Below are 55,447 nucleotides of genomic sequence, written 5' to 3'. Positions count from 1 at the left end.
CACGCCGTGCTGGCACCCGACCTGCCCGGGCACGGCGGTTCGCCCGCGCTGCGCGGACGCCCCACGGTCGGCGCGATCGCGGACGTGCTCGAGGCGGATCTCGACGCGCTCGGGATCGGCCGCGTCCACGTCCTGGGCAACTCCCTCGGCGCGCGGCTGGCGCTGGAGCTGGCGGGCCGCGGGCGGGCGCTGTCGGTCGTCGCGATCGCCCCGTCCGGGTTGAACGTCCTGCCCGAGCGGCTCTACCAGGGCACCGTCCTGAGCCTCGCCCGGCTGGCGCTGCGCGCCGTCGGGCCGCGGCTCGACGGGATGGCGCGGTCGGTGCTCGGCAGGACCGTGCTGTTCACCGGTCTGCGGGCGGCACCGTGGCGGGCGGGCGAGGCCGAGGCCCGCGCGCTCCGGGCGGGGTTCGCGGAGTCGGCGGACTTCTGGCGGACGCTGTGGTGGGGCGTCCTCGTCGACCTCCCGGCCGGCATGGAGCGCATCGACTGTCCGGTCGTCCTCGCGCAGGGCACCGCGGACGTCATCGCCGGCGGGCAGACGCCCCGCTACCTCTGGCTGATCGCCGGATCCCGCTTCGTCCCCCTGCTCGGCGCGGGCCACGCCCCGCAGTCCGACGTGCCCGGGGCCATCGTGCAGCTGGTCCGCCGGGCCACCACCGCCGCGCGCCGCCGGCGGAGTGCCGGCGCGGACTCCTTCGGCGTCTGACGCCCGTCCGCACCCCGGTGGCGGGACCGTGCAGGGCATGCTGGAGGCATGGGGACGGTCGTGCACGCGCTCGGGTCGGCGATGGTGCTCGCCGCCGGCGTCATGCTGCTGGCGGTGGGGTCGCTCGCGCTCGGCGGGGTGGCGACGGTCGGGGGCGCCTCCTGGCTCGTGTGGTGCCTCCGGCGCGCCTGATCCCGCCCGAGCGGCGGGCGCCGGGACGGTCCACCGTGGCGTCCCGCTGTGAACCGTCCACGAGGCTCACGTCGCGATCGAGTCCAGCTGCTTGCCCGCGTAGTCCATCCGCGCGATCAGCAGCCCGATCAGCTGGATCACCAGCAGGACCGGGATGAGCATGAACGCGGCGGTGAAGGAGCCGGTGACGTTGCGGACCCACAGCGCGGCGTACGGCACGAGCACGCCGAGGAAGCCCGCGACCATCCACGTCAGGCCCATGCCGACCCCGCGCATGCGGGTCGGGTAGAGCTCGGCGGTGTAGGTGAGCACCGTGCCCCAGACGCCGATCAGGCCGAAGTTCGACGCCAGCCCGAACACCCACAGCTGCCAGGACTCGGTGGCGAGGGCCCACGGAATGAGCGTGACGATGAAGATGACGTTGCCGGTCAGCATGGCGCGGAACCGGCTCCACCGGTCGGCGATCCAGCCCATGAGGTAGTAGCCGAAGGCGCCGGCGACGCCCCACCAGATGTACCAGTTGCTGTACTCGGCGGTGGACCAGCCGTGGGTCTCCTTGAGGTAGAACGGAGCCCAGTAGCCCAGCGTGTACCAGGACATTGTCGCCGTCGCGGCGACGAACAGCGCCACGTAGGTCCGCTTGCGCTGGCCCGGCTCGAACAGCTGGCCGACGGACGCGCGGCGGGCCCGTTCGGCCCAGGTCGGCCGGTTCTCCGGTGGTGCGTCCTCGGTCCGCGCCATGACGACGTCCCGGTTGCGCACCCAGGCCGGGGACTCCGGGCAGAGGAAGCGGACGTAGATCGCCAGCAGGCCGATCGCCGCCGGGACGAGAAACGCCCACCGCCACCCGTGCGGCGCGATGATGTAGGTGCCGGTCAGGCCGGCGATGACCACGCCGTAGCCGTAGAGCGAGCGGGCCGCGCTGAGGATCTTGGCGCGGTGCCGGGCGGGCCAGGTCTCCACGGTGAGCAGGGAGCCGATCGCCCACTCGCCGGCGATCGTCACGCGCATCAGAGTGTAGAAGACGATGAAGAACAACCAGTTTCGCGAGACCACGATGGCGACGAGGAACAGGCAGGTCAGCACCACGTTGACGATGAACGCGGTGCGGCGGCCGATCCGGTCGGCCAGCCACGGCCAGAAGTAGGCGGCGAAGGCCGCGAGGACACCGGTCACCGTCACCGCGAGGGTCAGCGCGTTCAGGCTGATCCCGAAGTCCTCGAGCAGGTACGGCACGATCAGCGCGTAGAGGGCGATGACGATCCCGTCGAGCATCCAGCCCAGGCCGAGTGCGGTCGCGATGTGCCAGTGCGTCGAGGTCAGCGTCTCCGAGGCGTCGCCGTCGCTGACGTTGCGGAAGGACCGCGACCGGGCGTGCCGTTGCTCCAGCGGTCCCGGCGGGGCGGCGCCCACGCGGCCGGTGACGCTCACGGGTTCTTCGACGGTCACGGCGTCATCTCCTCGGGATCGCACGGCGTTGTGAGAGCTGAGGTCGGATCAGGCATCGTTGTGAGCCGGAACACTGCGCCCGCCGAAGTTAGGGCGGTCCGTCCGGCACTGTCGCTGTCGGAACCGCCAAGGGTCCCGAGCGGGACTGTGGAGGTTCTGCCGATGCGTCGGCCCGGTGACTGAGCGAACGTTCAGCACGATTGTCGACGTCGACACCGTGGAGGGCCTGCCCATGCCGACCAACGCGATCCGGGACCGATGGGCGGCGGGCGAGGCCGCCGTGGACTGCTGGATCTCCGGTTCCTCGGTGCTGTCCGCGGAGGCCGTCGGCCGGCTCGGCTACGACTCGGTGGTCATCGACATGCAGCACACGATGGCGGAGTACCGCGACGTGGTGACCGCGATCATCGCGCTGTCGGCGAGCCCCACGGTGCCCGTCGTGCGCGTGCCGGGCAACGACCCGATCCTCGTCGGCCGGGTGCTCGACGCGGGGGCGCGCGGGGTCATGTGCCCCATGGTGAACACTCGTGAGGCGGCCGAACGGTTCGTCGCGGCCTGCCGCTACCCGCCGGAGGGCACCCGCTCCTACGGCCCTTACCGGGCCGCGGACGGCGCCCGGTACTTCACCGGAGCCAACGCCGACATCGTGACGTTCGCGCAGATCGAGACGCTCGAGGCCCTCGACAACGTCGACGAGATCGCGGCGACCCCGGGCCTGGACGTCCTGTTCGTCGGGCCGACGGACCTGTCGATCTCCGGCGGCGGGGCGCCGTCGATGTCCTACACCGACCCGCTCGTGGACGAGCGGCACCGGGCGATCGTCGACGCCGCCCACCGGGCCGGCAAGCGCGCCGGGATGCTCGCCCTCGCGCCGGGCGACCCCGAGATCGGGCGCGGCTGGGGGATGGACTTCCTGTCGGTCGCGATGGAGCAGCGGCTGGTCGCGGTGGGGGCGGCCCAGGCGCTGCGGCACGGCCGCTCCGTCGCCGGTCCGGCCCTCGCGCAGGCATGACGGGCCGGTACGTCGTCGGCCGGGTCGCCGACATCCCCGAGGGCGGGCGGGTGCTCGTCGAGGTGGGCGGCCGCCAGGTCGGCGTGTTCAACGTCGGGGGCTCCTTCTACGGGCTGATCAACCGGTGCCCGCACAAGGGGGCCGAGATGTGCAAGGGCAACGTCGTGGCCGGCCTGACGTCGGCGCGGCCGGGGGAGTTCGAGTACGACGAGGGCACGGCCCTGCTCATGTGCCCCTGGCACGGCTGGGAGTTCGACGTCCGCACCGGGCAGTCCTGGTTCGACCCGCGCACCCGGCTGCGGACCTACGACGTCGCCGTCGCCGGCCCGGACGAGGTCGAGGGCATGCCCGTGGCGGACCGGGTGACGGACCGGGTGGCGGGGCCCTACGTGGCCGAGACGGTGGAGGTCGGGGTGGAGGACGGGTACGTCGTGGTCGACCTGCGGAAGGCCCGCAAGGCCCGGGCGACGCGGGAGACGCCGGAGGCGCGGCCGACGGAGCCGGCGGGGAAGGGCGGGGACCGGTGACGACCGCGCTGCTGGCGGGCACCACACGGGACGAGCTGTGGCCGGACCCGGTGATCGACTGCGACGTCCACGCGAACGTCCCCTCGCTCGAGGCGCTCTTCCCGTACCTGTCCCGGCACTGGGTCGCGTGGTGCACCGAGCGGGGCTGGCACGGCCCGGTCGGCGGGGTCAACCTCGCCTACCCGCCGGGTTCGGACCGCTCCTGCCGGCCGGAGTGGCGGCCCGCGGACCGGCCGCCGGCCTCGGAGCTCGGGCTGCTGCAGCAGCACGTGCTCGACCCGTGGCGCGTCGAGCGGGCGATCCTGACCTGCTACTACGCGGTGGACGCGCTCCGGCACCCGGACTGGGCGGCCGCGCTCGCCCGCGCGGTCAACGACTGGCTGGTCGCCGAGTGGCTCGACCGCGACCCCCGGCTGGCCGGCACGCTGGTGGTTCCGGCGCGCGACCCCGCCGCGATGATCGAGGAGATCCACCGGGTCGGCGACCATCCCGGCTTCGTCCAGGTGCTGCTGCCCGTGCGGCACGCCGCGCTGTGGGGTCAACGGCAGTTCCATCCCGTGTTCCAGGCCATGACGGAGCACGGCCTGGTGGCCGGCCTGCACTTCGGCGGCGTCACCACGGACGCGCCGTCGTCGACCGGGTACTCCTCCTACTACGTCGAGGAGTACGCCGCGGAGTGGCAGTCCTTCACCGCACAGGTCACGAGCCTGGTGTCGGAGGGGGTGTTCCAGGTCTGCCCGGAGCTGCGGGTGTCCGTGCTCGAGGGCGGCTTCACCTGGCTGCCGGTGTGGGGCTGGCGGATGGACAAGGAGTGGAAGGGGCTGCGCCGCGAGGTGCCCTGGCTCGACCGGCGGCCGTTGGAGATCATCCGCGAGCACATGCGGTTCTCGGTGGCCCCCGCCGACCTGGGCACCCGCGAGCAGACCGCGACGGTCCTCGAGTGGCTGGGTTCGGACGACATGCTGATGTTCGCCACGGACTACCCGCACGGCTACGACGACGACATCGCCCAGCTCCTCGCGGCCGCGCCGCCCGCCATGCGCCCGCGGCTGATGGCCGACACCGCCCGCGACTGGTACCGCCTCTGAACCGTCCGGAGCCGGTGCCCGGATCGCCCCGAACGGAGGTCGACGGCCGAGTCATGCGGTTGCATCATCGAACGGTGTCCCGCGACGCGGCGGGGCACGGTGCGACGCGTGAGGAGGCGCTTGTCGTGGCCCGTCGGGACGTCGTGACGCGCGACGAGGCGTGGACCGCCCTCATGGAGCGGCTGCAGGAGACCGGGCTGCTCGACGGGCACGGCCCGATGGCCGACCGGATGCTCGCCCGGGTCTTCACACACAGCTCCTACCGACACGTCGACCGGGACGTGCTGCGGGAGAGCTGGCGGCGCAACCTCTCGGTGTCCGTCGGGGGCGTCCGCGCGCGCCGGCACCCCGGACCCGAGGACGACGACGGCCCGCTGCGGGAGGTCGGGGAGGAGCGGGCCCGGCAGGGGGTCGGCGTGGCCGAGATGCTGCAGACGTCCATGCAGCACCAGAAGATCTTCGTGGACCTGGTGCGCGAGCTCGCGCCGCCGTCGCCGTACCGGGACAGCCTGCTGCTGGAGCTGTTCAGCATCAAGCAGGCGTGGTCGGCGTGGAGCATGGTGGCGCTCGCGGCCGGGCACCGCGAGGCCGAGCTGGAGATGCAGCGCCGCGCCCAGGAACACCAGGACGGCTTCGTTCGACGCATCATCTCCGGCTCGATCGCCGCGTCGGAGATCGCGAGCGGCGCGGCGGCGTACGGGCTGGACCGCGAGCGGGAGTACCGCGCCTTCCGCGCCCGGCCGGCGTCGGGCCCGGACTCGTTGCGGACCATGGAGCGCTACCTGCGCGTGGCGGCCACGACCGAGCGCCGCAACGGGATGATGGCGGTGATCGACGGCGACCTGTGCGGGTTCCTCGCCGTGCTCCCCGCCGATCCGCCGCCGACCGCCGTCGGGGTCTCGCCGCCGGTTCCGCTGGAGGGGGTGCCCGCGGTGTTCCGGCTCGCCACGCGCGCGCTGGAGACGGCGCTGGCGCTGGACCGCACCGAGGTGGTGAGCGTGGCGGACCTGGGCCTGCACCCCGCCGTCGTCGCCGACCACGACCTGGGCGAGCTGATGCACGAGCGGTTCGTGAAGCCCTTCGAGCGGTTCGGCGCCTCCGGTGCGGCGATCCTCGAGACGGTCGAGCGCTACCTGCGCAACGGCAGCCGCCTCGAGGCGACCCGCCAGCAGCTCTTCCTGCACACCAACACCGTCCGCTACCGGCTCGCGCGCTTCGAGTCCATCACCGGCTGCTCGCTGCGCGACTACGACGCGCTGGCGCAGGTGTGGTGGGCGCTGGCGTGGGACCGGCTGCACGGCTCCCGCGGGGGAGCGTCGGTCGCCTCGTAGGCGACCCTGGGTTTTGTCGGGTCGCACAACGGCGGCCCGGCGCAGTTCGGCACGACCGCCGTTGTCGGCCCACGGCACGGCGGGGCACGGTTCGACGGGGAGCGGGCACCGCCGCCCGCCCGGAAGGAGCACCGCGGATGAGGATGACCCGGGCGCACAGTGTGGAGGACCTCCGACGGGCCGCGCGGCGTCGGATGCCGCGGGCGGTGTTCGACGTGGTCGACGGCGGCGCGGGCGACGAGCACACCCTGCGCTGGAACCGCGAGGCGTTCGAGCGGATCCCGTTGCGCCCGAGGGCGCTGGTCGACGTCGCGCACGTCGACACCACGACGACGGTGCTCGGGGACCGGGTGTCCATGCCGCTCCTGCTGGCGCCCTGCAGCTTCGCGCGGATGTGCCACAGCGACGCCGAGCCCGCCGTGGCCCGCGCCGCCGGGCGGGCGGGGACGGTCTACGTCGTCCCCGGCGGGTCCGGCGAGCGGCCGGAGGTCGTGATCCGCTCGGCCGGCGGGCCGCTGTGGTACCAGCTCTACCTCAAGCCGGACCGGGCGATGAACGACGAGCTGGTGGACCGGGTCGCCGGCGCGGGCTACCGGACCCTGTGCGTCACGATCGACACCCCGATCAAGCCCTACCGCGAGAAGGACCTGCGCAACGGCGTCACGCTGCCGGTCACCCCCTCGCCCCGGCTCGCGCTGGCCGGGCTGGCGCACCCGCGGTGGAGCCGGGACTTCCTGTTCGGCACCGGCGGCGCGGGCCTGGACCTGTTCGCGGCCAGGCGCGCCTACACGAACTTCACCGACGCGATCATGCACAGCCGGTCCGTGACCGCCGGGGAGATCCGCCGGCTGCGGGACCGCTGGCAGGGCCCGCTGGTGGTCAAGGGGGTGCTGCGCGGCGACGAGGTCGCGGAGATGGCGGACCTCGGCGTCGACGGCGTGGTCGTGTCCAACCACGGCGGCCGCAACCTCGACGGCGCCCCCGCCACCGTCGACGTGCTCGCCGAGGTCGTCGACGCCGCGGCCGGGCGGCTCGACGTCCTGCTCGACGGCGGCGTCCGGCGGGGGACGGACGTGGTCCGCGCGCTCGCCCTCGGGGCCAAGGCCGTGCTGGTCGGGCGGCCCTACATGTTCGCGCTGGCCGCCGGCGGCGAGGCCGGCGTCGACCGCGTCCTCGAACTGCTGCACAACGAGATCATCCGGGCGATGTCGCTGGTCGGGGCGACGTCCGTCAAGGAGATCGACCGCTCGCTGGTCGGGCACGCCCGGCCCGCCGACGTCCGGGAGGGGACGACGTGACCGTGAACCCGACACTGGAGGCCCCCGTCGCGGCACCCGCCCGGACCGGCGCGAAGCTCGGGATCATCGACGCGGACGTCCACCCGTCGATGAACCCGGCGATCCCCGGCGTCCTGCGGCACCTGCCGACGCGCTGGCAGGAGTACCTGGTGCACACCGGCCTGCGCGCCGGTGCGCCGGGCGGGGACCGGCCGCGGCACCGGGAGTTCGCCAGCCGCTGGGACGCGGTGCCGCCCGGCGGGGGCGCGCCGGGGATCGACCCGGCGTTCGCCCGGGCGCAGCTGCTCGACGCCTACGACATGAGCGCCGCGGTGCTCAACGACATCGGCGGCTTCCCGCTCAGCGGCGGGATGCGGGTGCCCGCGGAGTTCTGCGCCGCCTTCTGCTCCGCGCTCAACACCTACCGCGAGGAGGTGTGGTTCGCCGACGACCCCCGCTGGTACGGCGCGATCAACCTGCCCTACGAGATTCCGGACCTCGCCGTGGAGGAGATCGTGCGGCGCAAGGAGGGCCCGGACGGGGACCGGTGGGTGCAGGTGATGCTCGCCCCGGACAACGAGCGGGGCATCGGGCACCGCAAGTACTGGCCGGTCCTGGAGGCCTGCGAGCACTACGGCCTGCCGATCGGCTTCCACGTGCTCTCGGGCCGGCGGATCACGCCGTCGGGCCCGGCCAACTTCTACTTCGAGGAGCACTGCGACTTCGCCGGGCTGAACTTCCCGGTGATCGCCAGCCTCGTCTTCGAGGGCACCTTCGACCGGTTCCCGGGGCTCAAGGTCGCGATGGTCGAGCTCGGCTGGTCCTGGGTGGTCCCGCTGGCCTGGCGGATGGACCACGCCTACCGGATGATGCCGCGTGAGGTGGAGCTGCAGCGGCTGCCGTCCGAGTACATCCGCGACCACCTGTGGTTCACCACGCAGCCGATGGAGGAGCCGGAGAACCCGCGCTGGTTCGACGACGTCCTCGCCCTCTTCGAGTCCTCCGGCATGGCGGACAAGCTGATGTTCTCCTCCGACTACCCGCACTGGGACTTCGACGAGCCGGACTCCTTCCCGCTGTCCGTCCGCCGTGACCACGAGCGGTTCGGCCGGATCCTCGGGGGCAACGCGAGCGCGCTCTACGGGCTGCCGTTGCTCCCGGGGACCGGGTACCCCGTCGGCTGGCCACGGCACGGCCACGAGGTCCCGGCCGCAAGGGTCGGGACCTCGTCGCGCGGTCGTCTCACTCGGCGGTGAGCGACCGGTCGCGGGTCTCCGGGAGGCCTGACAGGCACCCGACGGAGATCAGCAGCAGCACCGCCATGCAGAGGCCGAGGGCGATCGGACCCCAGCCGGAGGCGGCGAGCGGGGCGGCGGCCACCAGGATGCCGGCGCCACCGACGACCCCGCCGAGGTTGTAGCTCAGGCCGGCGCCGGTGTAGCGGTGCCGGGTGGAGAACATCTCGGGCAGGTAGGCGCCCAGCGGACCGTAGGCCAGGCCGATGAGGCCGAGCAGGACGACGATCCCGGTGCCGATCGCGAGGGGCGAGCGGGTGTCGATCAGCGGGAAGAGCACCAGCGACCACACGGCCAGGGCGATGCAGCCGGCCAGGACGAACGGGCGGCGCCCGAACCGGTCGGACAGGACGGCGGCGGCGGCGGTGATCGCGACCGTGGCGACCGACCCGATGATGTCGATCACGAGGATGCCCGCCGTGCTCATCCCGAGGCTGCTCGTCGCGTAGCTCGTCAGGTAGACGGAGGCGATCGACATGCTGGCGAACACCCCGGTGGTCAGGCCGGTCGCCAGCAGCATCGTCCGGGGCTGGCGCCGCCACACCTCGAGGAACGGCACGGCGCGCGGGGTGCTCGTGCGGGCGGCCGCGGCGGCGGTGAAGACGGGCGTCTCGGTGGTGCGCAGCCGCACCCACAGCCCGACCCCGATCAGCAGCGCGCTGAGCACGAACGGCACCCGCCAGCCCCAGCTGACGAACGCCTCGCTCGTCTCACCGATCCCCAGGTCGACGGCCAGGAAGGTGGCGGCGGCCAGGGCGAACGCGAGGGTCGCGCCGACCTGCGGGTAGAGGGCGAACCGCCCGCGCCGGCCGTCGGGGGCGTTCTCGGAGGCGAACAGGGCGGCCCCGGCCCACTCCCCGCCCACGGCCAGCCCCTGCACGGCACGCAGGACGACCAGCAGGATCGGGGCGGCGACGCCGATCGTCGCGGCGCCGGGCAACAGTCCGACCGCGACGGTGCACAAACCCATCATCATCAGCGTGAGGATCAGTGTGCGCTTGCGGCCGAGGCGGTCGCCGATGTGACCGAACAGGACGGACCCGACGGGCCGGAACACGAACACGACGGCGAAGGTCCCGAACGCCGCGAGCGCGCCGACGACGGCGCCCGCGCCCGGGAAGAAGACTTTGCCGAACACGAGCGCGGCGGCCGTGCCGTAGATGAAGTAGTCGTAGTACTCGATCGTGGTGCCCGCCATGCTGGCCAGGTTGATCCGGCGGACGGCGGCCCGGTCCGGGGTCCCGGTCGGGCCGGCGGGGGAGGGCGGGCTGAGGACTTCGGTGGACATGATCCCTTCTTCCGGTTCGCTGAGGTGGTGTGGCCTCAGCGTCGACCGGAGGAGGGGGCAGCGGGATCGACCGGCCGGCCCGCCCCCCGGGTGACGCCCTGCTCGGGCGATCGGGGGACGGGCGGTCCGTCGAGTGGGGGAGCTCAGCCGAAGGTCGCCTCGCGCCCGGCCGCGGGCCGCGACCCGTTGCCCGCCCGCTTCGCCGCCCATTCGGCCTCGTGCTTGTCGAACATCGCCCGCGCGGCGGCGGTGCGCCTCTCCGTCAGCTCCGCCTGGTGCTGCGTGACCCAGCGGTACGAGTCCTGGCGGGGGGCGTTGGACCGCTCGAAGTGGGGGATGACGTAGCGGGCGTAGAGCTCGTAGGAGCGCTTCGTGTTCTCCCAGGTGGCCCAGTCGTGGGCGTTGAGGAGGACGGCGCCGAACCCGGGCATCCTCTCCTGCAGGCGCTCGATGCGGGCGATGGCGTCGTCCGGCGTGCCGATCACCCCCGCGCCCTGCTCGACGTACCACTCCACCGGGTCGACGCCCTCCGGGAGGAAGAGCCGCGGCATGTTGTTGTTCAGGTAGTCGATCTGCGCCTTCAGGCCGTGCCGGGCCTGGGCCATCGCCTCCTCGCGGGTCTCCGCCAGGTGCATCCCGACCACGAGCCGCAGCCGGTCCGGATCCATGGTCCGGCCGTGCTCGGCGGCCACCTCCTCGGCCACCCGCCAGTTGACGTCGAGCGCGTCGAAGCCCGCGTTCTCCCCGGCTGCGACGCACAGCATCCCGAGGTCGTACTTCCCGGCCAGGCGCCCGCCCGAGGGGGTCACGGCGCTCGCCACGCACACCTCGGGGTGCGGATGGGAGTAGGGCGGCAGGTGCAGCCGCGCCTCGACGAGCTCGTACCACTCGGTCCTCTCGGTGACGACCTCGCCGCGGAACAGGCGGAGGATCACGTCCAGCGCCTCGGCCATCCGGTCGCGCTGCACGGACGGGTCGATGCCGAGCATCAGGGCGTCCGAGGCGAGCAGGCCGGGACCGGCGCCGAACATCACCCGGCCGCGGGTCATGTGGTCCAGCTGCACGATCCGCTCGGCCACCATGAACGGGTTGTGGTACGGCAGCGACACGACCCCCGTGCCGAACCGCAGGTGCCGGGTCCGCTCGGCCGCGGCCGCGATGAACAGCTCCGGCGAGGCGATGGTCTCCATCCCCGCGGAGTGGTGCTCGCCGATCCAGGCCTCGTGGAAGCCCAGGTCGTCGAGCAGGTCCATCAGCTGCAGGTCCTGCCGGAGCAGCAGCGTCGGGTTCTCGTCGGTCTGGTGGAACGGCGCCATGAACACGCCGTGGCGGAGCCTGACCGCCATCACCTCACCTCCAGGTCGGTCGGGTCCGGATGCCGCAGGCGCTCCCAGATCTCGGTCCCCTCGAAGGGGCAGTTCGAGGCCGATCGGCCGTGGGCGTTGCGGTAGTAGTTGTCCGCCCGCGGGTCGCTCCAGGTCCGGAGCACCTCCCGCTCGTCGAGCTTGCGGTTGTAGCGGCGGTAGGCCTCGGGCGTGATCGCCACCGAGTGCCGGTCCCCGAGGACCAGGTCGGCGATCCGCTCCAGGGCGAACCGGGTGGTGATCTCGGAGAAGGTGACCACCCCCAGGCTGAAGGGATTGGTGTTGGGGCCGTAGAGCAGGAAGAGGTTGGGGAAGGCGGGCAGCATCGTGCCGACCCAGGCCCGCGCCCCGTCCTCAGCCCAGAGGTCCGCCAGGCGCAGCCCGTCCCGGCCGCGGACCTCCATGGGCCACAGGAAGTCGTTGGCGCGGAAGCCCGTCGCGTAGACCACGACGTCCGCGGGGTGCTCCCGGCCGTCGACCGTCTCGATCCCGTGCTCGGTCAGCCCGGCGATGCCCTCGGTGACGAGGGTGACGTCGGCGCGCAGCAGGGCGTCGTAGATCCCGTAGCCGGCGTCGACCGCGACCGGGCGCGCGGACATCGGCGGGTGCGGCGGCAGCATCTGCTCCAGCAGGTCGGGCCGCGAACCGAGCTTCTGGCGCATGAACTCCAGCCGGCCGTCCCGGATCCGGGCGTTCATCGCGCTCCGGCTCAGCGGGTCCGTCCACTCCGGATCCACGTCGAAGGCCCGGCTCTGCACGTGCGGGCCGGTCAGCCAGCTGGTGCGGAAGCGCAGGAAGTTCGCGTACCAGGGGAGGTTGCGGTCCAGCCACGCGACCTGGTCGGGATAGCGGCTGCGGTACCCGGGACGGTCGAACACCCACTGCGGCGTCCGCTGGTAGAGCTCCACGTGCCCCGCGAGGTCGGCCAGCTCCGGCACCATCTGGTAGCTGGTGCAGCCCGACCCGATGACGGCCACACGCTTCCCGGTGAGGTCCAGGTCGGCGGGCCAGCGGGCGGTGTGGAACGCGGGACCGCGGAACCGGTCCGCTCCGGGGATCTCCGGGACGTTGGGTCGCGACAGGAACCCGACGGCGCTGATGACCGCGCGCGGCCGCAGCGTCCGCTCGCCCTCGGGGTCCCGGACCCGCACGACCCAGCACGCGCCCTGCTCGTCCCACTCCGCGGAGAGGACCTCGGTGTCGAACGAGATGTCCCGGCGCAGGTCGAAGGTGTCCGCGACCCAGTTGAAGTACTTCTCGTTCTCCGCCTGCTCGCAGAAGGGCCCCGCGTACTCGTAGCCCAGCCCGTACAGGTGGGTGTAGGCCCGGCTCGGGGTGTCCACCCGCGCCCCGGGGTAGCGGTTCTCGTGCCAGGTGCCGCCCACGCCCGGGTTCTTCTCGACCACCGTGAACGGGATGCCGGCGCGCTTGAGCTGCACGGCGGCGTTGAGCCCGCCGAGCCCGGCCCCGATGACCAGCACGGAGAAGTCGGCGAGCCGCTCCGGCGGCGGGTCCTCGGGCCAGCGCAGCGACCGGGCCCAGGGGTCGAGGGCGAGCTCCTCGAGCCACAGCTCCAGCTCGGACTCCGGGACCTCCTGGCCGGCGGCGAGCCCCAGGCTGCCGCGCAACCGCTCGGGCGGCCCGATCGGCAGCTCGCCCGCCCCGGCGTCCCGGTAGGCGCGCAGGAAGGCCGCCGCCTTGGCCCGCAGCAGGCCCGCGTCCCGGCGGTCCGCTAGGCCCATGGCTTCGGCGACGCCGGCGTGGAACGGCGCGACCGGGACCGCCGCCACCTCCTCGTCCCCGGTCAGCTGGTAGAGCCACCCCCGCAGCACCATGGGGTCGGCGTGTGCGAGCGCGTCGTCGATCGTGTCGTCCGTGGCCGTGCGAAGTTCGGTGCGGATCGTCGTCGATCCCTGCATCCGGTCGCCCCCTTCCGCGGCATGCCGTCGGGATGCCATGGTAGCTGAACGATCGTTTAGGTGAACGGTTTTCCGCCCGGCCCGGACGAGACCCGTTCCGCCCCGCGCGCCGACCGAGGTCGGCCACGAAGGAGGTCGGTCATGAGGATCCACGACGTGGTGGCGTTCACGGCCGCCCGCACCCCGCAGGCCGTCGCCCTGCACTTCGAGGGGGACGCCTGGACCTACGCGCGGCTCGACGACCGCGCCCGCAGGCTCGCCCGGGGGCTGCGGGGGATCGCGGAACCCGGCGACCGGATCGCGATGCTCACCGAGAACACCCCCGACTACGTCGTCGCCTACTACGGGGTGCCGCTCGCCGGGATGGCGCTGGTGTTCGTGAACTACCGGCTCACCACCCGGGAGGTCACGGACAACCTGGCCGACTCCGCCCCGACGGTGCTGATCACCGAGCGGAAGTTCCTGGGGACGGCCCGGGCCGCGGCCGCCGCCGTGCCGTCCGTCCGCACGCTGGTGTGCGTCGACGACCCGGGGCCGGAGGGGGCGGAGGGGCCCCTGCCGCTGCCCTTCGCCGCGCTCGTCGCCGAGCCGCCGGTCCCGCTGCCGGAGCCCGACGAGGACGCCCCGGCCTGGCTGATCTACACCTCCGGGACCACCGGCCGCGCGAAGGGCGCGGTGCTGACCCACCGCAACGTCACCGCGGCCGTGCTCAACGCGGTCGCCAGCTGGGAGTCGGACGACGAACCCGAGGTCTCGCTGATGCCCTGGCCGCTGTGCCACATCGCCGGCTACGGCGTGCTGGTCTCGCACCTGCGCGGCGAGGCCGTCGCGGTGCTGCGCCGCTACGACCCGGTCGTGTTCCTGGAGACCCTGCAGGAGCTCCGCGCGACGAGCACGACCATGGCCCCGACGATGCTGGCGATGCTGCTGCGGCACCCGGACTTCCCGCGCTACGACACCACGTCGATCACCAGGATCGGCTACGGCTCGGCCCCGATGCCCGCCCAGGTGCTGCGCGAGGGGATGGCCGCCTTCCCCCGCGCCCGGTTCCAGACCGGCTTCGGGATGACCGAGCTGGCCGGCAACGTGCTCGTGCACAGCTCGGCCGACCACCTCCGCGCCGCCGACGACCGGCCGGACCTGCTCACCTCGGTCGGCCGGCCGATGCTGCTGTCCGCGGTCCGGGTCGTGGACGACAAGGGCGACGACACCGCCCCCGACGAGGTCGGGGAGCTCGTGATCCGCGGCGACCAGGTGTGCGCCGGGTACTGGCAGCGGCCCGACGCGACAGCCGAGGCCTTCCGCGACGGCTGGTTCCACAGCGGCGACCTCGCCAAGCGGGACGCCGAGGGCTACTTCTCCATCGTCGACCGGAAGAAGGACATGATCCTGACGGGCGGCGAGAACGTCTACTCGCGGGAGGTGGAGGAGGTCCTGCACCAGCACCCGGACGTCGCGGCCGCGGCGGTCGTCGGGCAGCCGGACGAGGTGTGGGGCGAGGTGGTCGTCGCCGTGATCGAGCCCCGTGACGGGCGCACGCCCACCACCGAGGACATCCGCGAGTTCTGCGGCGGGCGGCTCGCGGGGTACAAGCGGCCGCGCCGCGTGCTGGTCGTGCCGGAGCTGCCGCGCAACACGGTGGGCAAGGTGCTCAAGCGCGAGCTGCGCGCGCAGGTGACCGCGGCCACGAGCGCGGGGGCGGACGACACGGCGGACGACACGGCGGACGACACGGCGGACGACACGGCGGACGACACGGCGGACGACACGGCGGACGACACGGCGGAGGACACGGCGCCCCGGGCGACGGGCTGACCGCCGTCACCCTGTGGTCGTCCGTCGCGCAGCGGGTAGGCCTCCGGGCATGTGCCCCGCCCGCCCGAGCTCGATCCTGCTGTGGGACGCCGACGAGCTGCGCGACCCGCCCGCCACCCCCTGCTGCCTGCGCTCCACGCGGATCGGCGAGCGGGCCGTCGTCTACCGGACGGGGCCGGGCGGGGGCGTGGCGGCGCTCGTCGACTTCACCTCCGACGCCGAGCCCCGTCCGGACGGCGGCTGGCACGCCACCGCGGTGGTGCGGCCGATCCGTCGGCCGCTCCCGCGCGCGGAGCTGCTCGCCGACGACCTCCTCGCCCCGGTGTTCCGCCACCTCCGCAGCCGCAGGCGGCTGCCGGAGGCGGCGGCGGAGCGGCTCGGGGCGCTCGTGGACCCGGGGGAGATCGCGTAGCCCGCGAGCTCACACGGGGACGCGGACCCCGCGGGCCTCGAGCCGGGGCAGCACCTCCTGGGCGAACCAGCCGAGCTCCTCGGCGTAGTCGAGGAACGCGAGCGTCATCCCGGCGAAGCCGGCCTCGTGGAAGCGGGTGATCTCGTCGGCGACCTCGTCCGGCGTGCCGATCAGCGGGCAGCTGCCGTGTCCGGCCGCGAAGCGGGAGCGGAAGGTCTGCAGCATCTCCGGGGTGAACGACCTGGCGTGCAGGCCCTGCAGGCGCATGAGGTTGTCGACGGCGGCCCAGTCCGCGTTCTCCTCGGCGTAGTACCGCAGGAACTCCTCGGCCTCGCGCCGGGTGGGCCGGCACACCACGTGGCCGAGGGTGAAGACCCCGACGCGGCGGTCGTAGGACCGGCGGGCCGTCTCCTGCACGGTCCGGACGACCTCGGCGCCGTCCGCGGGGCCGCCGACGATGGTGAAGGCGAAGTCCGCGTTGCGCGCGGCGAACCGGCGCCCCTGGTCCGAGGAGCCCGCGTTGAGCACGGGCAGCGGCCCGTCGACGGGCTTGGGCATGCCCTCGACGCCCTCGAGGGTGAAGAACCGGCCGGCGTGGTCGAAGCGGCCCTCCTCGGCCCAGATCCGCCGGATCACCTCCCACCACTCCTGCGCCAGCGCGTAGCGGTCGTCGTGGTCCTGCGGCAGGGCGACGCCCATCGCCCGGTACTCCGGCTCGTTCCACCCGGCGACGATGTTGATCCCGGCGCGCCCCTCGCCGATCCGGTCGAGCGTGGCCAGCTGCTTGGCGACGACCACCGGGTGGTTGAAGGCCGTGTGGATCGTCGAGAACACCGTGATCCGGCGCGTCTCCGCCAGTTGGGCGGCGGCCAGCGTGACGGGGTCCAGCACCGACTCGTGGAAGTTGGTGTCCCCGCCGTAGCCGATCCAGCGCGCGATGGGCAGCAGGAAGTCGATGCCCACCTCGTCGGCCAGCCGGGCCAGCCGCAGGTTGTCCGCCCAGCTGCCGGACCAGCGCTCCGGGACGCGGGTCACCGCGAGTCCGGACGAGCAGTTGGCCGAGAACAGGCCCAGCTTGAACCCCTTGCCGTCGGCGAGCGCCCTCATGTTCGGTTCCCTTCCATCCCCGCAGTCTCGGCAGCGCGGGGGCGCGGGCGCACGCAACGGGCCGTGGCTCAGACCGCCTCGCGGGTGCCGGCGGCCGTGCGGGCCCCGGCGTCCGACCCCTGCTCGGCGAGCTCCCGCGTCAGGGCGCGGCGGATCTTCGGCTGCTGGGACAGGGCGACGGCGAGGACGGTCAGGAGGAACCACATCGCGAGGCTGCTCAGCACGACGAACAGGATCGGGACGATCTCGCCGCCCAGCCGCGCGGCCAGCCCCTGGGCGGCGAGGATGCGCCAGAGCAGCATCAGGTTGACCAGGTAGCCGATCGCGTACGCGACCACGAACGCGATTGCGAACTGCTTGAGGGTGCCGGACTGCCGGCGCCGGCGGATCGGCTCGTCGCGCACGGGCAGCAGCACCGACAGGACGTTGCCGACCCCCAGCCACAGCAGGATGAAGCAGACGACCAGGGCGCACGCCTTGACGAACGCGCCCACCTCCCCGGCCCGCCAGGCGAGCAGGCCGCTGAGCAGGAACCCGACCGGCGCGACGAGTGCGGCGACCGCCAGGTTCTTGACCACGAGCAGGTGCCACAGCCGCGCCCCGCCGTCGAGCGCCGCCCGGACCCGCTCGGCGTCGAAGCACATCGCGTTGATGCACACGGCCCCGCCCATCATCACCGAGATCACCCAGAGCCCCAGGTAGGGCAGCCACTTCTGGTCGCGGTCCCACTCGAAGACCCGGATGAAGCCGAGGTAGAGCAGGCCCAGGGCCAGGCTGACGGCCAGGCTCCTGACGGCGGTGTGCGGCCGGCGCCGCAGGGTGTAGGAGATCTCGCCGCGCACGCCGTGGGCCAGTGCCGGCCCGTGCCGGGCGACGGCGTTGCGTCCCTGCAGGGGCACGTGCCCGTCGACGGCCGCGGCGCCGGGCTCGTCCTCGCCCGCGTCGATGCGGGCGAGCCGGGCGTCGAGGACGGCGAGGTGCGCCTCGAGCAGCGCCAGCCGCGCCACGCCGACCGCGGCCGCCGCGTCCCGCTCGGCGCGGGCGGCGTCGGCGTGGGTGACCGGGGGCGGGTCCGTGTCGGGCGGGCCGGAGGTGCCGGGATCGCCGAGGGCGGCATGAACGTCGAGGGTGGGGGCGTCGAGGAACGCCGCCCGCAGCCCGGCCGGCCGGGGGCCGATGCCGTCCCCGCCCGAGCGTCGCTCGGCGGCGCGCTGCTCGTCGAGGACCCCCAGGACCTTTCGCCTCAGGGCCTCGACGTCCGGCCGGTCCTTCCACTTCGCGGCGAGGGCGGCCCGCTCGGCCGCACCCGCGCGCTCGACGAGCTCGGTCAGGTCGTCCACCGCCGCCATCGCTCACCCCTGCGCGCTCCGGCCACCCCCTCGGGGCGTGCTCGGTGTCGACCGTCGGCGAGTCGGGGGCGGCGGGCACCGCCCGGCATGGGTGAGTCCGGTGGGACAGGCGTTGTCGGCAGGTAGTCTGTCGACAGTCGGAGGGAGACCCGTGTCCGTCGAGCCGTTGCCGAACATCGACCGCAGCACGCTGCGGGAGCGCGTGCTGAAGGCGCTGCGCTCGGCGATCACCTCCGGTGCGTACCGACCGGGGGACCACCTCGGCGAGGTCGAGCTGGCCGGCCGGCTCGGGGTGAGCCGGGGGACCGTGCGGGAGGCGCTGCGGCACCTCCAGCAGGAGGGCCTGGTGACCGCGGGCAACCGCGGGATGCTGCGGGTCAACGTCCTGTCCGCCGAGGAGATCCGGGGGCTGTTCCGGGTGCGGGCGGCGCTGGAGGGGCTGGCGGTCCGGGAGATCGTCGCGCGGCCGGACCGGCCGGCGGCGGTGGCCGCGCTGCGGGCGGCGGTCGAGGACCTGGCCGCGGCGGGGGAGGACTTCGCCGCGAAGGTGGAGGCCGATCTGGGCTTCCACGTGCGGCTCTGCGAGCTGTCGGGCAACCCGATGCTGGTGGAGTCGTGGCGGCACCTCGAGGGCCGGATCCGGGTCACGATCATGAACCGGGACCCCGAGGAGGCCCCGGCGATGATGACGTCGGGTCGGCACGCGCCGATCATCGACGCCGTCGAACGCGGCGACCTCGAGGGGGCGATCGCGGTGGTGGAGGAGCACATGGCCGCCGCCGCGGACCACTTCACGGGCACGTCCGCGCACTGATCCCGGCGACGCACCGCGTCCGGACCCCTGAGGTTTCTCGCCGGTAACCGTTGACAGCGGGCCGTCGGCCCTTCATGGTTCTCCCATCACTGCCGAGTGTTAACAGTCGGACTGTCGGGAATCGGGAGTCCCGCGCTCGGTGTCGACGGATCAGCGGAGATCACATGTCTGCAGAGCACGTGCCCACGGGGGCGGCGGTGCAGGGGACGCCGGCCCGCAAGCGGGTCGCCCTCGGCTCGTCGATCGGGGCGACGATCGAGACCTACGACTTCATCGGCTTCGGCACGGCCGCGGCCCTGTACTTCAACCACGTCTTCTTCCCCTCGACCGACCCGCTCTCGGGGACGCTGCTGTCCTTCGCGACCCTGGGGATCGGGTTCGCGGTCCGCCCGCTCGGCGGGATCGTCGGCGGCTACCTCGGTGACCGGATCGGGCGCAAGCCCGTGCTGGTCGGCTCGCTGCTGCTGATGGGCGTCGCGACGGTCCTCATCGGCCTGCTGCCGACGTACCAGCAGGTCGGCGTGTGGGCCGGCATCCTGCTCGTCGCCGTCCGGGTCGTGCAGGGCCTGGCGTTCGGCGCCGAGTGGGGCGGCGCGATCCTGATGACCTTCGAGCACGCGCCGTGGCGCAAGCGGGGGCTCTACACCGGGATCACGCAGGCCGGGTTCCCGGTCGGGCTGCTGCTGGCCAACGCGGCGTTCCTGCTGTCGGTGCCGCTGGGCGACCAGTGGGCGTGGCGGGTGCCGTTCCTGCTGTCCGCGGTGCTGATCGTCGTGGGCATCGTGATCCGGCTGAAGGTCGAGGAGTCCCCGGAGTTCGAGACGCTCAAGTCCGAGGGCGAGGTCGCGAAGAACCCGCTGCTCGAGGTCCTGCGGGACGACTGGCGCAACGTCCTGCGCGCCTTCTGCCTGCGGATCACCGAGACCGCCGGCTACGCCATCTCCGTCACCTTCGTGCTGTCGTACCTGGCGAGCGAGGAGCTGGCCGATCGCTCGACGACCCTGTTCGCCCTCATGCTCGCCGCGGGCCTCGGCATCGCCGCGACGGTGCTGTGGGGTGCGCTGACGGACCGCATCGGCCGCCGCCCCGTCTACGTGATCGGCACGGTGGTCTCGGTCGCCTGGGGCGTCCCGCTGTTCCTGCTGCTCAACACCGGCCAGGCCGTGGCGATCGTGCTGGCCTTCGTCGTGAGCTACGCCATCTGCCAGAACTGCCTCGCCGGCGTCCAGGGCGCCTGGTTCTCCGAGCTGTTCAGCGCCCGCACCCGTACCAGTGGCGCGTCGCTGGCCTACCAGCTGTCCGCCGTCGTCTCCGGGTTCACGCCGCTGATCACCACCGCGCTGTTCGCGAGCACCGGCTGGATCGGCCCGGCCCTGCTGTTCAGCGCCTACGGCGTGCTCGGCCTGGTCGCGACCCTGCTGACCCGCGAGACCTGGGGCCGGACCGAGCGGGCGGAGGTGGCCGCGCTGGAGCAGGCCCTCGCCGGCCCGCCCGCCGCCGGGCCCGCCCTCACCACCACGGCCGCCACGAAGGAGACCCGATGACGACGACCGAGCTCCCGACCCGCGTCGGGAAGATCGCCCGGCTGGAGGCGGCCGCGACCCGGATCCGCCACCACGCCCTGACGATGGGGGAGGTGCAGGGGCAGGGCTACATCGGCCAGGCCCTCGGCGTCGCCGACGTGCTCGCGGTGTTCTACGCCAAGGAGGACGGCGAGCTGCGGCTGCGCCCCGAGGACCCGGAGTGGGACGAGCGGGACCGGTTCCTGCTCTCCATCGGCCACTACGCGATCGCGCTGTACGCGGCGCTGGCCGAGGCGGGCACGATCCCGCTGGAGGAGATCGAGACCTACGGCTCGGACGACTCGCGGCTGCCGATGTCCGGGATGGCCTCCTACACCCCCGGCATGGAGATCTCCGGCGGCTCGCTGGGCCACGGCCTCGGCGTGGCCTGCGGGATGGGCCTGGGGCTGCGGCACTGCGGCAACCCGGCACGGGTGATCAACCTGCTCTCGGACGGCGAGCTCGACGAGGGCTCCACCTGGGAGGCCGCGATGGCCTGCGCCCACCACGGGCTGGCCAACGTCACCGCCGTCGTCGACGTCAACGGCCTGCAGGCCGACGGGCCGACCCCGGGCGTCCTCAAGACCGAGCCGGTCACCGAGAAGTGGCATGCCTTCGGCTGGCACGCCGTGCGCGTCGACGGCAACGACGTCGGCGCCCTGCTCGACGGCCTCGACGAGATCCGCGACCACACCGCCGGCCCGTCCGTGCTGATCTGCGACACCCGCACCGGCCGCGGGGTCCCGTTCCTCGAGAGCCGGGAGAAGGCCCATTTCATGCCGGTCGCCGAGCACGAATGGCAGGCGGCCCACGATGCTCTGGAGGTTCGGCGATGACCGCCCCGACGAAGAAGCGCCTGACCACCTCGGCGATGATCGCCTCGTTCGCCGACCCCGGTCAGCGGACCTCGCCCGCGCCGTTCGGGCATGCCCTGAACCGGCTCGCCGAGGAGCGGCCCGAGATCGTCGGGTTGTCGGCGGACCTGGCGAAGTACACCGACATGCACGTGTTCCGGGACGCGCACCCGGACCGGTTCTTCCAGATGGGCATGGCCGAGCAGGCCATGCTCGGCGCCGCGGCCGGCCTGGCCGAGGTCGGGCTCGTCCCGTTCGCCTCGACCTACTCGGTGTTCGCCACGCGCCGGGCGTACGACTTCCTCTGCCTGGACATCGCCGAGCCCGGCCTGAACGTCAACGTCGTCGGCGCCCTGCCCGGTCTGACCACCGGCTACGGCCCGAGCCACCAGGCCACCGAGGACCTCGCGATCCTGCGGGCCTGCCCGAACCTGACGATCGTCGACCCCTGCGACTCGGTCGACATCGAGCAGGCGGTGCCGCAGCTGGCCGACCATGCGGGACCCACCTACCTGCGGCTGCTGCGCGGCAAGGTGCCCACCGTGCTCGACGAGTACGACTACCGCTTCGAGCTGGGCCGGGCCGCGCTGCTGCGCGGCGGGCGGGACGTCCTGTTCGTCTCCACGGGTCTCATGACGATGCGGACGCTGCAGGCCGCGACCCGCCTGGAGGCCGACCACGTCGACGCGGCGGTCCTGCACGTGCCGACGATCAAGCCCCTGGACACCGAGACCATCCTGCGGGAGCTGCGCACCGACCGGCTGGTGATCACGGCCGAGAACCACACCGTCGTCGGCGGGCTGTCCGAGGCCGTCGCCGCGACCGCCGCCTACGCCGGGATCGCCACCCGCATCCGGCCCGCCGCGTTGCCGGACGAGTTCCTCGCCGCCGGCGCCCTGCCCACCCTGCACGACCGCTACGGCCTGTCGACCGACGCGCTCTGCGCGCGGGTCAAGGCCGCCCTCTGAGCACTTTCCGCCGAGCCGATCCTTTCCTGGGAGCCACTGTTGTCCGTCTCTGACTACACCGCCGTCGTCACCGGGGCCGCGTCCAAGCGCGGCATCGGCCGGGCCACCGCCCACGCCCTCGCCGCCGCCGGGTGGAACGTCGCCGTGCTCGATCTCGACGAGGCCGCCGCCAAGGACACCGCCGACGAGATCGCCGCCCGTGGCGTGCAGGCGTTCGGGCTGGCCTGCGACGTGACCGACGAGACCTCCGTCGCCACCGCCGTGGACACGCTGACCGCGGACGCCCCGCCGGTCGGGGCGCTGATCAACAACGCCGGGATCACCTCGCCCACCCGGTTCCTCGACGTCGACGGCGCGGAGTGGGACCGGATCTTCGCCGTCAACGTGCGGGGCGCCTACAACATCACCCGCCGGCTCGCCCCCGGGATGGCCGAGCGCGGCTTCGGCCGGATCGTGTTCCTGTCCTCGGTGTCGGCCGAGCGCGGCGGCGGGGTGTTCGGCGGCGTCGCCTACTCCGCGGCCAAGGCCGCCCAGCTCGGGTTCGCCCGCGCGCTGGCCCGCGAGATCGGCCGGCACGGGGTGACCGTGAACAGCGTGGCCCCGGGGCTGATCGACACCGACATCACCGGCGGGGCGCTGGAGGGCGAGCGCAAGGAGGCCCTCCTCGCCGGGATCCCGGTGGGACGCAACGGCCGGGTCGCCGACGTCGCCGACCTCATCACCTACCTGTGCCGCCCGGAGTCGGGCTACATCACCGGCGCCACCTACGACGTCAACGGCGGCTCGCACATCCACTGAGTCGCCGCCACGTCACCGAGCCGGTCCGGCCCGCGCGGCCGGACCGGCTCCGGCGTGCGCGCCGCCGTGCGCGGCGTCGGCCGACGCCGCGGCCCTCCTCGGTCGGAGAGCGTGACGTCAGGCGAGGCAGGTCAGGCGCCGGCCGCCGTTGTAGGCGACCATGTCGCCCAACGCCGCGACGACGTCGATCGGCGCGCCCCGTTCCGCCCCGTCCAGCTCTGCGTAGGCGCGGTGCAGGTTGCCCACGATGCGCTCCGCGTCGGGCCAGTCCGCGAAGCGGCCGAGGTCGGTGTCCCGGGCGGCCTGCAGCGGCGGGACGCCGTCGGCGCGGCCGCGTCCGGCGAGGTCGAGCACGAACCGCAGGTAGTCCAGGGTCGCCTCGAGCGGCGCGCGGTCGTGGAAGACCGGCCCGTGGCCGGGGACGGTGGTCGCGGCGCCGAGGGGAGCGACGACCGTCTCCAGCACCTCGATCGCGCCGGCGACGGAGCCCATGAGCAGGAACGGGGTGCCGCCGTGGAAGACGAGGTCCCCGCAGAACAGGGTCGACCGCTCGGGGAACCAGACCAGCGAGTCGTTGGTGGTGTGGGCGGGCGTGCCGACGTGCAGGACCTCGGCCCGCAGGTCCCCGAGGTGCAGTGCCACCCGGTCCGTGAAGGTGAGGAAGGGCGGGTCCAGCGGCAGCGAGCCCCAGTCCGGGTTCTCCCAGAACGGCAGCTCCCGCGGCGGCCCGAACGCGATCATCTCCGCCCGGGCGCGCTCGTGCGCGACGATGGTCGCGGTGGTGAACAGCGCGTTGCCCCAGGTGTGGTCGCCGTGGTGGTGGGTGTTGACCAGGGTCCGGACGGGTGCGGCGCTCACGTAGGCGATCGCCGTGGCGAAGGCGCGGGTGCGCCGTTCCGTGGCGCAGGAGTCGATCGCGACCACGCCCTGCGGGCCGACGGCGAAGCCGGTGTTGTTGATCCACCACGTGCCGTCGGGCTGGACGTAGGCCCAGATGCCGTCCGAGACCTCCTCCAGCCGGGGCGGGCCGGGGATGGTGATGTCGTGGGTGTGGGCGCTCATGCTCGGGCCTCCGTCCCGTGGTGCTCCGATCCACCCTGGCGCAGACCCGGCCGCCGGGCATGCGTCGGATCGCCGAGAGGCCGATCGTGGCGAGGGCGGTGCCGGGGGATCGCTCAGCCCGGCGGGGTCAGCCAGCGGGCCGCGGCGTCGAAGGTGTCCGACGGGGTGCCGTTGAAGGCGATCGCGGCGTCGGGTGCGTGCCGGTGCACGAGGTTGACGACGCGTTCGAACAGGTCGAGCTGGTTGCGGATCCCGCCACCGACGACGACCACCTCCCAGCTCCGGCGGTCGAGTGCCGCCGTCACGACCGCCTCGACGTCGTCGCTCCCGTCCAGCCCGACCAGGCAGCTCTCGACCCCGACGCCGGCGTCGGCGAACCGCGCCGTGCCGACGGCGATCCCCTCGGCCACGGGGGCGGGGTCCCAGGGCCCGGGCACCCGGTAGGGGTCGAGCCCGATCACCAGGACCCGTGGGTCGGTCGCGGTCGTGTCCACCGCCCGAACATAGCTGCGCGGCCCTCCGCACGACCGCGCGACGACGGCTGGCCCGGAGAGCCTCGACCGGGAGGAGCTCAGCGGCGGTACAGGCGCCGGCGGTTGGCGGTGACCGTCCGGTGGACCGGCGTCAGGCCCTGCGTCAGCACGAGGCTCGCGGCCTGCGGCACGGCCCAGGCCGATGCGACGGCCGCGCGGGTGAAGGCCGTGCCCTTCTCCGTCACCATCCGGCGGTATTCCCGGCGGTCGCGGGCGCTGGGCGGCCAGCCGCCCGTGGCCATGCGCGCCGTGCGGTGGGCGACGACCTGGGGCGCCGACCACGCGATCTCGGCCAGCTGCCGCCACGGCGCGAGCACCGCGGCCCACTCGTCACCCTTCCTGTGTGCCACGGGATCACCGTAGCGGGTCCGCGGAAGCCCCCCGAGCATCCCCGGCGTGCTGCGGCTCCAAGGCCCTCAGCGCGTCCAGGGCCTCGGTCCACCGGCGCTCCCGCGCGGCCGGGTCCTGCTCCCACCACGGCTCGCCGCGCTCACCCAGACCGTGTTTCGCGAGGTCGACGCGCCGGCGGCGGCCGCGGACCACGATCCAGCGTCCGTCGGCCGTCCGCTCGGGAGTCATGCGCCGAGCCTGCGACACCCGGCCCGGGCGCGCATCCCGGTCGGCTGGTCACCGAGGCCCTGTCGTCACCCCCGGAGGGCGGCGGCCTGCTCCCGGGCCCGCAGGTCCTTGCGGAGGATCTTCCCCGAGGCGGACTTCGGGATCGCGTCGACGAACTCGACCACGCGGACCTTCTTGTACGGCGCGAGCCGCTCGGCCACGTACGCCATCACCTCCTCGGCGGTCAGCGTGACCCCCTCCTGGACCACGACGAACGCCTTGGGCACCTCCTCGCCCTCCGCGTCGAGCACCCCGATGACCGCGGCGTCGGCGATCCCCTCGTGGGTGAGCAGCACGGCCTCCAGCTCCGCGGGCGGCACCTGGTAGCCCTTGTACTTGATCAGCTCCTTGACCCGGTCCACGATCCGGAAGAAGCCGTTCTCGTCGACGGTCGCGACGTCGCCGGTGTGCAGGAAGCCGTCCTCGTCGAGCGTGCCGGCGGTGGCCGAGGGGTTGTTCAGGTAGCCGGACATGACGTTCGGCCCACGCACCCAGAGCTCCCCGCGCTCGCCCGGCCCGACCTCGCGCCCGGTCTCCGGGTCGACGAGCTTGCTCTCGACGTTCGGGATGGCGTAGCCGACGCCGTTGAGGTCGTCGTCCGGACGGCGCTCGTCCATCGAGTGGCTGACGGGGGACAGCTCGGTCATGCCGTAGCCCTGGAGGACCACGCAGCCGAGCCGGCGTGCGACCGCGTGCCCGAGCTCGGCGTCGAGCGGGGCGGCGCCCGAGAAGATCACGTCGACGCAGGACAGGTCGTACGAGTCGACCAGCGGGTGCTTGGCCAGCGCGACCGCGACGGGAGGGGCGATGTACAGCCGGTTCAGCCGGTACTCCGAGACCACGCGCAGGAACTCGGGCAGCTCGAAGCGCGGCATCGTGACGACCGTGGCCCGCCGGTGCAGGCCGTGGTTCATCATCACCGTCATGCCGTAGATGTGGAAGAACGGCAGCACGGCGAGGATCCGGGTCGTCTCGTCGGTGCTGCCCATCGGCGTGAACTGCAGCAGGTTCGCCACCAGGTTGCGGTGGGTGAGGATCACGCCCTTCGCCAGCCCGGTCGTGCCCGAGGAGTAGGGGAGCACCGCCGTGTCCGTGGCTCCGACCTCGAGCGCCGGGGGCTCGGCGGTGCTCGCCAGGAGGTCGGCCAGCGAGGTGCGCCCGTCGACCGGGTCGAGGGTGAGGACGGCGTCGTCGGGCAGCCCGGCCTGCGCGGCCGCCGCCGTGGCGCGATCCAGGAACGGGGACACCGTGACCAGCATCCGCGCACCCGAGTCCGCGAGCTGGTGGGCGAGCTCGGCGGGGGAGTAGAGGGAGTTGGCGCTGGTGACGATGCCGTTGGCGCGCAGCACGCCCTGGAACACCGCCACCCAGGCCGGTGAGTTCGGCGCGAACAGGGCCACGACGTCCCCCCTGCGCAGCCCGCGTTCGTGCAGCGCGGCGGCGATCCGGACGACCATGCCGTCGAGCTCGCCGAAGGTGACGGACGAGCCGGTGGCGCCGTCGATCAGCGCGGGGGCGTCGGTCCGGTCGCCGAAGCCGGCGCCGAAGAGGAACTCGGGCAGCGAGACCTCGGGGACGTCGACCGACGGGTACGGGCTGCGGATGATCACGACGCCCCCAGCACGCGGTAGATCTCGCGCACGTACCCGGCGCTGCGTTCGGAGCCGATGATCCCCGGGGCCATGCGGTTCATCATGTAGGAGATCGTGAGCCGGCGGCCGGTGTCCATGATGATCATCGAGCCGCCCCAGCCGCCCCAGAAGCAGATCCGCTCGTCCGGGATGTACGGCAGGGTGTCGCGCTGGGGCAGGCCGAAGCCGATGCCCCACCGGAGCGGGACGCCGAGCACCAGGTCGACGCCGTTCGCCTGCTCGTCGAAGATCAGGTCGATGGTCCGCGGAGAGAGCAGCCGGACGCCGTCGACCTCGCCGCCGCGGGCGACCGCCGAGAGCATCCGGGCGACGGAGCGGGCGTTGCCGTGCCCGTTGGCGCCACCGATCTCGGCGCGCCGCCAGGCCTCGGTGTTGGCGTCCGCGGCGTCCACCTGCGGGCCGGTGAGCGTCCGCACCGCGGGGCTCGTGGGGTCGGCGCCCGAGAGGTCGACGGGCAGCGGCGGCGGGGGGACGACGTCGGCGATCCGGCCCCACGCCTTCTCCGGCGCGCCGATGGTGAAGTCGGCGTCGAGGGGGCCGGCGATCTCCTGGGCGACGAACTCGGTGAGCGTCCGGCCGTCGACGCGCCGGATCAGCTCTCCGAGGAGGTGGCCGTAGTTGAGCGCGTGGTAGCCGGACGCCGTGCCCGGCGCCCACCACGGTGCCTGCGCGGCCATCCGCGCGGCGGCCCGCTCGGCGTCGTACATGTCCTCGACCGCGGCCGGCTGCTCCAGCCCGGAGACGCCGGAGGTGTGCGCGAGCAGGTGCCGGACCTGCACCTCCTCCTTGCCGGCGGCGGCGAAGTCCGGCCAGTACCGCGCGACCGGGGAGAACACGTCCAGCCGACCCCGGTCGACGAGCATCAGCACGGCGAGCGCCGTGACCGTCTTCGTCGTGGACCACACGTTGACGATCGTGTGCTCGTCCCAGGCGGTGGTGCGGGCCTGGTCGCGGTACCCGCCCCACAGGTCGACGACCCGCTCGCCGTCGAGGTCGACGACCAGTGACGCGCCGAGCTCCTCGCCGCTGTCGAGGTGGGTCTGCAGCTGCCGGCGCAGCGGGTCGAAGCGGTCCTCACAGGTGCCCTGGAGTTCGGCCATGGTCGTGCTCTCCTCGTCGAGTGCGGATCGTGCGGGGGGTCGGAGGGGTCAGGGGGTGGACGACGCGGCGGCGGGCCGGGGGTCTCCGACGCGGGCCGCGCCGTGCAGCAGGGCGGTGACCGCGAGCTCGACCTTGGCGGCGTCGGGCGGGTCGCCGGTGAGCAGGTCGGCGTAGATGAAGGACTCGGCGATCCGGACCACCAGGTAGGCGAGGTCGCCGAGCGGCATCGCGGTGCCCATGTGCCCGCGGCTGCACTCCTCGGCGAGCAGCCGCTCGACCGCGCCGACGACGTGCTGCTGCAGCGGGCTGGCCTTCGTCGTGATCAGTCGCAGCGCGCGCTCGGTGTCGCGCTGCAGGAAGGAGCGGTAGTACGGGGCGTCGATCAGCGCCTGGGAGAAGTCGCGCAGGATCCGCCCGATCCGCTCCGGTCCGCAGCCGGGGGCGGCGGCCGCGGCGTCCCGCAGCGTGGGGTCGGCGAGCGAGGTCAGCACCGCGACGAGCAGCTGGTCCCGGTTCCCGACCCAGCGGAACAGGGTCGTGCGGTCGATGCGGAGCTGGGCGGCGATGCGTTGCACGTCGATGCGCTCACCGGCCATGAAGGCCCGCCGGGCCAGCCGCACCGCCTCCCGGGCGGGCGGGTGCGCTCCGCGCGGACCGTGATCGGCGACACCCACGTGCGCAGCATATGGCTCGGATGTTGCAGCGAACAAGGAGAACGTTGCAGGAGCGGCGAGGTTCGGGGTTCTCAGTCGTCGTCGCGGTCGTCGTCCCGGTCGTCGCGGTCCAGCCCGCCGGCGGCGACCTCCGACCGGGTCACGATCTCGACCTTCCCGAACGCGCCCCGGGCCCGGACGTCGACCGGCCGGACCGTGGCGGTGCCGGCCGTCGCGCACGCCGCGGCGCAGTCCGTGCTGCCGAAGACCATCACCCCGGAGGTGGTGACCGGGACGCCGTCCGGGACCACCACGGTCGTCCGGCCGAACAACGTCCCCACCTCGACCTCCGTGGCGCCCGCCGGGACCTGGACCACGGTGCGGCCGAAGACCGTCGTGCCGTGGTCGGCCGTGACGACCGCGCCCACACCGACCACCGCCGCGCCGAGCAGCACCAGGGAACCCACGGCCTTGCCCGCCCGGTCGGCGAGCCCGCGCCTGCCGGTCCGCGGCGGCGCCGCCGGGAGATCGGCCGCGACCGGCACGAGCGGCTCCCCGGGCCGCGGCAGGTCCTCGGTCAGCTCGTCGAGGTCGGCCCGGGTCCGGGCGGACCAGCACCGCTCGAGGCGTTCGGACAGCTCGTCGAGCGTGAGCCGTCCCTCGACGTGCGCGGTCCGCAGCCACGTCTCGGTCTCGCCGCGCTCCGCGTCCCCCACCCGGATCCCGGGCCGCTCGTCCCCCATGCCCCGATCCTGCCCGACGGGCCGCCCGGCGCGCCGCGATCAGCCGCCGGGGCCACCGCCGGACGGCGGCACTCCGCGGGGCGCGCCGTCCCCACCGCCGGGTCCGCCCGCACGCGGGGTGGTGGTCGGGTCGACGCCGACGGCGAGCGAGACGGTGTAGCCGCCGGTCACGTCGCCGGTGACCGAGGCGAGCTGGGAGGCGCCGCCGTCGTCGCGGAAGACGGAGTCGCTCTCGAGGCCCACCCGGGACAGGGTCGCGGCGGACCGCTCGTACCCCGGCCGGGCGTAGACCTGCTCGCAGACCTCCCGCGGCAGGGCGACCTGGGAGGTCGCGACGGCGTTGCCGGCGTCCGTGATGCTCGCGCCGTCCGGAAAGACCTCGAAGTGGACGTGCGGCCAGCGCCCGGGGTAGCAGGCCGGGAACACGCTGGTGAAGCGCACGGTGCCGGTGGCGTCGGCGATCTGCACCCCGCGCAGGTAGTTCTCGTCCTCCAGCCCCTCCGAGTAGAGGGAGTAGCCGCCGCTGCGGTCGCAGTGCCACACGTAGACGGCGGCCCCCGTGAAGGGCACGGTCCCGCGGGCGATGTCGACGACCGCCAGCTCGAGGATCATCGGGACGCCCTCGGCCACGCCGGTCCCGGTGCCGATGCTGGACCGGATGTCGCTGCGCACGATGCCGCTCTCGGCGAGCACGTCCGGGCCGTTGGAGCCGTCGCCGGGGAAGGGGCCGGCGGTCTCGTCGGGGATCTCGGACGATCCGGTCGGGGCAGCGCCCGTGGTGCCTGCCGCCGTGGTGCCGCCCCTCGTGGTGTCGCCCGTGGTGGTGTCGCCCGCGCCGCAGGCCGCCGCACCGAGCGCGACCGCGCCGAGGCCGAGCGCGCGCAACACCCGCCGGCGTCCCACCAGCGTCGTCAGGTCGAAGCCGAGTCCCTGGTCCTGGAGCTCGTCGTCGGGCCGGGGCAGCACCCGCCCCTCGTAGCGGGGCGGCCGGGGTGCGGACGGTCGTGTCACGAGGTCCTCCACGTCGGTCGGGACGGCGTCCACGGTACGGAGCCGACGTCGGTAGCGGCTCCGGTGAACCTGTGCGGGCGCTGTGGCCGGCCCCGGCGACGCCCGCGCGATGGCTCGCGCCCGGTTGCGGCAGGGCGGTGGACAGGAGGTCGCCGACCACCGATCGGCACGGACCGATGGGCCCGGACGGGCGCCCGATCGGCGGTGATGATGTGATCTGCTGGTTCCGCGGACCGCGATGGACCGCGACACTGCACAGGGGACACAGCGGAAGGAGTGGCCGGTGGCCGAGGGGCAGTCCGATCTGCCGAAGTCGATCCAGGGCGAGCAGCTGGAGGAGACGGGGATCGTCCGGGCGTCGGACGAGGACGTCGATCTCTACGTCGACCGGGTCTCCGACGAGGTGCTGGCGTGCCGGGAACGCGGCCGGCACCTGTTCCCCACGATCCGGCAGGCGGGGATCCACTTCACCGAGGTGGACGACGAGGGGTTGTTCGTCCGCCGCCTGACCTGCACGTGCTGCCAGCTCGCCGTGAAGGTGGAGCGGTGGGAGGGCGTGCGGCAGCGGGGTCGGACCCGGTTCCACCGGGTCGCCTCGAACCTGGAGTACCGGACCGGTCCGGACGGGCAGAGCTACCTCGCCGAGACCGGTCGCGGCCGCATGACGCCGCGGCAGATCGGCGACTCGGTGGCCTCCAAGGCGCTGTCGGGCCAGACCCTCGCGGCCCTGCGCAAGGCCGCCAAGGAGGCCGCGCGCGAGGCCGCGAAGGAGGCCGGCGGGGCGCCGGGCAGGAAGCGCGCGAGCCGCGCCACGAACGAGGCGGACTGATCGATGGGTATCCGGGAGATCCGGTTCTGCGACCTCACCGGCTCGGAGCAGGACGTCGAGTCGCACGAGCTCAACATCGACCAGATGCGCGTGCAGATCGACCTCGCGGGGCCGGAGTACCGCAAGCTGCTGCAACTTCTCCAGCCCTACATCGAGGCGGGCCGGGTCGACGCGTCGATCCCGGACCTGCGGTCCGCCGCGAGGCGCGGGGGACACGCGCCGGTCAGCACGAGCACCGGGCTGACGGTCGAGGAGCGCGAGCAGCTGCGGCAGTGGGCGGAGGAGAAGGGGATCGAGGTCCCCTCCAACAACCGGTTCAAGCGCTCGCTGGTGGAGCAGTGGCGTGAGGAGACCAAGGCGGGGTGATCGCCCGGCGCCGCCGTCGTTCCGCTTCCCGCCGTCGCTCCGGTCCCCGGGAGACGGTCTGCCGGTCCGGAACCGGCACGGGCGGTGCCCGGCGACGGTGGTCGCCGGGCACCGCCCCACTGTGCGCTCGTCAGGTGCGGGCGGCGGGAACCGAGGTGTCCGCCGAGTCGGTCAGGTCGATGGTGGCGGTCTCGCGGAGGGCGAGGATGCAGGCGATCGTCAGCACGCAGCCCGCGGCGATGATGATCGAGACCGTGATCGTGCCGCCGCCCCCGGCGAGCACCGACGCGAAGACCACGGGCCCGATGCCCGCGCCGATCCCGGCGATCTGGTACCCGAGCGAGGCACCGGTGTAGCGGGCCCGGGTGGAGAACAGCTCGGTGTACAGCGCGGCGAGCGGGCCGTACATGCACGCGTGCACCACGCCCTGCCCGACCACGACGGCGACCACGAGCAGGAAGGTCGAGCCGCTGTCGATCAGCGGGAACAGCAGGAACGCCCAGGCCGTCATCGCGACCGCGCCGGCGAGCACCAGCGGGCGGCGCCCGAAGCGGTCCGACAGCGCGGAGAAGCCGACGATGCCGAGGATCGCGGCCACGGAGGAGACGGTCAGCGCGTTCAGCACGGTCTGGCGCGGGAAGCCGGCCTGGACCGCGTAGGAGATGACGAAGGTCGTCAGCGTGCCCTGGGCGACGAACGCGCCGAAGCCGACGCCGATCGACAGCAGCAGGTTGCGCGGGTGGTTGCGCAGCACGTCGAGCAGCGGCGGCGTCGCGGGCCGGTTGCGTGCGGCCTCGGCGAACACCGGCGTCTCGGCGACCCGCGCCCGCACGAACAGGCCGACGGCGAGCAGCACCACGCTGAGCAGGAACGGGATCCGCCACCCCCACGCGAGGAAGGCCTGCTCGCCGGTGGCGCTCGCGGACACCGCCAGGACCAGCGTGGACAGCACCATGCCGCTCGGCGCGCCCGCGTTGGTGAAGCTCGCCCACAGCCCGCGCCGCGAGGTGGCGTGCTCGGCGGACATCAGCACCGCGCCGCCCCACTCGCCGCCGACGGCGACGCCCTGCACCACGCGGAGCAGCACCAACAGGACCGGTGCCCACGCGCCGATCTGCGCCGAGGTCGGCAGCAGGCCGATGAGGGTGCTGCCGACGCCCATCAGCGTCATGCTCAGCACGAGCATCCGCTTGCGGCCGAGCCGGTCGCCGAAGTGTCCGAACAGGACGCCGCCGAGGGGCCGGGCGAAGTACCCGGTGGCGAGCGTGCCGAAGCTCGCGACGGTCCCCACCAGCGGGTCCAGGTTCGCGAAGAAGACCTTGTTGAACACGACGGCCGAGGCCGTGGCGTAGAGCAGGAAGTCGTAGTACTCGATCACGCTGCCGAGGTAGCTCGACAGCACGGCGCGGCGCAGCTGGCTGCGCGACCGCGGCTGCGGGTGGGGGTGCGTCATTGCGGTGCCCTGTCTGCTGGGTGGCCTGACTGCGGTGTCCTGCGGTGCTGCAGTGGTGCGGCTGGCGCCGGCCCGGAACCGGAGCCCTCGATGGGCGCCGATGGTAAGGAACTTGATACCTGCGGTCAATGGGCTGACCCGTCTCAGGTTTACGAATACGCTCCCGGCATGACACGGATCGCGGCCCGTCCGGCCGGCCGGCGCGGTCAGCGCCTGACCTACCTGGTGAAACGCCTCGAGATGGCCGAGCGCGCGCGGATGGAGGAGGTGCTGCGCCCGCTCGGGGTGACGCTGCACCAGTACACCGCGCTGAGCATCCTCGAGGCCCGCGAGGGACTGTCGTCGGCGCAGCTGGCCCGGCGGCACGTCGTCACGCCGCAGGCCATGCACCAGCTGATCGCGACCATGGAGCGCGACCGGCTCATCGAGCGCCGCCCGGACGAGGCGAACCGGCGGATCCTCCGCGCCTGGCTCACCGAGCACGGCGTCCGGCTGCTGAAGGAGTGCCACCGGGTGGTCGACGACGTCGAGGAGCGGATGCTCTCCTCGCTCACCCCCGAGGAGGCCGTGGCCTTCGGCAGCGCACTCGAGCGGTGCCTGGAGTCGTTGACCGTCCCGCCGGGGGGCGCGGACCGTGACGTGGCCCCGCCCGCTTGACTCGATATCAAGCTTCTTGTTACTAATGGCGTGTCAAGGAGCCTGAGACTGAGCGCGGGCTCCACGGTCCGATCGGCCCAGCCGCACCAACGGTGGTGGACATGAACCCGACTCTCGTCGCCGGCCCCAACGCGGGCCTGGGGACCTGGCCCGCGCGCCGCGCCCGGATCTCCCCGGACCGCCCGGCGCTGAGCGACCCGCACCGCGCGCTCACCTACGCCGAGCTCGCCGACCGCGTGGTGCGCTACGCCGGGGCGCTGCGGCGGCTCGGCGTGGGCCCGGGGGACCGGGTCGCCTACGTGGGCGTGAACGCCGTCGAGGTGTTCGAGACCTTCTTCGCGACGTGGCTGCTCGGGGCGATCGCGGTCCCGCTGAACTACCGGCTCTCCGGGCCGGAGGTCCGGTTCATGCTGGAGGACTCGGGCGCCGCCGTCCTGGTGCACAGCGTCGACGCGGACGCGCTGGTCGCCGCCGCGCTCGGCTCGCGCCCGGCCGCACTGCGCCACGTCGTCGCGGTGCACGGCGGCGCGGTGGACGACGGCGCCGGCCGCCTGGACTACGAGGCCGAGATCGCCGCGGGTCCGGTGCTGGACGCCGAGCCGCCGGTCTCGCTGGACGACCCGGCGTTGATCCTCTACACGTCCGGGACGACCGGCCGCCCCAAGGGCGCCGTGCTCACCCACGGCAGCATGACCTGGAACACCGTCAACTTCCTGGCCCACGTCGACGTGCTGAGCACCGACCGGGCGCTGTGCATCGCCCCGCTGTTCCACTGCGTCGGGCTGGGCCAGGTCACGCTGCCCACGCTGTTCAAGGGCGGCAGCGTGGAGGTGCTGCCCAAGGCCGACCCCGGGCTGGTGCTGGAGCGGATCTCGGCCGCGGGCATCACCGGCTTCTCCGCGGTGCCGACGATGTTGCAGATGATGTGCGAGCACCCGGGCTGGGCGGCGGCCGACCTGAGCTCGCTCACCCTGGTCCAGTACGGCGGGTCGCCGGTGCAGGAGCGCGTGGCGCGGGCCTGGCTGGACCGCGGGGTCCGGCTGATCCAGGGCTACGGCATGACCGAGGCGTCGCCGGGGGTCTACATGAGCACTCCCGACGGCACCGGCGCCCACCCGACGGCGGTCGGCGTGCCGCACTTCTTCACCGACGTCGCGCAGCTGCGCGACGGGGGCCCCGAGGTCCCCGGCGGCGAGCCGGCGGAGCTCGTGGTGCGCGGGCCGCACCTGTTCGCCGGCTACTGGAACCTCCCCGACGAGACGGCCGCGAGCCTGGTCGACGGGCAGTGGTTCCGGACCGGGGACGTGCTGCGGGTCGAGGCGGACGGCTGGGCCCACGTCGTCGACCGCGTGAAGGACATGTACATCTCGGGCGGCGAGAACGTCTACCCCGCCGAGGTGGAGGCCGTGGCGGTGCAGCTCGACGCGGTCGCCGAGTGCGCCGTCGTCGGGGTCGCCGACCCGCGGTGGGGCGAGGTGGGCGTCGCCTACGTGCAGGTCCGCGAGGGGGCGGCGCTGACCGAGGCCGCGCTGCGCGCCCATCTCGAGTCCGGGCTGGCCCGGTACAAGGTGCCCAGGTACGTCGAGTTCGTGCCGGAGCTGCCGCGCAACGCCACCGGCAAGATCCGCCGCGTGGACCTGCGCCGGCGCGCGGCCGACCAGCATCCGATCGAACGGGTCGCGGCGGGGTCGCGGCCGGAGGGAGCGTCATGACCAGCGCCGCACCGCAGCCGGAGCAGCCGGCGGGCGAGGGGGTCGAGGCCCTGCTGCCGAAGTCGTTGCAGGTGGAGCGGCACGACGACGTCGCCGTGCTCCGGCTGACCCGGGCCGCCAAGCGCAACGCGCTCGACGACCCGACCGTGCTCGGGATCGAGACCTTCTTCAGCGCCCCGCCGGCCGGCGTCAAGGCCGTCGTGCTCGACGCCGAGGGCGACCACTTCTGCGCCGGGCTCGACCTGTCCGAGCTGACCGAGCGGGACGCGTTCGAGGGCCTGGAGCACTCGATGATGTGGCACCGCGCGTTCGAGCGGATGGAGCGCGGCCGGCTGCCGGTCGTCGCCGTCCTCACGGGCGCGGTGATCGGCGGCGGGCTGGAGCTGGCGTCGGCCACGCACCTGCGGGTGGCCGAGCCGAGCGCGTTCTACGCGCTGCCCGAGGGGCAGCACGGCCTGTTCGTCGGCGGCGGCGGCTCCGTGCGGGTGCCGCGGCTCATCGGGGCGCACCGGATGGCCGACATGATGCTCACCGGCCGGGTCCTTGACGCCGAGGACGGACAGGCCCTGGGGCTGTCGCACTACCTCGTCGGGCCGGGCGAGGGCCTGGCCAAGGCCCTCGAGCTGGCCCGCACGATCGCCGCGAACTCGCCGGTCACGAACTTCGCGGTGCTGCAGGCGTTGCCGCGCATCGCCGAGGCCAACCCGGCCGAGGGCTACCTGATGGAGTCGATGGTCGCCGCGCTGGCGGGGAGCAGCGAGCAGGCGCAGGAGCGGATGCGCGCGTTCCTGGCCGGCCGGGGCGGGCGGGTCCGCCGATGACGAGCACGCAGATCACGGGTGAGGCCCCCGAACTCCTCCGCCCGGTCGCCGACGACGTACGCGGGACCACCGAGATCGGCCGGTTCCTGGGCTGGCTCGAGCGCGAGCGAGGGCTCGTGTTCGAGGACTACCCGGGGCTGCACCGCTGGTCGGTCGACGACCCCGAGGCCTTCTGGTCCGCCGTCGCCGGGTTCTTCGGCGTCCGGTTCTCGACCCCGCCGGATCGGGTGCTCGGGCGCCGCGAGATGCCGGGTGCCGAGTGGTTCCCGGGCGCGACGTTGAACTACGCCGAGCACGCCGTCGGCCTGCTCGACACGGGCGCCGACGACGCCGAGGTCGCCGTCCTGGCCTACTCGCAGACCCGGGACCGGCAGGAGCTGACCTGGGGCCGGCTGCGCGAACAGGTCGCCCGCGCCCGCGCGGGGCTGGAGCGGCTCGGCGTCGGCCGGGGCGACCGGGTCGTCGCCTACCTGCCGAACATCCCGGAGACGCTGGTCGCGTTCCTGGCGACGGCGAGCCTGGGCGCGGTGTGGGCGAGCTGCGCCCCCGAGTTCGGCGCCCGGAGCGTGGTCGACCGGTTCGGGCAGATCGAGCCGACGGTACTGCTCACGGTGTCGGGCTACGGCTACGGCGACAAGGAGATCGACCGCCGCGCGCAGGTGGCGGAGATCCGGTCCGGGCTCCCGACCGTCGAGCACGTCGTGCACGTCCCGTACGGTCCGGACCCGGTGCCGGACACCGTGTCCTGGGCCGAGCTGCTCGCGGAGCCGGGTGACCTCGCCTTCGACCCCGTGCCCTTCGCCCACCCGCTCTACGTGCTGTTCTCCTCGGGCACCACCGGCAAGCCGAAGGCGATCGTGCACTCGCACGGCGGGATCCTGCTGGAGCACCTGAAGAACCACGGCCTGAGCTGGGACCTGCGGGCCGGCGACCGGATCCTCTGGTTCTCGACGACCGCGTGGATGATGTGGAACGCGCTGGTCTCGTCGCTGCTCGTGCGCGCCTCGATCGTGATGATCGACGGCAACCCGCTGCACCCGGACATCCGCTGGCAGTGGCGGCTCGCCGCCGAGACCGGGGCCACGCTGACGGGTGCGAGCCCCGGCTACCTCATGGCCTGCCGCGCCGAGGGCGTGCGGCCGGCGCGGGAGTTCGACCTGTCCCGGGTGCGCCAGATCGGGGCGGCCGGCAGCCCGCTGCCGCCCGAGGGCTACCGCTGGGTGGCCGCGGAGTTCGGGCCGGACGTGCTGCTCAACGTCGGCAGCGGCGGCACGGACGTCTGCTCCGGGATCGTGCAGGGCGGCCCGCTGCAACCGGTGTGGGTCGGCGAGATCTCCGGCCCCTGCCTGGGCGTCGACGCACAGGCGTTCGACGAGGAGGGCCGGCCGGTCGTCGGCGAGCTGGGCGAGCTCGTGATCACCACGCCGATGCCGTCGATGCCCGTCGGCTTCTGGGGCGACCCGGACGGGGAGCGCTACCGGAACACCTACTTCGACCGTTACCCCGGCGTCTGGCGGCACGGGGACTGGGTGCGGTTCTCGCCGTGGGGCGGCGCGGTGATCGCCGGGCGCTCCGACGCGACCCTGAACAGGGGCGGCGTCCGCCTGGGCACGGCCGAGTTCTACCGGGTCGTCGAGGAGCTCCCCGAGGTCGTCGACAGCCTGGTCGTGCACCTCGAGGACCCGGCCGGGGGCAACGGGGAGCTGCAGCTCTACGTCCAGCTCCGCGAGGGCGTCGCGCTCGACGACGCGCTGCGCCGCAGGATCTCCACCGCGCTGCGCGCCGAGCTCTCGCCCCGGCACATCCCGGACCGGATCGAGGCGGTGCCGGTGGTGCCGAAGAACCGGACCGGCAAGAAGCTGGAGCTGCCGGCGAAGAAGATCCTGCTCGGCGCGGCGCTCGACGACGTGGCGAGCCGCGACGTGCTCGCCGATCCCACGTCGCTGGACCCGTTCGTCGCGCTGGCCCGGAGCCGGGCGTGAGCGCGGCGGGGGTGGAGCGGGTCGCCGTCGTCGGCACCGGGGTGATCGGCATCAGCTGGGCGGCGCACTTCCTCGCCCGCGGGCTCGACGTCGTCGCCACGGACCCGTCGCCGGATGCCGAGGAGCGGTTGCGGGCGGAGGTGGCCACGCTCTGGCCGACGCTCGCGCCGGTCGAGGGCGCCTCGCCGGAGCGGCTCGGCTTCACCGCCGATCCGGCCGAGGCCGTCGCCGAGGCCGACTTCGTGCAGGAGAACGGCCCGGAGCGCGAGGACGTCAAGCACGCGCTGTTCGCGGTGCTGGACGAGGCCGCACGACCCGACGTCGTGCTGGCGTCGAGCTCGTCGGGCCTGCTGCCGTCGGCGATCGCGCGCGGCTGCCCGGCGCACCCGGAGCGGGTGGTGGTCGGGCACCCGTTCAACCCGCCGCACGTGATCCCGCTGGTCGAGGTCGTGCCGGGGGAGCGGACCGCCGAGGGGACGGTGACGCGGGCGCTGGCCTTCTACACCGCCGTCGGGAAGAAGCCGATCCGGTTGCGCCGGGAGCTGCCCGGGCACGTGGCGAACCGGCTGCAGGCGGCGCTGTGGCAGGAGGCGTACTCGCTGGTCGAGCGCGGTGTCGCGACCGTCGCGGACATCGACACCGCGATCTCCCAGGGGCCCGGACTGCGCTGGGCGGTGCTCGGGCCGTTCGCGAACCAGCACCTGTCCGGCGGGGCGGGCGGGATCGCGCACGTCCTCGAGCACCTCGGGCCGCCGACCGAGAAGTGGTGGCGCGACCTGGGGCAGGTCACGCTCACCCCGGGGCTGGTCGAGACGCTCGTCGCGGGGGTCGACGCCGAGCTCGCCGGGGTCGACCCGGCCGAGCTGGCCGCGCGGCGGGACGCGGTCCTCCACACCCTGCTCGCCGCCAAGGAGCGCACCGAGCTCCCGTGACGGGGGCCGGTCGGCACGTACCCGGCGGGGCGGGGAGCCGCCACACTGACCGGATGACGACCGTCCGAGACCTGCAGCCCGTGCTGACCGGCACGAAGGTGCGTCTGCGCCCGTGGACCGCGGACGACGCCGACGTCGTGTACGCCGCCTGCCAGGACGCCGAGATCCAGCGGTGGACCACGGTGCCGTCGCCCTACACCCGGGCCGACGCGACCGGGTACGTCACGACCTTCGCGCCGCAGGCGTGGGAGAAGGGCGACGCGGTGTTCGCGATCGTCGACGCCGCGACCGGGGACCCGGTGGGGAGCATCGGCGCCCACGGGATCCGGGACGGGGTCGCGCACGTCGGCTACTGGACCGCGGCCGCCGCGCGCGGGCGGGGCCTCACCAGCGACGCACTGCGCACGCTCGCGCGGTGGTGCCTGCGGGAGGCCGGCGTGGCGCGCGTCGAGCTCGTGGTGGACCCGGAGAACCGGGGGTCTGCCCTGGTCGCGGAGGCCGCCGGGTTCACGGCCGAGGGGACGCTGCGGCAGTGGCTCGTCGTCAAGGACCGCCGGATCGACGTCGTCATGTACTCCCTGCTGCCCGACGACCCCGCCGTGAAGACCCCCTGACCGAGCCGACCGGCGGCCCGTCGGGCCTCGGGAGATGCTCGGTTCGGAGGATGGGCGGGCCGCCCTCCGCTGCCACGATCGAGGCGTGGAGCTGCTCGAGCGCGAGCAGGAGCTCGCGGAGCTGGAGGGGGCGCTGGCCGCGGCGGCCGCCGGCGCGGGTGAGGTCGTGCTCGTGCACGGCGAGGCCGGCATCGGGAAGACGAGCGTGGTCCGGGCCTTCCGACGCAGCGTCACCGGCCGGGCCCGCGCCTACCTCGGCGCCTGCGACGACCTGCTCTCCCCACGCACGCTCGGCCCGCTGCGCGACGCCGCGCCCAAGGACGGGCCGCTGGCGTCGGCCCTGGCCGCCGGCGACCGGGACGCGGTCTACGACGCGGTGCTCGACCTGCTCGCCGGGCCGGGCGACGGGGGCGCCCCCGCCGTGCTCGTGGTCGAGGACGTGCACTGGGCGGACGAGCCGACCCTCGACGTGCTGCGCCACGTCGGGCGGCGGATCGCCGACCTGCCCGCGATGCTCCTGCTGACCTACCGCGACGACGAGCTCGGGCCCGACCACCCGCTGCGCCCGGTCCTCGCGTCCCTGCCCGCCGCGCGCCGGCTCCCGCTGGCCACGCTCTCGCGGGGGGCGGTGGCGGCGCTCGCCGGCGGCACGACCGCGACCTCGGCGCCGCTGTTCCGGCTCACCGGCGGCAACCCGTTCTTCGTCACCGAGGCCCTCGCGGCGGGGCCGGACGCGGTGCCCGCCACGGTCGTCGACGCCGTGCTGGCCCGGGCCCGGGGCCTCCCGCCGGAGGCGCTCGCGGCGCTGGAGCAGCTCGCCGTCGTCCCCTCCGGAGCCCGGCTCCCGCTGGCCAGGGCCCTGCTCGGTGACCTGTCCGTGCTCGCCCCGGCCGAGCGCGCCGGGATGGTCGAGGTGCATCCGGGTGCGGTGGCCTTCCGGCACGAGCTCGCCCGGCGCGCGGTCGCGGACGCGCTGCCCGCCACCCGGCGGATGGCCCTCCACGGCGCCGTCCTGCGAGCCCTGCTGGCCGACGACGAGCCGGACCTCGCCCGGGTCGTGCACCACGCCGCGGGCGCCGGCGACGACACGGCGCTGGCCCGGTACGCGCCCGCCGCCGCCCGGCAGGCGGCCGCCGCCGGTGCCCACCGCCAGGCCGCGGCGCTCTACGAGCAGGCGTTGCGCACCGCGCTGCCCACCGCCGAGCGGGCGGCGCTGCTGGAGGACCTGGCCTGGACGTACTTCCACGACAACGACCGGCCGGGCGCGGTCCGGGCGGGCACGGAGGCCGTGGAGCTGCGCGAGCAGCTCGGCGACCCGACCGCACTCGGGCAGGCGCTGAGCACCCTGGCGCTGCAGCAGTGGGCCGCCCTGCTGATCGACGACGGGCTGCGGTCGGTCGAGCGGGCCGTCGCGTCGCTGCGCCCGGGCGGCGACTCGTTCGCGCTGGCCTTCGCGCTGACGTACCGCGCCGTGATCCTGGTGAACCTGGACCGGGAGCGCGAGGGGCTCGCGGCCGCCGACGAGGCCCTGGCCGTGGGCGGGCGGCTCGGCCTGACCCGGCTGCGGCCGACCGGCCTGATCTACCGGGGCCGGGCGCGCTGGCAGTCCGGCGACCCCGGCGGGCGCGAGGACGTGCTGGCCGGGACGGCGCTGGCCGAGGAGCTCGACCGCCCCGACGACGTCGTGATGGGCCGCACGAACCTCGCCTCGTTGCTGTGGCGCTACGCCCGGTACGCCGAGCTGGAGGAGGTGCTCGAGGCGAACCGGCAGCTCGCCGACGCCACCGAGCACACCACGCACGACCGGGTGGTGCGCTCCTTCGGTGCCCGGCTCGCCGCGCTGCGCGGGCGCTGGGCGGAGGCCGACGCGGAGCTGCGCTGGGGCCTCGACGCGGTCGAGGGCGGCGGGATGGTCGCCCGGCAGGCGCTGCCGACGCTGGCCCAGGTCGCCGTCCGGCAGGGCAGTGCCGAGGCCCCCGAGCTGCTGGCGACGGCCTGGGCCAACGCCGAGAGCGCCCGCGCCCTGCCCGCGATGGTCACCACCGCGGTCGCCGAGACCGAGCAGGCCTGGCTGACCGGCCAGGACCGCCTCGCCGACCACGCCCGCGCCCTCCTCGCCCGTACCGAGTGCCCGGGCCGGGAGCGGGAGCGCGGAGAACTGCTGCGCTGGCTGCACCGGCTGGGCGACCCGGCCGCGCCCTTCCCCGGCTGTCCCGAGGAGTACGCCGCCGGGCTGCGCGGCGACTGGCGTGCGGCGGCCGCGGCGTGGGAGCGGATCGGCGCGCCGTACGAGCGGGCGCTGGAGCTGGCCGGGTCGGGCGAGGCCGAGGCGACGCTGGAGGGCCTCGCGGTGCTCGACGCCCTCGGTGCCCGGCCGGCCGCCGCGCTCGTCCGGGCCCGGCTGCGCGGGATGGGCGTGCACCGGGTCCCGCGCGGGTCGCGGCAGGCCACCCGCGAGAACCCGGCCGGCCTCACCGACCGGCAGCTGCAGATCCTCCGGCTGGTCGCCGCCGGGCGGACCAACTCCGAGATCGCGGCGACGCTCGTGCTGTCCGTCCGGACCGTCGACCACCACGTCTCGGCGGTGCTGCAGAAGCTGGGCGTGGTGTCCCGGCGGGACGCGGCGAGGGCCCTGGCAGCGCTGGAGGTGCCCGGCTGAGCGGGGCTCCGCTCACGCCGCGTCCCCTGCCCGGACCGGGCGGAGGCCCGGCGACCAGTCGGGCGGGGCGCCGGGCGGCAACGGGGCGGCGAGGATCTCGTCGGCCACCCGCATCGTGAGCCGCCCGCCGCCGAAGCGGTGCCCGAAGTCCTGCCAGGCCAGCAGCTCGCGGTGCAGCAGCTCGCCGATCGGGCCGGGGTGCGTGCGCAGGGCGCGGGTCGCGGCGGAGCGCAGGCGGGTGGCCTCGGCGGGGGTCATCGGCGTGACGGTCATGTCGTCCTCCTCGGATCGGAACGACGTGAAGGGTGCGCCCGCGCGGGCGTCGCGCCCATCGGTGAGGGGCACCCATGTCGGCCCCTACCCGTGCCCACGTGCACCGGCATGGGTAGCGGGCCGCCGGAGATGGGTGGTCCTCGCCGATGGGCGGACCCAGGGCCGCCGGGCACGGTCTGTGGTGTCGGGCCGGACCCACCGGCCGGAGAACGGACCCGAGGAGCACACCATGAGCCAGACCGTCACCGACACCGTCCGCAACGGCGTCGACACCGCGACCATGTTCGCCACGCTCGACGCCATCAAGGCCCAGCCGGAGATCGCGCAGTTCCGGTTCCGCGCCACCAACACCTGGATCGACGGGGCCCACAACCGCTCGTCGATCAAGGGGTTCTACGCGGCGTGCGCCGAGGACACCTCGCGCACCGAAACCTTCACCCTCGACGCCGGCGAGCCCGCGATCCTGCTGGGCACCGACACCGGCCCGAACCCCGCCGAGTTCCTGCTGCACGCCCTCGCCGCGTGCGTCACGACCTCGCTGGTCTACTCCGCCGCCGCCCGCGGCGTACGGCTGACCTCGGTGTCCTCCACGCTCGAGGGCGACCTCGACGTGCAGGGTGCGATGGGCGTCAACACCGAGGACTACCGCAACGGCTTCGAGCGGATCCGGATGACCGTGACCATCGCGGGCGACGCGCCGCCGGAGAAGCTGCGCCAGGTCGTCGAGCGGGGCCGGGACCGGTCCGTGGTGTTCGACTCCGTGACCAACGGCGTGCCCGTGGACCTCGAGGTCGTCACCGCCTGAGCCGCAGGTGGCCGGGCGTGCCGAGGGGTCGTCCGACCACCTGCCGTCCACCCGGAGGTCCGAGATGGACTCGTACGACGCGATCGTCGTGGGCGCCCGGTGCGCCGGCTCCGCGACTGCGATGCTGCTGGCCCGGGCCGGGCTCGACGTCCTGCTCGTCGACCGCGCCGACCCGACCCGGGACACCCTCTCCACCCACGCGCTGATGCGCGGCGGGGTGCTCCAGCTCGAACGCTGGGGCCTGCTCGACGCGATCGTCGCGGCCGGGACGCCGCCGGTCACCACGACGACGTTCCACTACGGGCCGGACGCCGAGGTCGTCGAGATGGCCGCGCCGCTCTACGCGCCGCGCCGGACCGTCCTCGACGCCGTGCTGCTCGACGCGGCGCACTCGGCGGGCGCGACGGTGCGGCTCGGGGTGGACGTGACCGGGGTCCTCTCGCCGGGGGACCGCGTGTCGGGGATCGAGGCGCGGGTGCGCGGCGGGGGGACCGTGCGCGCCCGCGCCCCGCTGACCGTCGGCGCGGACGGGGCCCGGTCGACCCTCGCGAAGCTCGTCGGCGCGGGCGTCGTACGCCGCGGCCGGGCCGCGAGCGCGATCGTCTACGGGTACTACCCGGCGCCGGCCACCGGGTACGAGTGGTTCTACACGCCCGGCGCGACCGCGGGGATCATCCCGACCAACGACGGCCTGGCCTGCATGTGGGCGGGGATGCCGCCGGCGGAGTTCGCCGCGGCGCGCCCCCGCGGGCTCGACGCCCTGTTCGCCGAGGTGTTCGGCCGGGCCGCGGATCGGGAGCCGGGGGAGCGGGAGGGGCCGTTGCGCGGCTTCCCCGGTGCGCCCGCGGTGCTGCGCACCCCGACCGGCCCCGGGTGGGCGCTGGTCGGCGACGCGGGGTACTTCAAGGACCCGCTCACCGCGCACGGCATCACGGACGCGCTGCGGGACGCGGAGCTGCTCGCCCGGTCGGTCCTGGGCGAGCTCGACTACGGCCGCACCCGCGACCACCTGTCCCGGCTGCTGTTCTCGGTGGCCGAGGAGATCGCGGGATACCGCTGGGACCTGCCGCAGATCCGTGCGCTGCTGCTCGCGGAGAGCGCGGCGATGCGCCCCGAGGTGCGGATGCTGCGCCGGCTCGACGAGCGGGACGCGGCACGCGGGATGGCGGCGTGACCGGCGCCGCCGCCTGACCCCATCGATCGCCGCCCCGGAACACCGGGGCGGCGATCGCTTTCTGCGCTCTCACACCCACGGCGCGGGATGGTTCACGACGCCCTCCGGCGGGCCGGCAGAGCGCAGTGCGGGACGCCGCCGAGAACGACGGACGCCCCGCGCCGGGCGGGGCGTCCGGGTTCCTCTCAGGCGGCCAGGACGGCGGGGCGTTCGGCGGCGCGCTCCGCGATCATCTCCGCGAGGTGCTCCGCGTCGGCGCCCACGCCGTCGAGGAAGCTCGACGAGCGGCGGTACTGCCAGCGCAGGCCGAGCACGTACAGCCCCGCGGCGGCGGTCACGCCGCGGGTGTGGACGATCTCGCCGTCCACGCCGGACACGGGTGCCTCGATCCAGCCGTGGTCGCGGCCGAACCCGGTCGCCCACACCACGGCGGCGATCCCGGCGAGCGCCGGAGCCTCGCCCGCCTCGACCTCGACCACCTCCGGGGCCGCCTCGGCCGGCACGTCCATACTGGTGCGGGCCACGAAGTCGTCGACCGCGCGGCGGAAGCGGGTCGCGTTCGCGGCGGCGTCGGCCACCGTCCCGGCGAGGTCGTCGCCGAACCGGAGCCGCCCGTCCGCGCAGCCGAGCAGCCGTCCGTGCGCGACGACCCCCTCGGACACCAGGCGCGGGACGTCGAGGTCCCGGGTGCCGCCGGCGAGCACGGCGTTCGGGGTGCGTCCGGGCGGTCCGGGCAGGGTGTCGACGGTGCGGTCCAGCATGCCGAGCCGCTCCATCCAGCAGTAGGCGTCGTGTCCGCGGTAGCGGCGGGGCAGCGACTTGTGCCGCCCGACCGCGAGGTGCACGGGCCGGCCGGCCCGCGCCAGCTCCAGGGCGATCTGCTGCCCCGAGGGCCCGGCGCCGACCACCAGCACGGCACCGGGCGGCAGCTGGTCGGGATTGCGGTAGTCGGCGGTGTGCAGCTGATGGATCCCCGGGGGGAGGTCGGCGGCCACCGCGGGGATCCGCGGGCGCGCCAGGTCCCCCGTCGCGACGACGACGGTGCGGGCGAGGAACCGGCCCGCACTCGTCGACAGCCGCCAGCCCCCGGCGACCCGGTACAGCCGCCGCACGTCCACCCCGGTGCGCACGGGCGCGTCGAAGGACCCGGCGTAGTCCTGCAGGTAGCGGGCCACCTCGGCGCCGGTCATGAAGCCGCCCGGATCGACCCCGGCGTACCGCCACCGTGGCAGCCGGGTCTGCCAGTTCGGGCTCAGCAGCCGGAACGAGTCCCACCGGCGGCTGCGCCAGCTGTCGGCGATCCCGGCCCGTTCCAGCACGACGTGCGGCAGGCCGCGGTCGGTGAGGCAGCGGCTCATCGCGAGCCCCGCCTGCCCGGCGCCGACGACGACGGTCCCGGTCACGGTCTCGGTCATGGTGTCCTCCAGGGAAATCGGTGTGCGGCCGACGCTAGGGAGCGCGCGCCCGCCGGCCATCGGTGGCGGCTGCCCATCTCCGGCGGAGGCCGACCCACCCTGCGTCGCCCGCGGGAGCGTGGGCAGGTGGGTGCGCGGAGATGGGCAGCCGACACCGATGGCGGGCCGCATCCGCGCTCCTAGCGTCGATCCCGACCGAGCACCGCCCGACACCGCACCGGGAGCCCGACATGACCGACACCGACGGCACGGCCCAGCTGCGCAGGATCCCCCGCACCGTCCCCCGCGTCGGCGCCTCCGCGAGCCGCTCCCGGCTCGTGACCCGGCGCGACATCGAGCTGTTCACCGAGATCTCCGGGGACCGCAACCCCCTGCACTACGACGAGGAGCGCGCCGCCGCGACCCGCTTCGGCGGGATCGTGGTGCAGGGCGGCGTCACGACGGCGCTGCTCAACGCGGTCGTCGCCGAGGAGCTGCCCGGGCCGGGCAGCGTGTTCCTGCAGCTCGACCTGGCCTTCCGGGCCCCGGTCCGGCCGGGCGACGTGATCACCGGGACCGTCGAGGTCACCTCCGCCCGCGAGGACAAACCGATCACCGCCCTCGACGTCCGGGTGACCCGCGACGACGGCGTCGTGGCCGTCGATGGCACCGCCGTCTGCTACACCGAGCCGCTCCCGTGACCGTGGCGAGGTCGCCCGATACCCCTACCGTGGGCCGCGTGGCTCCCGCCCCGACCCCCGCCGAGCTCGCCGCCTTCGTGGAGATCGCGCACGGCGTCGTCTGGTGCACGCTCGCGACCGTCGACGCCCGGGGGCGGCCGCGCTCGCGGCTCGTCCATCCACTGTGGACGATCGAGCCCGGCGGCGGCCTCGTCGGGCGGGTGACCAGCCGGCGCTCGTCGCCGAAGGCCCGGCACCTCGCCGCGCACCCCTACGCCTCCTGCTCCTACTGGGACCAGCGGCACGACGTCGCGGTCGCGGAGTGCCACGCGGCGTGGGACCCGGATCCTGCGGGCTCGTGGCACCTCTTCCGGGAGCCCGAGCCGCCCGTCGGCTTCGACCCGGCCGCGATGTTCCCCGGCGGCCTCGCCTCGCCGGAGGCGGGGATCGTCGTGCTGCGGCCGTGGCGGCTGCGGTGGGGACGGGCGGCGGACCTGGCGGCGGGAGCGAAGCCCACCGTCCGGAGTCTCCGCACAGCAGGGAGTGACAGGTGTCAGCACTGACGTAACGCGGGCAGCCCCATCCCGGAGCGTCTCCGTGCGGGCAACGGGAGGGCACGCGGATGGCGACGAGCGAACGTCCGGGCGGGCGGGACGAGGGCGTCCGCTCCCGGGCCGGCGACTCGCAGGCCCGGCGGGACTCGCGGCTCCGGACGGGCCTGGCGCGGCGGGCCCGGACCAGCGCGGCGCTGGTCGCCGCGGCCCGCACGATGTTCGGTGAGCAAGGGTGGGCCGAGACCCGCATGGAGGACGTCGCCCGGGCCGCCGGCGTCAGCGTCGCGACGGCCTACAACCACTTCCCGAGCAAGCACGCCCTGATCGGCGCCGCCTTCGCCGCCGCCTGGCAGGAAGGGCTGGAGGAGGGTGGGCCGGAGCCGGGTACGGAACCGGACGTGCCGGGCCTGCCGGGCGACCGCACCCGGGAGCTCGCCGCGCACCTGTGGCGGATCAGCCACATCGCCCGCCGCCACCAGCCGCTCACCGCGGCCTTCGCCTGCGCCGTGCAGGAGTACGTCGCGCGCGTCCAGCAACGGCCCTCCGTCGAGGCCTCGGACGACCCGCGGCCGAGCACCCGGGTGCCCGAGCGGATCGCGGTCCTGCTCGACGCCGCCCAGCGCAGCGGCGAGCTCGGCCGCCAGCGGGAGCCCGCGGACCTGGCCGAGCAGCTGACCTTCCTGCTGTTCCTGCGCTGCTTCACCCACCCCGAGGAGGACGCGGCCGCGACCGCCGAGATGCTCCTCGCCATTGCCGTGGGCGTGCTGCCCGCCGGCCCGTCGGGCTGACCGGGGAGCCGACCGGACCGTGGTGCCCGGCCACCGCCGTCGTGCCGTCCGCAGCCGTCACGCCGTTCGCAGTCGCAGGGGGAGGGACTCCCAGGCGCGCAGGGTGTTGTTGTGGTGGCGGCGGGTCGGGCCGGCGAGCTCGATCGCCTCCACCCGCCGGGCCAGCGCCGTGAGCAGGGCCTCGGCCTCGAGCCGGGCGACGTGCTGCCCGACGCACTGGTGGATGCCCATCCCGAACCCGACGTGCCCGGAGGGGTCGCGGCCCAGGTCGAAGGCGTCGGCGTCCGGACCCCAGCGGGCCGGGTCGCGGTTGGCGGCGCCGAGGAACATCAGGATCTTGTGTCCGTCGGGCACCACGTGCCCGCCGATGGCGACGTCCCGGGTGGCGGTGCGGAAGAAGGTCTGCACCGGGGACTCCCAGCGCACCGCCTCGTCGAAGGCGACGCGGGCCAGGCCGGGGTCCTCGCGGAGCCGCCGCCACTGCGCGGGGTGGGTGGCGAAGGCGTAGAGCACCGCGGACAGGCCGTGCACGGTGGTGTCCACCCCGGCGGTGAGCAGGGACCGGACGATCAGCGGCGCCTGCTCGGGGGTGATGTCGCCGCGGTCGGAGGCGGCCCAGATGTCCGCGCCGAACCCCTCGGGGGCGAGCGCCTCGCGCGCGCACTGCGCGGCGACCCACGCCGACAGCTCGGCGACCCGCGGCGCCCCCTTCGCCACCAGGTCGTTGGCCGGGCCGAAGGCGTTGAACGCGTGGTCGCCGTAGGGCAGCAGGTTCTCCCGGCCCGCCTTCGGGATCCCGACGGCGTCGGGGAAGACCCGCAGCGGGAAGGCCTCGGTGAGGTGCGGGACGGCGTCGAACTCCGGCCCGTGCGCGGCGAGGACCTCGTCGACGAGCCGGTCGGCGTCCGCGGCCCAGCCCTCCCGCAGCTTCCGCAGCGCGCGCGGGCCGAGGATCTTCTGCAGCACCCGGCGGGGCGCGTCGTGCCGCGGCGGGTCGGCCTCGAGCAGCAGCGACGGCGGGCGCCACGGCTTCTCGTGCCGGAAGTTCGACATCCCGACGCCGGCGGCCGAGCCGAAGCCCTGCCAGTCGACGAGGGCGGCGTGCACCTGCTCGTAGCGGGCGAAGGCGAACACGTCGTACCGGGTCAGGTGCACGACCGGCCCCGCCTCGCGCAGCGCGGCGTGCAGGGGCAGCGGGTCCTCCAGGACCTCGTGGTCGAACGGGTCGACGTCGCTGGTGGGGACATCGTGGACCGGCTCGGCGGTGAGCGTCACGGCGGGCTCCAGGTGGTGGGGGATGGGGCGGTCAGAGGTCGAGGACGAGGCGGTCGCCGAGGGAGCGGGACACGCACGGGAACAGGCAGTCGCCGCCGGCGCGCTCGTCGTCGTCGAGGATCGAGTCGCGGTGGTCGGGCTCCCCGGCGAGCACCCCGGTCTCGCAGGTGCCGCAGGTGCCCCGGCGGCAGGAGGAGAGCACCTCGACCCCCGCCTCGGCGATCGCGGCCAGCATCGAGCGGTCCGGTGGGACGGTCACGGTCCGACCGGTGCGGGCGAGCTCGACCTCGAAGGCGGTGTCCCGGGCGGGCGCGCCGAGCTCGCGGGCCACGAAGCGCTCGGTGCGGACGGCGTGGCGGGGCCAGTCGGCGGTGGCGTCGGCCAGGGCGGCGAGCATCGGCGCGGGACCGCAGGCGTAGACCCGGGTGCCGGGGTCGGGCGTGCCGAGGAACCCGGCGAGGTCGAGCAGGCCGTGCTCGTCCTGCGGCACCACCCGGACCCGCCCGTCGTCGATCCCCGCGAGCTCGTCGACGAACGCCATCGACGCCCGGGTCCGCCCGCCGTAGAGCAGCTCCCAGTCCGCGCCGAGCAGCGCGGCCTGCCGGATCATCGGCACCAGCGGGGTGATCCCGATGCCCCCGGCCACGAACAGGTAGCGGCCGGCGGGTACGAGCGGGAAGTTGTTGCGCGGACCGCCGAGCCCGACGAGGTCGCCCACGGCGAGCCGGTCGTGCACGTACGCCGATCCGCCGCGCCCGGCGGGCTCGCGCAGCACACCGACCCGGTAGCGGTGGGCGTCCCACCGGTCGCCGCACAGGGAGTACTGGCGGGTCGTCCCGTTCGGCAGGACCAGGTCGACGTGGGCGCCCGGGGCCCAGTCGGGCAGCCGGCCGCCGTCCGGGGCCACGAGCTCCAGGGACACCACGCCGTCGGCCTCCACCCGCTTGGCGGCGACCCGGACCGTCGCCGCCGTGCCGGCGGCCGGGACGGGCTCCGCGGGACGCGGTGCGAGGGACAGGGGATCGGCGGTGATCACGGGGCGGTCCTCCCGGCGGTGGGATCGGGCGCGTGGGACGCGGTGGGCTCGGGTGTCCGAGCGAGGTGGACCGAGGATGCGTACCGGCGTGCACCGCGCAGAAGGCGCTTCTCAATGAATGAGAGGGAATTCGGGCGGCCGCAGCTCAGGAGGTCGGCGCGAGGGCCCGCCCGATACCGCGCGCGGCCGCCTGGAGGACCGGGACGACGGTGAAGGCCTGGCCGTCGTTCGGGACGATCGCCGACAGCGCGGCGACGACCTCGCCTCCCGCGTCGCGCACGGGCACGGCGGTGCCGGCCGCGTCCGGGTGGATGTGCCCGGGCGTGATCACGTGCCCGTCCCGGCGGATCCCGGACAGGACCGCCCGCAGCCGTGCCGCGTCCGTGATCGTCTGCGCGGTGAAGCGCTCCCGCGGCCGCGCCAGCACCCGCTCCTGCAGCTCGCGGGAGCCGAAGGCGGTGAGCACCAGCCCGGACGACGACGCGTGCAGCGGCAACCGCCCCGCGATGCGGGTGTAGTTGATCACCGAGCCGGGGGCGGAGAGCCGCTCGAGGAACAGCACCTCGTCCCCGTCGAGGACCCCCAGCTGCACGTGGTGCCCCACCACGGCGTGCAGGTCCTCCAGGAACGGCATGGCGGCCTCGCGCAGCGACAGGGTCGGGGAGGCCCGCTGCGCGAGCTCCCACATCCGCACCCCGATCCGGACCCGGCCGTCGTCTCGGCGCGCGAGCAGGCCGTGCCCGACCAGCTCGGCGACCAGCCGGGACGCGGTCGCGACGTGCAGCCCGGTCCGCCGCGCGATCTCGGTGACCGTCAGGTCCGGCTGCGCCGCGCTGAACACCTCGAAGATCCGCACCGCGCGGGAGAGCACGGACTCCCCGGTGGCGACCCGTGGCATGCCGCCCAGCCTGCCACGGGCACGACCGCCGCTCCGCAGGATCGACGAGGGCGCCGGGGTCGGGTCGCCGGCGGCGACCGCTGTCCGCTCGACCGCGACGAACAGCGCGGCGCAGGATCAGGCGGGAACGTGCTCGTCGAGCCAGTCGAGGATCCGCTCGCCGCGCAGCCCGCCGGCCATGGGCTCGCAGTGCCCGTCGGCGCCCTCGGCCGCGGTGAACGGCATGAGGGTGACCTCACAGGTCAGCGCCTCGGCCATGCGGGCGGACTGGCCCGGCCAGAACTGCTCGTGCTCCGGGTCCGTGATGAGCATCGGGCAGGTGATCGCGGCCAGCTCGTCGTCCGTGAGCGCGTAGGCGCGGCCGGCGGTGAAGAAGTCGAAGGGCGACGTCACGCCGTAGGGCCGCATCCGCCACTGCAGCACCCGGCGGATGCGGGGCGAGAGCTTGCGTGCCCAGCCCATGTCCCGGTCGAACTTCTCCCGCTCGCCCGCGTCGAGGAGCTTCACCATCGAGTGCCCGAGCTGGGCGAGCATGGTGGTGGAGACGTCGACGACGCCCGGATCGGCCACGGCGGCGGCGACCCGGTGCTCGTACGCCACGGCCCGCGGCACCCAGAACCCGCCCTGGCTCACGCCCATCGCCGCGATCCGGTCGGGGTCGACGTCCGGACGGGCGACGAGGTGGTCGATCACCGGGGTGAGGACGTGCTCCCAGTCCGGGCGGAACGGGATGCCCTGCCGGACCAGCGCGGCGTTCTGCCCCGGGCCGTCGTAGGTCACGACTGTCCAGCCGCGCTGCAGCGCGTCGGCGGCGGCGCGCGTCCAGGCACCCACGACGGGGCCGTCGCTGCCGTTGGTGAAGACGAGCGTGCGGCGGGCCTCGTCGGCCGGGCCGGCGCGGAACACGTACCCGGCGAGGGTGGTGTCCTCGTAGGGGATCGCGAGGCGCTCGACGGCGATGTCCCCGACCGCGTCCGTGAGGTCGACGAACCGTTCCCACGCGTCCCGGTGGCGCTCCCACAGCTGCGCGAAGGCCGGATCGTCCGCCATGTCGGTGGCGGCGGCGTAGTAGGTCGAGGCCCGCAGGTACCGGGCGGCGGCGGAGCGGAGGTGCGCGGCGCCCTCCGCGGCGCGGGCCTGCTCGGCGACCCGCTCGGCGGTCGCGGTCCACTGCGTGACCCAGGCCGCGGAGTCGCCGTTGGGGATCCGCTGGACCGTGCTCAGCACCTCGCCGGAGTCGGCGGCCCGGTGGAAGGTCCGGCCGAGCAGGTTCTCGACGGCGAACTGGAAGTCGGGGTCCTTGTAGAACGCGTGCACGTCACGCTCCTCGAGAGCTTGTGGGTCCGGTGCTCTGCTCGGTGCCGGGCCACGCGGTGCTACGCGGCCCGGCGAGCACGCCCACGCTCGCGGGCGCGCCTCCACCCGCGCCCCGATGGTCCGGCCGGGCGGCACCGCGCGGTCACTCGCGTCGTGCGCGCACCACGCCCGCCCCGGTGACCAGCACGGCCAGGGCCAGGGCGAGCAGGACCGGGAGGGCGAGCACCTCCGGCCCCGCCCCGCGCTCCAGGGCGTGCACCGAGCTGCCGACCGGCGGCAGCCACGGCTGCACCGCCGTCGCGATCACCACGACCGCCCCGACGAGCAGGGACCAGCCGACGCGCCGGATCCACGGCCGTGCGCAGAGCAGCCCGACGGCCGTGCCCGTCGTCCCGGCGGCGAGGTGTGCCAGTAGGTGAGCGCGAGCCAGGCCGCGACCGGGTAGAGCGTGAGCACCGAGGCGCCCCACGGCTCGGGGAGGCGGCCGGGGTCGCCGCCGAAGAGCACCGCGAGCACCGCCACCTGCAGGACGACCGGGAGCAGCACCCGCTGCGAGCGCACGGCGTCGGCCAGCAGGTAGCGGGCCACCGCGAGCGCGGTCACGCCGGCCCCACCGACTCGACCGAGCAGCCCAGCCGCAGCGCCGCGAGCAGCAGCGGATCGGACTCGGTGGGCGCTGCCCGCAGGTGCAGTCGCCCGCGCTCGACACGGCCGCCGCGTCGAGTCCGGCCCACGGCTCGTCGAGCACGATCAGCCCGGCCCCGGCGGCGAGCGCCTGCGCCAGCCCGACCTTCTGGGCGTTGCCCTTCGAGAGCCGGGACATCGGCTCCCGCCGCGGGCCGGTGAACCCCAGCAGCCCGAGCAGGTCGGGCCGGGGACGGGCCCCGCGGATTCGCGCGAGGTGGCGCAGGTAGGCGTCGGCCGGCAGGCGCAGCTGGGCCGGGAACCGGTCCGGCAGGTAGCCGACGACCGGCGGGCGGCCCGTCACCCGGCCCGCGGTGGGCGAGGCGCACCCGGCGACGATCCGCAGCAGCGTGGACTTGCCCGACCCGTTGCCGCCCACCAGCACCACCGGCGCCCCCGGCCCGAGCGCGAGATCGACCCCGGCCAGGACCGGCGGGCCGTTCCGGTACCGCTTGTGGACCCCCTCCACCCGCACCACGGGCGTCAGGTTTCCACGGCCGCCGGAACGGTCAGGCGGCGGTCCGGGCGAAGTCCTTCCCGACGGTCTCGGCGCGCTCGTGCGCCTGCGCCCGGACCTGCGCGGCGAGCGGCCGGAGCTCGGCCATCGCGGGCTGGACGTCCGCCAGGGTCAGCTCGGCCTCGATCACCGTGACGTCGGCGCCCCAGACGTCGGCGAGGATCCGGACGATCCAGCCCGTGGCGTGGTCCCAGCCCTCGCGGGGCGTGCCCGCGCCGTAGCCGCCCCCGCGCGCGACGACCAGAGCGACCGGCCGACCGGCGAGCGGCGAGGTGCCGGGCGCGAAGCGGGGATCGGTGATCAGCAGGTCGATCCACGTCTTGAGGTGCTGGGACACGCCGAAGTTGTAGAGCGGGGTGGCGACGACGAGGGCATCGGCGGCCAGCACCTCGTCGGCCAGCCGGGCGGCCAGGCCCAGCGCGGCCCGCTGCGCGTCCGTCCGCTGGTCCTCGGGCGTGAAGCCGGCCAGCGCGGCGGTCGGCCACGCGTCGGCCGGGATCGGGCCGGCGACCAGGTCGCGCCGCACGACCGCGCCGCCGGGGTGCTGGTCGAGGTAGGCGCGCTCGAGGGTGTCGGCGACCTCGCGGCTCACCGATCCCTCGGTGCGGATGCTGCTGTCGAGGCGGAACAGGGTCACGGTAAACCTCCAGGGAAGTGCTGTCGACTAGATGTTCTGCTCAGCAGACTATCTTGTCAACAGACCGCCCCGCGGCCGGTAGGCTCGACGTCGTGACCACCCCGCAGCGCGTCGACGCCGACCTCGGCTGGGCGCTGGGCCGGGTCACCCGCGCGCACCTGCGCACCGCGCAGGAGGTGGTGTCCGGGCTGCCGGGCGGCCCGCGCGGCTACCAGGTGCTCGCCGCCGCGAACGACGGTGAGGTCACCACCCAGCTCGCGATCGCCCGGATGCTGGGCGTCGACCGGACCGTGATGACCTACCTGCTCGACGAGCTCGAGGGCGCCGGCCTCGTCGAGCGCCGTCCCGACCCGGCCGACCGGCGCGCCCGCCGGGTCGTCCTCACCGCCACCGGCCGCGAGCGGCTCTGCGACCTCGACCGCAGGCTGCGGGAGGCCGAGGAGCGGCTCCTCGCCCCGCTGGAGCCCGCCGAGCGCGACACGTTGCGGGAGCTCCTGCGCCGGCTCGCGACCGGTGCCGCGCACGACGGGGCCTCCGCCTGCCAGGTCGCCGAGGAGATCGGTACCGGGGACTGCTAGCTGCGTCGCCGTCAGTAGCGGGATGACGATCGCCGTGCGGACGGCTCCGCCGCGGACGGTGGGCGGGGGCCGCCTGTCACCATTCCACCGGTAGGCAGGTCACGGCGTGGAAGAAACCGGGTGGACGTCGCCGCACCTCGGTCCGCGGATCGGCGAGCCGCAGGGTGGGGAACCGGCGCAGCAGGGCCGGGAAGGCGATCCGCATCTCCGCCCGGGCCAGCGGGGCACCGAGGCAGTGGTGGATCCCGTGGCCGAACGCGACGTGCCCGCGGGTGCCGCGGGTCAGGTCGAGGACGTCGGGGTCGGGCAC

55 protein-coding genes (2 of these 55 running past the window's edge) are annotated in these 55,447 nt (G+C 74.5%); 30 read left to right on the top strand and 25 right to left on the bottom strand.

The features are described 5' to 3' along the window. Both ABD990_RS19310 and ABD990_RS19305 read left to right on the top strand, forming a co-directional pair. On the top strand, window positions 1-708 hold the 3' portion of the coding sequence (locus ABD990_RS19310; RefSeq protein WP_345381986.1) for an alpha/beta fold hydrolase. It extends 117 nt beyond the left edge of the window; the window shows 708 of its 825 coding nt (coding positions 118-825); its start codon lies beyond the left edge, outside the window; its stop codon occupies window positions 706-708. Window positions 709-756: 48 nt separating this feature from the next. Further along, the gene (locus ABD990_RS19305; protein ID WP_345381985.1) at window positions 757-900 is read left to right on the top strand and encodes a hypothetical protein; all 144 of its coding nucleotides are present in this window, start codon (window positions 757-759) and stop codon (window positions 898-900) included. 66 nt (window positions 901-966) lie between these two features. On the opposite strand, the gene ABD990_RS19300 is transcribed toward ABD990_RS19305, so the two are convergent. Next, a complete protein-coding gene (locus ABD990_RS19300; protein ID WP_345381984.1) occupies window positions 967-2,349 on the bottom strand; it encodes an MFS transporter in 1,383 nt (460 codons plus the stop codon). A gap of 175 nt (window positions 2,350-2,524) precedes the next feature. Between ABD990_RS19300 and ABD990_RS19295 the strand changes: the two genes are divergently transcribed. The 6 genes from ABD990_RS19295 (at window position 2,525) to ABD990_RS19270 (ending at window position 8,840) form a co-directional block, all read left to right on the top strand. After that, window positions 2,525-3,361, top strand: a complete 837-nt coding sequence (locus ABD990_RS19295) for an HpcH/HpaI aldolase family protein (protein ID WP_345381983.1) — start codon at window positions 2,525-2,527, stop codon at window positions 3,359-3,361. Beyond that, window positions 3,358-3,888, top strand: a complete 531-nt coding sequence (locus ABD990_RS19290) for a Rieske (2Fe-2S) protein (protein ID WP_345381982.1) — start codon at window positions 3,358-3,360, stop codon at window positions 3,886-3,888. Before ABD990_RS19295 ends, ABD990_RS19290 begins: the two co-directional genes overlap by 4 nt. Then, on the top strand, window positions 3,885-4,976 hold the full coding sequence (locus ABD990_RS19285) for an amidohydrolase family protein (RefSeq protein WP_345381981.1): 1,092 nt from the start codon (window positions 3,885-3,887) through the stop codon (window positions 4,974-4,976). The genes ABD990_RS19290 and ABD990_RS19285 overlap by 4 nt, the downstream gene beginning before the upstream one ends. Before the next feature lie 74 nt (window positions 4,977-5,050). Then, on the top strand, window positions 5,051-6,307 hold the full coding sequence (locus ABD990_RS19280; protein WP_345381980.1) for a PucR family transcriptional regulator: 1,257 nt from the start codon (window positions 5,051-5,053) through the stop codon (window positions 6,305-6,307). Between the two features lie 137 nt (window positions 6,308-6,444). Continuing rightward, window positions 6,445-7,605, top strand: a complete 1,161-nt coding sequence (locus ABD990_RS19275; RefSeq protein ID WP_345381979.1) for an alpha-hydroxy acid oxidase — start codon at window positions 6,445-6,447, stop codon at window positions 7,603-7,605. After that, window positions 7,602-8,840 carry an amidohydrolase family protein gene (locus ABD990_RS19270; RefSeq protein ID WP_345381977.1) on the top strand — a complete coding sequence of 413 codons (1,239 nt, stop codon included), beginning with the start codon at window positions 7,602-7,604 and terminating at the stop codon, window positions 8,838-8,840. Before ABD990_RS19275 ends, ABD990_RS19270 begins: the two co-directional genes overlap by 4 nt. Here ABD990_RS19270 and ABD990_RS19265 read toward each other — a convergent pair. From ABD990_RS19265 to ABD990_RS19255, 3 genes are all read right to left on the bottom strand, one after another. After that, window positions 8,827-10,167 carry an MFS transporter gene (locus ABD990_RS19265; RefSeq protein WP_345381976.1) on the bottom strand — a complete coding sequence of 447 codons (1,341 nt, stop codon included), beginning with the start codon at window positions 10,165-10,167 and terminating at the stop codon, window positions 8,827-8,829. The two genes, ABD990_RS19270 and ABD990_RS19265, sit on opposite strands and share 14 nt — an antisense overlap. A 143-nt stretch (window positions 10,168-10,310) precedes the next feature. Then, window positions 10,311-11,513, bottom strand: coding sequence for an LLM class flavin-dependent oxidoreductase (locus ABD990_RS19260; protein WP_345381975.1), 1,203 nt, complete (start codon window positions 11,511-11,513; stop codon window positions 10,311-10,313). Continuing rightward, complete coding sequence (locus ABD990_RS19255) at window positions 11,513-13,450, bottom strand: NAD(P)/FAD-dependent oxidoreductase (protein WP_345381974.1); 1,938 nt, start codon at window positions 13,448-13,450, stop codon at window positions 11,513-11,515. The genes ABD990_RS19260 and ABD990_RS19255 overlap by 1 nt, the downstream gene beginning before the upstream one ends. 141 nt (window positions 13,451-13,591) lie before the next feature. On the opposite strand from ABD990_RS19255, the gene ABD990_RS19250 reads away from it, so the two are divergent. Continuing rightward, window positions 13,592-15,265: an AMP-binding protein gene (locus tag ABD990_RS19250; RefSeq protein WP_345381973.1), complete on the top strand. Its 1,674-nt coding sequence runs from the start codon at window positions 13,592-13,594 to the stop codon at window positions 15,263-15,265. Window positions 15,266-15,314: 49 nt separating this feature from the next. Continuing rightward, window positions 15,315-15,677 carry a hypothetical protein gene (locus ABD990_RS19245; RefSeq protein ID WP_345381972.1) on the top strand — a complete coding sequence of 121 codons (363 nt, stop codon included), beginning with the start codon at window positions 15,315-15,317 and terminating at the stop codon, window positions 15,675-15,677. A gap of 9 nt (window positions 15,678-15,686) precedes the next feature. Here ABD990_RS19245 and ABD990_RS19240 read toward each other — a convergent pair whose 3' ends face one another. After that, window positions 15,687-16,784 carry an LLM class flavin-dependent oxidoreductase gene (locus ABD990_RS19240; protein WP_345381971.1) on the bottom strand — a complete coding sequence of 366 codons (1,098 nt, stop codon included), beginning with the start codon at window positions 16,782-16,784 and terminating at the stop codon, window positions 15,687-15,689. Window positions 16,785-16,852: 68 nt separating this feature from the next. Continuing rightward, entirely contained in the window at window positions 16,853-18,133 is a 1,281-nt protein-coding gene (locus ABD990_RS19235) for a hypothetical protein (RefSeq protein ID WP_345381970.1), read from the bottom strand. A gap of 151 nt (window positions 18,134-18,284) precedes the next feature. On the opposite strand from ABD990_RS19235, the gene ABD990_RS19230 reads away from it, so the two are divergent. The 5 genes from ABD990_RS19230 (at window position 18,285) to ABD990_RS19210 (ending at window position 23,129) form a co-directional block, all read left to right on the top strand. Next, window positions 18,285-18,947 (top strand): GntR family transcriptional regulator, encoded by a 663-nt coding sequence (locus ABD990_RS19230; RefSeq protein WP_345381969.1) that lies wholly within the window; start codon window positions 18,285-18,287, stop codon window positions 18,945-18,947. A gap of 164 nt (window positions 18,948-19,111) precedes the next feature. After that, entirely contained in the window at window positions 19,112-20,491 is a 1,380-nt protein-coding gene (locus tag ABD990_RS19225) for an MFS transporter (RefSeq protein WP_345381968.1), read from the top strand. Further along, window positions 20,488-21,345 (top strand): transketolase, encoded by an 858-nt coding sequence (locus ABD990_RS19220; protein WP_345381966.1) that lies wholly within the window; start codon window positions 20,488-20,490, stop codon window positions 21,343-21,345. Before ABD990_RS19225 ends, ABD990_RS19220 begins: the two co-directional genes overlap by 4 nt. Continuing rightward, entirely contained in the window at window positions 21,342-22,331 is a 990-nt protein-coding gene (locus ABD990_RS19215; protein ID WP_345381965.1) for a transketolase family protein, read from the top strand. The genes ABD990_RS19220 and ABD990_RS19215 overlap by 4 nt, the downstream gene beginning before the upstream one ends. Before the next feature lie 39 nt (window positions 22,332-22,370). Beyond that, the gene (locus ABD990_RS19210; RefSeq protein WP_345381964.1) at window positions 22,371-23,129 is read left to right on the top strand and encodes an SDR family NAD(P)-dependent oxidoreductase; all 759 of its coding nucleotides are present in this window, start codon (window positions 22,371-22,373) and stop codon (window positions 23,127-23,129) included. Between the two features lie 117 nt (window positions 23,130-23,246). Here the strand turns inward: ABD990_RS19210 and ABD990_RS19205 are convergent, their stop codons facing one another. From ABD990_RS19205 to ABD990_RS19165, 9 genes are all read right to left on the bottom strand, one after another. Beyond that, the gene (locus ABD990_RS19205; protein WP_345381963.1) at window positions 23,247-24,191 is read right to left on the bottom strand and encodes an MBL fold metallo-hydrolase; all 945 of its coding nucleotides are present in this window, start codon (window positions 24,189-24,191) and stop codon (window positions 23,247-23,249) included. Window positions 24,192-24,304: 113 nt separating this feature from the next. Continuing rightward, window positions 24,305-24,685: a hypothetical protein gene (locus ABD990_RS19200; protein WP_345381962.1), complete on the bottom strand. Its 381-nt coding sequence runs from the start codon at window positions 24,683-24,685 to the stop codon at window positions 24,305-24,307. A gap of 77 nt (window positions 24,686-24,762) precedes the next feature. Then, a complete protein-coding gene (locus tag ABD990_RS19195) occupies window positions 24,763-25,074 on the bottom strand; it encodes a hypothetical protein (RefSeq protein ID WP_345381960.1) in 312 nt (103 codons plus the stop codon). Between the two features lie 4 nt (window positions 25,075-25,078). After that, a complete protein-coding gene (locus tag ABD990_RS19190) occupies window positions 25,079-25,303 on the bottom strand; it encodes a hypothetical protein (protein ID WP_345381959.1) in 225 nt (74 codons plus the stop codon). Window positions 25,304-25,368: 65 nt separating this feature from the next. Further along, complete coding sequence (locus ABD990_RS19185; protein WP_345381958.1) at window positions 25,369-26,952, bottom strand: 4-coumarate--CoA ligase family protein; 1,584 nt, start codon at window positions 26,950-26,952, stop codon at window positions 25,369-25,371. Continuing rightward, window positions 26,949-28,094, bottom strand: a complete 1,146-nt coding sequence (locus ABD990_RS19180) for a serine hydrolase domain-containing protein (protein WP_345381957.1) — start codon at window positions 28,092-28,094, stop codon at window positions 26,949-26,951. The genes ABD990_RS19185 and ABD990_RS19180 overlap by 4 nt, the downstream gene beginning before the upstream one ends. A 48-nt stretch (window positions 28,095-28,142) precedes the next feature. Beyond that, on the bottom strand, window positions 28,143-28,769 hold the full coding sequence (locus tag ABD990_RS19175) for a QsdR family transcriptional regulator (protein WP_345381956.1): 627 nt from the start codon (window positions 28,767-28,769) through the stop codon (window positions 28,143-28,145). 71 nt (window positions 28,770-28,840) lie between these two features. Next, window positions 28,841-29,491, bottom strand: a complete 651-nt coding sequence (locus ABD990_RS19170; RefSeq protein WP_345381955.1) for a DUF1707 SHOCT-like domain-containing protein — start codon at window positions 29,489-29,491, stop codon at window positions 28,841-28,843. 39 nt (window positions 29,492-29,530) lie between these two features. Next, a complete protein-coding gene (locus ABD990_RS19165; RefSeq protein WP_345381954.1) occupies window positions 29,531-30,502 on the bottom strand; it encodes an intradiol ring-cleavage dioxygenase in 972 nt (323 codons plus the stop codon). 283 nt (window positions 30,503-30,785) lie between these two features. Here ABD990_RS19165 and ABD990_RS19160 point away from each other — a divergent pair, with 283 nt between their 5' ends. Beyond that, entirely contained in the window at window positions 30,786-31,331 is a 546-nt protein-coding gene (locus ABD990_RS19160) for a hypothetical protein (protein ID WP_345381953.1), read from the top strand. Between the two features lie 3 nt (window positions 31,332-31,334). Further along, window positions 31,335-31,697: an Lsr2 dimerization domain-containing protein gene (locus ABD990_RS19155; protein WP_345381952.1), complete on the top strand. Its 363-nt coding sequence runs from the start codon at window positions 31,335-31,337 to the stop codon at window positions 31,695-31,697. 130 nt (window positions 31,698-31,827) lie between these two features. On the opposite strand, the gene ABD990_RS19150 is transcribed toward ABD990_RS19155, so the two are convergent. After that, window positions 31,828-33,150: an MFS transporter gene (locus ABD990_RS19150; RefSeq protein ID WP_345381951.1), complete on the bottom strand. Its 1,323-nt coding sequence runs from the start codon at window positions 33,148-33,150 to the stop codon at window positions 31,828-31,830. A gap of 168 nt (window positions 33,151-33,318) precedes the next feature. Here ABD990_RS19150 and ABD990_RS19145 point away from each other — a divergent pair, with 168 nt between their 5' ends. The 7 genes from ABD990_RS19145 (at window position 33,319) to ABD990_RS19115 (ending at window position 42,527) form a co-directional block, all read left to right on the top strand. After that, complete coding sequence (locus ABD990_RS19145) at window positions 33,319-33,807, top strand: MarR family winged helix-turn-helix transcriptional regulator (protein WP_345381950.1); 489 nt, start codon at window positions 33,319-33,321, stop codon at window positions 33,805-33,807. 101 nt (window positions 33,808-33,908) lie between these two features. After that, window positions 33,909-35,519 carry an acyl-CoA synthetase gene (locus ABD990_RS19140; RefSeq protein WP_345381949.1) on the top strand — a complete coding sequence of 537 codons (1,611 nt, stop codon included), beginning with the start codon at window positions 33,909-33,911 and terminating at the stop codon, window positions 35,517-35,519. After that, window positions 35,516-36,340 carry a crotonase/enoyl-CoA hydratase family protein gene (locus ABD990_RS19135; protein ID WP_345381948.1) on the top strand — a complete coding sequence of 275 codons (825 nt, stop codon included), beginning with the start codon at window positions 35,516-35,518 and terminating at the stop codon, window positions 36,338-36,340. The genes ABD990_RS19140 and ABD990_RS19135 overlap by 4 nt, the downstream gene beginning before the upstream one ends. Further along, window positions 36,337-38,322: an acetoacetate--CoA ligase gene (locus ABD990_RS19130; protein ID WP_345381947.1), complete on the top strand. Its 1,986-nt coding sequence runs from the start codon at window positions 36,337-36,339 to the stop codon at window positions 38,320-38,322. The genes ABD990_RS19135 and ABD990_RS19130 overlap by 4 nt, the downstream gene beginning before the upstream one ends. Next, entirely contained in the window at window positions 38,319-39,254 is a 936-nt protein-coding gene (locus tag ABD990_RS19125) for a 3-hydroxyacyl-CoA dehydrogenase NAD-binding domain-containing protein (RefSeq protein WP_345381946.1), read from the top strand. The genes ABD990_RS19130 and ABD990_RS19125 overlap by 4 nt, the downstream gene beginning before the upstream one ends. 53 nt (window positions 39,255-39,307) lie before the next feature. Further along, complete coding sequence (locus tag ABD990_RS19120) at window positions 39,308-39,868, top strand: GNAT family N-acetyltransferase (protein WP_345381945.1); 561 nt, start codon at window positions 39,308-39,310, stop codon at window positions 39,866-39,868. An 85-nt stretch (window positions 39,869-39,953) separates the two neighbouring features. Continuing rightward, the gene (locus ABD990_RS19115) at window positions 39,954-42,527 is read left to right on the top strand and encodes an ATP-binding protein (RefSeq protein WP_345381944.1); all 2,574 of its coding nucleotides are present in this window, start codon (window positions 39,954-39,956) and stop codon (window positions 42,525-42,527) included. Window positions 42,528-42,539: 12 nt separating this feature from the next. On the opposite strand, the gene ABD990_RS19110 is transcribed toward ABD990_RS19115, so the two are convergent. Next, complete coding sequence (locus ABD990_RS19110) at window positions 42,540-42,800, bottom strand: hypothetical protein (RefSeq protein WP_345381943.1); 261 nt, start codon at window positions 42,798-42,800, stop codon at window positions 42,540-42,542. 229 nt (window positions 42,801-43,029) lie between these two features. On the opposite strand from ABD990_RS19110, the gene ABD990_RS19105 reads away from it, so the two are divergent. Both ABD990_RS19105 and ABD990_RS19100 read left to right on the top strand, forming a co-directional pair. Continuing rightward, window positions 43,030-43,605: an OsmC family protein gene (locus tag ABD990_RS19105; RefSeq protein WP_345381942.1), complete on the top strand. Its 576-nt coding sequence runs from the start codon at window positions 43,030-43,032 to the stop codon at window positions 43,603-43,605. Window positions 43,606-43,669: 64 nt separating this feature from the next. Continuing rightward, entirely contained in the window at window positions 43,670-44,779 is a 1,110-nt protein-coding gene (locus ABD990_RS19100) for an NAD(P)/FAD-dependent oxidoreductase (RefSeq protein ID WP_345381941.1), read from the top strand. Window positions 44,780-44,964: 185 nt separating this feature from the next. On the opposite strand, the gene ABD990_RS19095 is transcribed toward ABD990_RS19100, so the two are convergent. Next, entirely contained in the window at window positions 44,965-46,194 is a 1,230-nt protein-coding gene (locus ABD990_RS19095; RefSeq protein ID WP_345381940.1) for an NAD(P)-binding domain-containing protein, read from the bottom strand. A gap of 230 nt (window positions 46,195-46,424) precedes the next feature. On the opposite strand from ABD990_RS19095, the gene ABD990_RS19090 reads away from it, so the two are divergent. The 3 genes from ABD990_RS19090 to ABD990_RS19080 are packed head-to-tail and all read left to right on the top strand — an operon-like array spanning window position 46,425 to window position 48,195. Further along, window positions 46,425-46,874 carry a MaoC family dehydratase gene (locus tag ABD990_RS19090; protein ID WP_345381939.1) on the top strand — a complete coding sequence of 150 codons (450 nt, stop codon included), beginning with the start codon at window positions 46,425-46,427 and terminating at the stop codon, window positions 46,872-46,874. 38 nt (window positions 46,875-46,912) lie between these two features. Beyond that, entirely contained in the window at window positions 46,913-47,416 is a 504-nt protein-coding gene (locus ABD990_RS19085; RefSeq protein ID WP_345381938.1) for a pyridoxamine 5'-phosphate oxidase family protein, read from the top strand. A 59-nt stretch (window positions 47,417-47,475) separates the two neighbouring features. Beyond that, window positions 47,476-48,195 carry a TetR/AcrR family transcriptional regulator gene (locus ABD990_RS19080; RefSeq protein WP_345381937.1) on the top strand — a complete coding sequence of 240 codons (720 nt, stop codon included), beginning with the start codon at window positions 47,476-47,478 and terminating at the stop codon, window positions 48,193-48,195. A 57-nt stretch (window positions 48,196-48,252) separates the two neighbouring features. Here ABD990_RS19080 and ABD990_RS19075 read toward each other — a convergent pair whose 3' ends face one another. The 6 genes from ABD990_RS19075 to ABD990_RS19050 all read right to left on the bottom strand — a co-directional run bounded on the left by ABD990_RS19075 (window position 48,253) and on the right by ABD990_RS19050 (window position 54,559). Then, window positions 48,253-49,470, bottom strand: a complete 1,218-nt coding sequence (locus tag ABD990_RS19075; protein ID WP_345381936.1) for a cytochrome P450 — start codon at window positions 49,468-49,470, stop codon at window positions 48,253-48,255. Between the two features lie 31 nt (window positions 49,471-49,501). Next, window positions 49,502-50,506: a PDR/VanB family oxidoreductase gene (locus ABD990_RS19070; RefSeq protein WP_486362907.1), complete on the bottom strand. Its 1,005-nt coding sequence runs from the start codon at window positions 50,504-50,506 to the stop codon at window positions 49,502-49,504. A 145-nt stretch (window positions 50,507-50,651) separates the two neighbouring features. Then, a complete protein-coding gene (locus tag ABD990_RS19065) occupies window positions 50,652-51,404 on the bottom strand; it encodes an IclR family transcriptional regulator (RefSeq protein ID WP_345381934.1) in 753 nt (250 codons plus the stop codon). Window positions 51,405-51,521: 117 nt separating this feature from the next. Continuing rightward, window positions 51,522-52,721, bottom strand: a complete 1,200-nt coding sequence (locus ABD990_RS19060) for an alpha/beta hydrolase family protein (protein ID WP_345381932.1) — start codon at window positions 52,719-52,721, stop codon at window positions 51,522-51,524. Between the two features lie 142 nt (window positions 52,722-52,863). Continuing rightward, window positions 52,864-53,883, bottom strand: a complete 1,020-nt coding sequence (locus ABD990_RS19055) for an ATP-binding cassette domain-containing protein (protein WP_345381930.1) — start codon at window positions 53,881-53,883, stop codon at window positions 52,864-52,866. 31 nt (window positions 53,884-53,914) lie between these two features. After that, window positions 53,915-54,559, bottom strand: a complete 645-nt coding sequence (locus ABD990_RS19050; RefSeq protein WP_345381929.1) for an FMN-dependent NADH-azoreductase — start codon at window positions 54,557-54,559, stop codon at window positions 53,915-53,917. Window positions 54,560-54,651: 92 nt separating this feature from the next. Between ABD990_RS19050 and ABD990_RS19045 the strand changes: the two genes are divergently transcribed. Next, complete coding sequence (locus ABD990_RS19045) at window positions 54,652-55,137, top strand: MarR family winged helix-turn-helix transcriptional regulator (protein WP_345381928.1); 486 nt, start codon at window positions 54,652-54,654, stop codon at window positions 55,135-55,137. A 76-nt stretch (window positions 55,138-55,213) separates the two neighbouring features. On the opposite strand, the gene ABD990_RS19040 is transcribed toward ABD990_RS19045, so the two are convergent. Further along, window positions 55,214-55,447, bottom strand: partial view of a cytochrome P450 gene (locus ABD990_RS19040; RefSeq protein WP_345381927.1) — the final stretch only. Its footprint extends 972 nt past the window's final position; the window shows 234 of its 1,206 coding nt (coding positions 973-1,206); the start codon falls outside the window, past its right edge — the gene reads right to left on this strand; its stop codon occupies window positions 55,214-55,216.

The sequence above is a fragment of the Pseudonocardia yuanmonensis genome (genome assembly GCF_039542425.1).
GTDB lineage: Bacteria > Actinomycetota > Actinomycetes > Mycobacteriales > Pseudonocardiaceae > Pseudonocardia > Pseudonocardia yuanmonensis.
Note: the sequence above shows the minus strand (reverse complement) of the source record. Positions and strands in the feature narration are given on the sequence as shown.

Excerpts from the sequence above, each read along its gene's own strand:
- ABD990_RS19305 (WP_345381985.1), top strand. The coding sequence starts at position 757 with ATGGGGACGGTCGTGCACGCGCTCGGGTCGGCGATGGTGCTCGCCGCC.
- ABD990_RS19290 (WP_345381982.1), top strand. The coding sequence starts at position 3,358 with ATGACGGGCCGGTACGTCGTCGGCCGGGTCGCCGACATCCCCGAGGGC.
- ABD990_RS19275 (WP_345381979.1), top strand. The coding sequence starts at position 6,445 with ATGAGGATGACCCGGGCGCACAGTGTGGAGGACCTCCGACGGGCCGCG.
- ABD990_RS19265 (WP_345381976.1), bottom strand. The coding sequence starts at position 10,167 with ATGTCCACCGAAGTCCTCAGCCCGCCCTCCCCCGCCGGCCCGACCGGG.
- ABD990_RS19260 (WP_345381975.1), bottom strand. The coding sequence starts at position 11,513 with ATGGCGGTCAGGCTCCGCCACGGCGTGTTCATGGCGCCGTTCCACCAG.
- ABD990_RS19255 (WP_345381974.1), bottom strand. The coding sequence starts at position 13,450 with ATGCAGGGATCGACGACGATCCGCACCGAACTTCGCACGGCCACGGAC.
- ABD990_RS19250 (WP_345381973.1), top strand. The coding sequence starts at position 13,592 with ATGAGGATCCACGACGTGGTGGCGTTCACGGCCGCCCGCACCCCGCAG.
- ABD990_RS19245 (WP_345381972.1), top strand. The coding sequence starts at position 15,315 with ATGTGCCCCGCCCGCCCGAGCTCGATCCTGCTGTGGGACGCCGACGAG.
- ABD990_RS19240 (WP_345381971.1), bottom strand. The coding sequence starts at position 16,784 with ATGAGGGCGCTCGCCGACGGCAAGGGGTTCAAGCTGGGCCTGTTCTCG.
- ABD990_RS19235 (WP_345381970.1), bottom strand. The coding sequence starts at position 18,133 with ATGGCGGCGGTGGACGACCTGACCGAGCTCGTCGAGCGCGCGGGTGCG.
- ABD990_RS19225 (WP_345381968.1), top strand. The coding sequence starts at position 19,112 with ATGTCTGCAGAGCACGTGCCCACGGGGGCGGCGGTGCAGGGGACGCCG.
- ABD990_RS19220 (WP_345381966.1), top strand. The coding sequence starts at position 20,488 with ATGACGACGACCGAGCTCCCGACCCGCGTCGGGAAGATCGCCCGGCTG.
- ABD990_RS19215 (WP_345381965.1), top strand. The coding sequence starts at position 21,342 with ATGACCGCCCCGACGAAGAAGCGCCTGACCACCTCGGCGATGATCGCC.
- ABD990_RS19205 (WP_345381963.1), bottom strand. The coding sequence starts at position 24,191 with ATGAGCGCCCACACCCACGACATCACCATCCCCGGCCCGCCCCGGCTG.
- ABD990_RS19190 (WP_345381959.1), bottom strand. The coding sequence starts at position 25,303 with ATGACTCCCGAGCGGACGGCCGACGGACGCTGGATCGTGGTCCGCGGC.
- ABD990_RS19180 (WP_345381957.1), bottom strand. The coding sequence starts at position 28,094 with ATGGCCGAACTCCAGGGCACCTGTGAGGACCGCTTCGACCCGCTGCGC.
- ABD990_RS19170 (WP_345381955.1), bottom strand. The coding sequence starts at position 29,491 with ATGGGGGACGAGCGGCCCGGGATCCGGGTGGGGGACGCGGAGCGCGGC.
- ABD990_RS19155 (WP_345381952.1), top strand. The coding sequence starts at position 31,335 with ATGGGTATCCGGGAGATCCGGTTCTGCGACCTCACCGGCTCGGAGCAG.
- ABD990_RS19150 (WP_345381951.1), bottom strand. The coding sequence starts at position 33,150 with ATGACGCACCCCCACCCGCAGCCGCGGTCGCGCAGCCAGCTGCGCCGC.
- ABD990_RS19145 (WP_345381950.1), top strand. The coding sequence starts at position 33,319 with ATGACACGGATCGCGGCCCGTCCGGCCGGCCGGCGCGGTCAGCGCCTG.
- ABD990_RS19140 (WP_345381949.1), top strand. The coding sequence starts at position 33,909 with ATGAACCCGACTCTCGTCGCCGGCCCCAACGCGGGCCTGGGGACCTGG.
- ABD990_RS19135 (WP_345381948.1), top strand. The coding sequence starts at position 35,516 with ATGACCAGCGCCGCACCGCAGCCGGAGCAGCCGGCGGGCGAGGGGGTC.
- ABD990_RS19130 (WP_345381947.1), top strand. The coding sequence starts at position 36,337 with ATGACGAGCACGCAGATCACGGGTGAGGCCCCCGAACTCCTCCGCCCG.
- ABD990_RS19120 (WP_345381945.1), top strand. The coding sequence starts at position 39,308 with ATGACGACCGTCCGAGACCTGCAGCCCGTGCTGACCGGCACGAAGGTG.
- ABD990_RS19110 (WP_345381943.1), bottom strand. The coding sequence starts at position 42,800 with ATGACCGTCACGCCGATGACCCCCGCCGAGGCCACCCGCCTGCGCTCC.
- ABD990_RS19105 (WP_345381942.1), top strand. The coding sequence starts at position 43,030 with ATGAGCCAGACCGTCACCGACACCGTCCGCAACGGCGTCGACACCGCG.
- ABD990_RS19100 (WP_345381941.1), top strand. The coding sequence starts at position 43,670 with ATGGACTCGTACGACGCGATCGTCGTGGGCGCCCGGTGCGCCGGCTCC.
- ABD990_RS19095 (WP_345381940.1), bottom strand. The coding sequence starts at position 46,194 with ATGACCGAGACCGTGACCGGGACCGTCGTCGTCGGCGCCGGGCAGGCG.
- ABD990_RS19090 (WP_345381939.1), top strand. The coding sequence starts at position 46,425 with ATGACCGACACCGACGGCACGGCCCAGCTGCGCAGGATCCCCCGCACC.
- ABD990_RS19080 (WP_345381937.1), top strand. The coding sequence starts at position 47,476 with ATGGCGACGAGCGAACGTCCGGGCGGGCGGGACGAGGGCGTCCGCTCC.
- ABD990_RS19065 (WP_345381934.1), bottom strand. The coding sequence starts at position 51,404 with ATGCCACGGGTCGCCACCGGGGAGTCCGTGCTCTCCCGCGCGGTGCGG.